The organism is Xanthomonas sp. WHRI 10204 (genome assembly GCF_040202875.1).
Taxonomy (GTDB): Bacteria; Pseudomonadota; Gammaproteobacteria; order Xanthomonadales; family Xanthomonadaceae; genus Xanthomonas.
The window spans coordinates 835146-892533 of sequence record NZ_JBEGDW010000001.1; the positions used below are offsets into that span (position 1 = coordinate 835146).

General features: G+C 64.5%; 45 protein-coding genes, 1 tRNA gene, 5 other RNA genes and 1 pseudogene (2 of these 52 only partly in view). 36 read left to right on the forward strand and 16 right to left on the reverse strand.

The window, feature by feature from the left end:
- Window positions 1–1307: the 5' portion of a YbaL family putative K(+) efflux transporter gene (ybaL, locus tag ABQZ00_RS03655; protein WP_055849022.1), read on the reverse strand. It extends 388 nt beyond the left edge of the window; only the first 1307 of its 1695 coding nucleotides appear in the window; it begins with the start codon at window positions 1305–1307; the stop codon falls past the left edge of the window.
- A 784-nt stretch (window positions 1308–2091) separates the two neighbouring features.
- Between ybaL and ABQZ00_RS03660 the strand changes: the two genes are divergently transcribed.
- Window positions 2092–3285 (forward strand): cytochrome P450, encoded by a 1194-nt coding sequence (locus ABQZ00_RS03660; RefSeq protein ID WP_323537560.1) that lies wholly within the window; start codon window positions 2092–2094, stop codon window positions 3283–3285.
- 166 nt (window positions 3286–3451) lie between these two features.
- Here the strand turns inward: ABQZ00_RS03660 and ABQZ00_RS03665 are convergent, their stop codons facing one another.
- The 3 genes from ABQZ00_RS03665 to ABQZ00_RS03675 form a co-directional block, all read right to left on the reverse strand.
- A complete protein-coding gene (locus ABQZ00_RS03665; protein ID WP_055849028.1) occupies window positions 3452–5851 on the reverse strand; it encodes a TonB-dependent receptor plug domain-containing protein in 2400 nt (799 codons plus the stop codon).
- A gap of 325 nt (window positions 5852–6176) precedes the next feature.
- Window positions 6177–8564 carry a TonB-dependent receptor plug domain-containing protein gene (locus ABQZ00_RS03670; RefSeq protein ID WP_055849030.1) on the reverse strand — a complete coding sequence of 796 codons (2388 nt, stop codon included), beginning with the start codon at window positions 8562–8564 and terminating at the stop codon, window positions 6177–6179.
- 275 nt (window positions 8565–8839) lie between these two features.
- Window positions 8840–9265: a VOC family protein gene (locus ABQZ00_RS03675; RefSeq protein WP_323537559.1), complete on the reverse strand. Its 426-nt coding sequence runs from the start codon at window positions 9263–9265 to the stop codon at window positions 8840–8842.
- 97 nt (window positions 9266–9362) lie between these two features.
- On the opposite strand from ABQZ00_RS03675, the gene ABQZ00_RS03680 reads away from it, so the two are divergent.
- Window positions 9363–9438: non-coding RNA, sX9 sRNA (locus tag ABQZ00_RS03680), on the forward strand.
- Window positions 9439–9751: 313 nt separating this feature from the next.
- Here the strand turns inward: ABQZ00_RS03680 and ABQZ00_RS03685 are convergent.
- A complete protein-coding gene (locus ABQZ00_RS03685) occupies window positions 9752–12130 on the reverse strand; it encodes a TonB-dependent receptor plug domain-containing protein (protein ID WP_115528686.1) in 2379 nt (792 codons plus the stop codon).
- A 181-nt stretch (window positions 12131–12311) separates the two neighbouring features.
- Between ABQZ00_RS03685 and ABQZ00_RS03690 the strand changes: the two genes are divergently transcribed.
- Together ABQZ00_RS03690 and ABQZ00_RS03695 are read left to right on the forward strand one after the other, a co-directional pair.
- Window positions 12312–14225, forward strand: a complete 1914-nt coding sequence (locus tag ABQZ00_RS03690) for an ABC-F family ATP-binding cassette domain-containing protein (protein ID WP_323537558.1) — start codon at window positions 12312–12314, stop codon at window positions 14223–14225.
- Window positions 14226–14275: 50 nt separating this feature from the next.
- Window positions 14276–14773 (forward strand): YcxB family protein, encoded by a 498-nt coding sequence (locus ABQZ00_RS03695; protein ID WP_323537557.1) that lies wholly within the window; start codon window positions 14276–14278, stop codon window positions 14771–14773.
- A gap of 18 nt (window positions 14774–14791) precedes the next feature.
- On the opposite strand, the gene ampR is transcribed toward ABQZ00_RS03695, so the two are convergent.
- Complete coding sequence (gene ampR / locus ABQZ00_RS03700; RefSeq protein WP_323537556.1) at window positions 14792–15667, reverse strand: LysR family transcriptional regulator AmpR; 876 nt, start codon at window positions 15665–15667, stop codon at window positions 14792–14794.
- Window positions 15668–15767: 100 nt separating this feature from the next.
- On the opposite strand from ampR, the gene bla reads away from it, so the two are divergent.
- Window positions 15768–16661, forward strand: coding sequence for a class A beta-lactamase (gene bla / locus ABQZ00_RS03705; protein WP_323537555.1), 894 nt, complete (start codon window positions 15768–15770; stop codon window positions 16659–16661).
- A gap of 255 nt (window positions 16662–16916) precedes the next feature.
- Window positions 16917–17891: an alpha/beta hydrolase gene (locus tag ABQZ00_RS03710; protein ID WP_323537554.1), complete on the forward strand. Its 975-nt coding sequence runs from the start codon at window positions 16917–16919 to the stop codon at window positions 17889–17891.
- An 85-nt stretch (window positions 17892–17976) separates the two neighbouring features.
- Here the strand turns inward: ABQZ00_RS03710 and ABQZ00_RS03715 are convergent, their stop codons facing one another.
- The 4 genes from ABQZ00_RS03715 to ABQZ00_RS03730 all read right to left on the reverse strand — a co-directional run bounded on the left by ABQZ00_RS03715 (window position 17977) and on the right by ABQZ00_RS03730 (window position 25380).
- Window positions 17977–20124: a phosphocholine-specific phospholipase C gene (locus tag ABQZ00_RS03715; RefSeq protein WP_323537553.1), complete on the reverse strand. Its 2148-nt coding sequence runs from the start codon at window positions 20122–20124 to the stop codon at window positions 17977–17979.
- Between the two features lie 585 nt (window positions 20125–20709).
- The gene (locus ABQZ00_RS03720; RefSeq protein ID WP_323537552.1) at window positions 20710–23121 is read right to left on the reverse strand and encodes a TonB-dependent receptor domain-containing protein; all 2412 of its coding nucleotides are present in this window, start codon (window positions 23119–23121) and stop codon (window positions 20710–20712) included.
- A gap of 746 nt (window positions 23122–23867) precedes the next feature.
- Window positions 23868–25112, reverse strand: a complete 1245-nt coding sequence (locus tag ABQZ00_RS03725; protein ID WP_323518475.1) for an MFS transporter — start codon at window positions 25110–25112, stop codon at window positions 23868–23870.
- Between the two features lie 192 nt (window positions 25113–25304).
- Window positions 25305–25380, reverse strand: a non-coding RNA gene (locus ABQZ00_RS03730) — sX9 sRNA.
- A gap of 482 nt (window positions 25381–25862) precedes the next feature.
- On the opposite strand from ABQZ00_RS03730, the gene ABQZ00_RS03735 reads away from it, so the two are divergent.
- The 3 genes from ABQZ00_RS03735 to ABQZ00_RS03745 all read left to right on the forward strand — a co-directional run bounded on the left by ABQZ00_RS03735 (window position 25863) and on the right by ABQZ00_RS03745 (window position 26969).
- Window positions 25863–26180 (forward strand): FmdB family zinc ribbon protein, encoded by a 318-nt coding sequence (locus ABQZ00_RS03735; RefSeq protein ID WP_055849062.1) that lies wholly within the window; start codon window positions 25863–25865, stop codon window positions 26178–26180.
- A gap of 32 nt (window positions 26181–26212) precedes the next feature.
- Window positions 26213–26821, forward strand: a complete 609-nt coding sequence (locus ABQZ00_RS03740; RefSeq protein ID WP_503064264.1) for a hypothetical protein — start codon at window positions 26213–26215, stop codon at window positions 26819–26821.
- 73 nt (window positions 26822–26894) lie between these two features.
- Window positions 26895–26969, forward strand: a non-coding RNA gene (locus ABQZ00_RS03745) — sX9 sRNA.
- Between the two features lie 214 nt (window positions 26970–27183).
- Here ABQZ00_RS03745 and ABQZ00_RS03750 read toward each other — a convergent pair.
- A complete protein-coding gene (locus tag ABQZ00_RS03750) occupies window positions 27184–27963 on the reverse strand; it encodes a DUF3011 domain-containing protein (protein ID WP_323537551.1) in 780 nt (259 codons plus the stop codon).
- A 156-nt stretch (window positions 27964–28119) separates the two neighbouring features.
- Between ABQZ00_RS03750 and aspS the strand changes: the two genes are divergently transcribed.
- The 21 genes from aspS to ABQZ00_RS03855 all read left to right on the forward strand — a co-directional run bounded on the left by aspS (window position 28120) and on the right by ABQZ00_RS03855 (window position 46284).
- On the forward strand, window positions 28120–29871 hold the full coding sequence (aspS, locus tag ABQZ00_RS03755) for an aspartate--tRNA ligase (protein ID WP_323537550.1): 1752 nt from the start codon (window positions 28120–28122) through the stop codon (window positions 29869–29871).
- Between the two features lie 440 nt (window positions 29872–30311).
- Window positions 30312–30839 (forward strand): GNAT family N-acetyltransferase, encoded by a 528-nt coding sequence (locus ABQZ00_RS03760; protein WP_055849071.1) that lies wholly within the window; start codon window positions 30312–30314, stop codon window positions 30837–30839.
- 62 nt (window positions 30840–30901) lie between these two features.
- Window positions 30902–30977, forward strand: a non-coding RNA gene (locus tag ABQZ00_RS03765) — sX9 sRNA.
- Between the two features lie 195 nt (window positions 30978–31172).
- Window positions 31173–31850, forward strand: a complete 678-nt coding sequence (locus tag ABQZ00_RS03770; protein ID WP_323537549.1) for an alpha/beta fold hydrolase — start codon at window positions 31173–31175, stop codon at window positions 31848–31850.
- 89 nt (window positions 31851–31939) lie between these two features.
- On the forward strand, window positions 31940–32668 hold the full coding sequence (locus tag ABQZ00_RS03775) for a YebC/PmpR family DNA-binding transcriptional regulator (protein ID WP_115560144.1): 729 nt from the start codon (window positions 31940–31942) through the stop codon (window positions 32666–32668).
- Window positions 32669–32797: 129 nt separating this feature from the next.
- Entirely contained in the window at window positions 32798–33322 is a 525-nt protein-coding gene (ruvC, locus tag ABQZ00_RS03780; protein WP_055849080.1) for a crossover junction endodeoxyribonuclease RuvC, read from the forward strand.
- Window positions 33323–33440: 118 nt separating this feature from the next.
- The gene (ruvA, locus tag ABQZ00_RS03785; protein WP_055849084.1) at window positions 33441–34025 is read left to right on the forward strand and encodes a Holliday junction branch migration protein RuvA; all 585 of its coding nucleotides are present in this window, start codon (window positions 33441–33443) and stop codon (window positions 34023–34025) included.
- A 54-nt stretch (window positions 34026–34079) separates the two neighbouring features.
- Complete coding sequence (locus ABQZ00_RS03790; RefSeq protein WP_055849087.1) at window positions 34080–35987, forward strand: potassium transporter Kup; 1908 nt, start codon at window positions 34080–34082, stop codon at window positions 35985–35987.
- Window positions 35988–35989: 2 nt separating this feature from the next.
- Window positions 35990–37111 carry an SMI1/KNR4 family protein gene (locus ABQZ00_RS03795; RefSeq protein WP_323537548.1) on the forward strand — a complete coding sequence of 374 codons (1122 nt, stop codon included), beginning with the start codon at window positions 35990–35992 and terminating at the stop codon, window positions 37109–37111.
- 39 nt (window positions 37112–37150) lie between these two features.
- On the forward strand, window positions 37151–38191 hold the full coding sequence (gene ruvB / locus ABQZ00_RS03800; RefSeq protein ID WP_055849093.1) for a Holliday junction branch migration DNA helicase RuvB: 1041 nt from the start codon (window positions 37151–37153) through the stop codon (window positions 38189–38191).
- A gap of 52 nt (window positions 38192–38243) precedes the next feature.
- Window positions 38244–38702: a tol-pal system-associated acyl-CoA thioesterase gene (gene ybgC / locus ABQZ00_RS03805; protein ID WP_323537547.1), complete on the forward strand. Its 459-nt coding sequence runs from the start codon at window positions 38244–38246 to the stop codon at window positions 38700–38702.
- An 11-nt stretch (window positions 38703–38713) separates the two neighbouring features.
- Window positions 38714–39493 carry a protein TolQ gene (gene tolQ, locus ABQZ00_RS03810; RefSeq protein ID WP_005996093.1) on the forward strand — a complete coding sequence of 260 codons (780 nt, stop codon included), beginning with the start codon at window positions 38714–38716 and terminating at the stop codon, window positions 39491–39493.
- 178 nt (window positions 39494–39671) lie between these two features.
- Window positions 39672–40121, forward strand: a complete 450-nt coding sequence (tolR, locus tag ABQZ00_RS03815; RefSeq protein WP_323518468.1) for a protein TolR — start codon at window positions 39672–39674, stop codon at window positions 40119–40121.
- Window positions 40111–41148, forward strand: coding sequence for a cell envelope integrity protein TolA (tolA, locus tag ABQZ00_RS03820; RefSeq protein ID WP_115513620.1), 1038 nt, complete (start codon window positions 40111–40113; stop codon window positions 41146–41148). Before tolR ends, tolA begins: the two co-directional genes overlap by 11 nt.
- Window positions 41149–41415: 267 nt before the next feature.
- The gene (tolB, locus tag ABQZ00_RS03825) at window positions 41416–42735 is read left to right on the forward strand and encodes a Tol-Pal system beta propeller repeat protein TolB (protein WP_115513619.1); all 1320 of its coding nucleotides are present in this window, start codon (window positions 41416–41418) and stop codon (window positions 42733–42735) included.
- Window positions 42736–42792: 57 nt separating this feature from the next.
- Window positions 42793–43311 (forward strand): peptidoglycan-associated lipoprotein Pal, encoded by a 519-nt coding sequence (pal, locus tag ABQZ00_RS03830; protein WP_115528670.1) that lies wholly within the window; start codon window positions 42793–42795, stop codon window positions 43309–43311.
- Window positions 43312–43317: 6 nt separating this feature from the next.
- A complete protein-coding gene (gene ybgF, locus ABQZ00_RS03835) occupies window positions 43318–44136 on the forward strand; it encodes a tol-pal system protein YbgF (RefSeq protein WP_055849101.1) in 819 nt (272 codons plus the stop codon).
- Between the two features lie 42 nt (window positions 44137–44178).
- Entirely contained in the window at window positions 44179–44862 is a 684-nt protein-coding gene (gene queE, locus ABQZ00_RS03840) for a 7-carboxy-7-deazaguanine synthase QueE (protein WP_323537546.1), read from the forward strand.
- Between the two features lie 61 nt (window positions 44863–44923).
- Window positions 44924–45000, forward strand: a non-coding RNA gene (locus tag ABQZ00_RS03845) — sX9 sRNA.
- Window positions 45001–45486: 486 nt separating this feature from the next.
- Window positions 45487–46161, forward strand: coding sequence for a 7-cyano-7-deazaguanine synthase QueC (queC, locus tag ABQZ00_RS03850; protein ID WP_323537545.1), 675 nt, complete (start codon window positions 45487–45489; stop codon window positions 46159–46161).
- A 47-nt stretch (window positions 46162–46208) separates the two neighbouring features.
- A tRNA-Lys gene (locus ABQZ00_RS03855) sits at window positions 46209–46284 on the forward strand.
- A gap of 122 nt (window positions 46285–46406) precedes the next feature.
- Here the strand turns inward: ABQZ00_RS03855 and ABQZ00_RS03860 are convergent.
- Window positions 46407–46547 (reverse strand): annotated as a pseudogene (locus tag ABQZ00_RS03860) (integrase); the annotation flags it as partial.
- 87 nt (window positions 46548–46634) lie between these two features.
- On the opposite strand from ABQZ00_RS03860, the gene ABQZ00_RS03865 reads away from it, so the two are divergent.
- From ABQZ00_RS03865 to ABQZ00_RS03875, 3 genes are read left to right on the forward strand one after another with little or no spacing between them, the layout of a single operon-like run.
- Entirely contained in the window at window positions 46635–46847 is a 213-nt protein-coding gene (locus tag ABQZ00_RS03865) for a Com family DNA-binding transcriptional regulator (RefSeq protein ID WP_349775715.1), read from the forward strand.
- A 57-nt stretch (window positions 46848–46904) separates the two neighbouring features.
- Window positions 46905–47552 (forward strand): hypothetical protein, encoded by a 648-nt coding sequence (locus ABQZ00_RS03870; RefSeq protein ID WP_323537543.1) that lies wholly within the window; start codon window positions 46905–46907, stop codon window positions 47550–47552.
- 15 nt (window positions 47553–47567) lie between these two features.
- Entirely contained in the window at window positions 47568–49484 is a 1917-nt protein-coding gene (locus ABQZ00_RS03875) for an XVIPCD domain-containing protein (RefSeq protein ID WP_323537542.1), read from the forward strand.
- A gap of 208 nt (window positions 49485–49692) precedes the next feature.
- Here ABQZ00_RS03875 and ABQZ00_RS03880 read toward each other — a convergent pair whose 3' ends face one another.
- Window positions 49693–50004: a hypothetical protein gene (locus tag ABQZ00_RS03880; RefSeq protein WP_323518460.1), complete on the reverse strand. Its 312-nt coding sequence runs from the start codon at window positions 50002–50004 to the stop codon at window positions 49693–49695.
- 448 nt (window positions 50005–50452) lie between these two features.
- On the opposite strand from ABQZ00_RS03880, the gene ABQZ00_RS03885 reads away from it, so the two are divergent.
- Together ABQZ00_RS03885 and ABQZ00_RS03890 are read left to right on the forward strand one after the other, a co-directional pair.
- Complete coding sequence (locus ABQZ00_RS03885) at window positions 50453–51460, forward strand: sensor histidine kinase (protein ID WP_323537541.1); 1008 nt, start codon at window positions 50453–50455, stop codon at window positions 51458–51460.
- Window positions 51457–51807, forward strand: coding sequence for a response regulator (locus tag ABQZ00_RS03890; RefSeq protein WP_323537540.1), 351 nt, complete (start codon window positions 51457–51459; stop codon window positions 51805–51807). The genes ABQZ00_RS03885 and ABQZ00_RS03890 overlap by 4 nt, the downstream gene beginning before the upstream one ends.
- A 72-nt stretch (window positions 51808–51879) precedes the next feature.
- Here the strand turns inward: ABQZ00_RS03890 and ABQZ00_RS03895 are convergent, their stop codons facing one another.
- From ABQZ00_RS03895 to ABQZ00_RS03905, 3 genes are all read right to left on the reverse strand, one after another.
- On the reverse strand, window positions 51880–53136 hold the full coding sequence (locus ABQZ00_RS03895; RefSeq protein ID WP_323537539.1) for a lipase family protein: 1257 nt from the start codon (window positions 53134–53136) through the stop codon (window positions 51880–51882).
- A 665-nt stretch (window positions 53137–53801) separates the two neighbouring features.
- Window positions 53802–55970: a methyl-accepting chemotaxis protein gene (locus ABQZ00_RS03900; protein ID WP_323537538.1), complete on the reverse strand. Its 2169-nt coding sequence runs from the start codon at window positions 55968–55970 to the stop codon at window positions 53802–53804.
- Window positions 55971–56605: 635 nt separating this feature from the next.
- Entirely contained in the window at window positions 56606–56812 is a 207-nt protein-coding gene (locus ABQZ00_RS03905; RefSeq protein WP_115513613.1) for a hypothetical protein, read from the reverse strand.
- Window positions 56813–57035: 223 nt separating this feature from the next.
- On the opposite strand from ABQZ00_RS03905, the gene ABQZ00_RS03910 reads away from it, so the two are divergent.
- A protein-coding gene (locus tag ABQZ00_RS03910; protein ID WP_323537537.1) for an rRNA pseudouridine synthase crosses the window boundary here: on the forward strand, window positions 57036–57388 show its 5' portion. The gene runs 358 nt beyond the window's last position; only the first 353 of its 711 coding nucleotides appear in the window; its start codon is at window positions 57036–57038; the stop codon falls past the right edge of the window.

The window sequence follows — 57388 nt, forward strand, 5'->3', positions numbered from 1 at the left end:
GCCAGCGCGCTGCCTACGCGGCCGTAGCCGATGACGATGGCATGCCCGTCGGCCGGCAATGGCGGGCCGGGCGGCAGTTCCGGCTCCACCTTGGCCGGTGCATCCTGCGCTTGCTTGGCCTGCCAACGGTCCAGCCACGAGAACAGGAAGGGGTTGGCCACGATCGACAACAACGCGCCGGCCAGGATCAGATCGCGCCCGGTCTCCGGCAGGATCGCCAGTTGCACGCCCAGCCCGGCCAGGATGAAAGAAAACTCGCCGATCTGCGCCAGGCTGGTGGAAATGGTCAGCGCCGTGCCGGTGGGGTGGCCGAACGCGCGCACGATCACAAACGCCGCCAGCGACTTGCCCACGGTGATGGTCAGGAAGGTGGCCAGCACCTGCCACGGGTGCGCGATCAGAATCATCGGGTCGAACAACATGCCCACCGACACGAAGAACAGCACCGCAAACGCGTCGCGTAACGGCAGCGAATCGCTGGCGGCCTTATGGCTGAGCTCGGATTCCTTGAGCAGCATGCCGGCGAAGAACGCGCCCAGTGCAAACGACACACCGAACAACGTGGCCGACACGAACGCCACACCCAGCGCGATACCGAGCACGGCCAGGGTAAACAGCTCGCGCGAGCCGGTCGCAGCCACTTTTTCCAGCGACCACGGAATCACTCGCCGGCCGATCACCAGCATCGCCGCGACAAACGCCACCATCTTGAGCAAGGTCAGTCCGAGTGCGGCCAGCAGCGAGCTGGACGCGCCGTCGTGCGCAGCTGGCGTACCGGTCCCGAGCGCATCCGCCAGCGCCGGCAACAACACCAGGGCCAGCACCATCACCAGGTCTTCGACGATCAGCCAGCCCACCGCGATGCGGCCGCGCTGGGTGTCCAGCAAGCGGCGTTCTTCCAGCGCGCGCAACAGCACCACGGTACTGGCCACCGACAGCGCCAGGCCGAACACCAGGCCATGAATCAACGGCCAGCCCATGCTCCAGGCCAGCGCCCAGCCGAGCAGCGTGGCCACCACGATCTGCGCCAGCGCACCGGGTACCGCGATCCACTTCACTTCCATCAGGTCTTCGAGCGAGAAATGCAGGCCCACCCCGAACATCAGCAACATCACGCCCAGCTCGGACAGCTGGTTGGCCATGGTCTGATCGGCCACGAATCCCGGTGTAAACGGCCCAACGCAGACGCCAGCCAACAAGTAGCCGACCAGCGGCGAGAGCTTCATCTTCTGCGCGAGCGTGCCCAGGATGAAGGCGACCGCGAGGCCGACGGCGATGATGTCGATGAGGCTGGTGTCGTGGTGCATTCCAATCCGTTGTGAGAGTGTCCGAAGTGATGAAACGGCGTGACCAGCCAAACGAACTGCGCCGGGCAGCGCCTGCGGGCATCGCGAATGAAGTGCTGGAATCCGGCGCGGGGGACCAGGGCCGCAGAGCGGTCCGGTTGGCCGGACGCCCATAGTACACAGCGCATGATTAACGCGATGCGACACGTAGCGCATGCGGCCGCGAGCGGCGATCCGTTGGCGACGGTGATGCGGGTCGCTCGAACCGATGCCAGCACTGCCAACCGACGGACCGCTGCGGCCGCGGCGTCGCCGGACAGCACATCCATCGATAGCACATCCATCGACACCGGCCACCATCGACAGCGCACTGCGACTGTGCCGCAGCGCTGAATAGCGTCGTGACGACGCGCCGCGTAACCATGGCCGATTGCACGTCCCCAGGTCACCCGCACAGGCAGTGGTTTGGGTGTGCACGCCATCGCTGGCCCTTGGCTGCAACAGGCGCGAATCGATCGCTACGCGGCTACGCGCGTGTCTCGCAACGCGCAACGCGTGCGACGTTGCGCATGCAACGCGGCAATCGTGGAGAGGGTTGCGCGCTGTCATCGATGCGCACGCGCGATGACGCAACGGCGTCGTCGCACAGGGTTTGAAGTTTGACGACACGGCTTCGCGCCTGTGTCAGGCAGATGCGCAACGACGGCTGACAATCCAGGCGTCGCTTCGCGCAAGCGGTCTGCACTCCCTCCCCATGCCACGCCTCAATCGCTTCCCCCGCGATCAGGCTTCACGAGCCCAGGTCATGCATCTCAGCGACTTCGCAACAGAACAGTTTCGTCAGGACCCGTATCCGACCTATGCACGCCTGCGCGCCGAAGGGCCGCTGGTGGAGGTGGCAGAACGCCGCCTGATGACCGGCCACTACGCGGTGGTCGACAGCCTGCTCAGCGACCGACGCGTCGGCCGCGATTATCTGCAGAGTATCCGTCTGCGCTATGGCGAGGCCGCCGTGGAGATGCCGCTGTTTCAGGGCATGAGCCGCATGTTCTTGATGGTCAATCCACCGGTGCACACGCGTCTGCGCGGGCTGATGACCCAGGCATTCAATGCGCGGCAGATGGAGTCGATGCGTCAGGTGGCCAGCGATACCGCTGCGGCGTTGATTGCCGGCTTTCGCGCACAGGGCCAGTGCGATGTGTTGCGCGACTTCGCGTTTCCGCTGCCGATCAGCATCATCTGCCGCATGCTCGACATCGATCCTGCCGACGCCATCACGGTCGGGCAGGCCACCAGCGCACTGGCCAAGGTGTTCGACCCGTTGATGACGCCCAAAGAGCTGGAAGCCACCAGCGCGGCGTATCTGCAGTTGGAAAGCTACTTTCATGCGGTGATCGAAGCGCGTCGAAGCAGCGATGGCGACGATCTGATCTCACGCTTCATTCGTGCAGAGGATCAGGGTCACCGGCTGAGCAGCGACGAGATCGTCTCCAATGTGATCCTGCTATTTTTCGCCGGCCACGAAACCACGTCCAACATGATCTGCAATGCACTGGTCGCCCTGCATCGGCATCCCGAGCAGTTGGCGCTGCTGCAGCAGAACCCGGCCTTGCTGCCCAATGCTGTACTCGAATGCCTGCGTTACGACAGCTCGGTACAGATGGCCACGCGCACGGTATTGCAGGACTTCGAGATCGCTGGGAGCGCGTTGCGCGAAGGTGAGATGGTGTATCTGATGCTGGGCGCGGCCAATCACGACCCGGTGCAATTCAGCGACCCGCAGGTGCTGGATATCCGCCGACAGCAAGGGCGTGCGCTGTCGTTCGGCGGCGGTATTCACCACTGCCTGGGCAACCGGCTGGCCTTGATCGAAATGGAGGCAGCGCTTGCTGCACTGCTGGAGCAGTTGCCGGCGTTGCGCCTGGAGCAACCTGAGACGCTGACATGGAATGACCGCGCCAATCTGCGCGGCGTGGATGCCTTGCCGGCGTCGTGGTGAGGCAACGCGTGCTGCCTTGCACGAGCCACGCGTTGGGAACTGGCACACGCGTGGATGCGATGACAGCGACAGGCATCGCCAAGCGATCGGCGATGCCTGTGCCACGCCCGCGCTGATCGCAGTCTGCGATCAGCGCGGGCGCTAAACAGCCAATACACGTCCCCAATCAGAACCGATAGGTGACCCGGCCATACCAGTAGCGGCCGTTGAAGCCGAACGGCGACAGCGACGAATACTGCAGGCCGCCGGCACGGTCGTCGTAGGCGGTGGTGAGCTGCGCCTTGGTCGGGTACTGGTTGGTGATGTTGTCCGCACCCACGGTGAAGGTGAACGCGTCCCAGGTCTGGCTGGCGGCCAGATTCAGCAGCCAGCGCGCGTCATAGGTCTGGTCCTGGCTGCCATCGGCCGGGTCGCTGATGCGCTTGATCGATCCGTAACGGGTAGCGTTGAAATTCAGCGCGAATCCGCCGATCGACCAGTCCGCGGCAGCCATGTACTTGGTGCGCGGCGTGGCATCGGTGAGCAGGCCCTGGCTGGCGCGGCCGAAGTTGGGGTTGGACAGCTCCAGGATGGTGGTCTTGTTGTAGTTGGCGCTGGCGCTGAGATTGAGCTTGCCGTAGTTGCCTAGATCGGCCAGGTAGCTGTTGATCCAGTCCACACCGCGGGTGCGGCTGGTGGCGCCGTTGACGAAGAACTGCACTGCCGCCACCTGGCCGATCGGCTGCGCAAGCTGCAACTGATCCGAATACAGGATCTGGTCCCAGATGCGGATCTGGTAGACGTCCAGGCTGGAGGTGAAGTTGGCGGTGGGCTGCCACACGCCGCCCAGGCCGTAGTTGGTGGATTTTTCCGGGCTCAGCGGGCGGGCGCCCAATGCGACAGCCACTGGGTCGGAGGTGCGATAGGTGCCGACCTGCACCAGCTCGCCGTTCTGGATCAGCGTCACCACCGAAGCGTAGTTCTGTTGCGCCAGCGACGGGGCGCGGAAGCCGTTGGAGATGGTGCCGCGCAACGAGAACGTATCGCTGAAGGCGTAGCGCGCCGACAGCTTGCCCGAGCGCGTGGAACCGGCGTCGCTGTAGTTTTCGAAGCGCCCGGCAATGCCGCCGGAGAGCTTGTCGGTGATGTCCGCTTCCAGGTTGGCGTAGACCGCATTGCTATGACGACCGAAGCGGCCGGCCACCGAGGGCTCCAGGCCTGAGAACACCTGCGCGCCACCGGGGTAGGGCGCGCCGGTGTCGGGATTGATGGTGTTGGGATCGAAGAAGTACGAAGCCGGCGAGCCAGCGGTGATCTCATAGCGGTCCTGACGGTGCTCGGCACCGAAGGCCACATTGACCGGATACGCCAGGCCCCAGTCGAAGGACTTGTTGACGTCGACATTGACCGTACCCTGCTCGGTTTCAAAGCCGCCGGAGTTGAAGTTGGTCGGCGAGGCGCCGGTGGTGTAGTACAGATTGGTGTTAATGCTGTTGAGGATGTTGAAGGTCATGTCGTTCTTGCCGTAGGTGGCCGACACGTCCCAATTCCATTCGTTCTCGGTGCTGCCCTTCAGGCCCAACACGGCCGAGCGGTCGTTGGTGGGGTTGTAGATCTGCGGCAGAAAGCCGTTGGGATAGATCGCCTGCACATTGCGCGCGGTGTTGTCGGCGGCGCGGTAATAGCCGTTGGAAGTGACTTCGCGACGGCTCATGCTCAGATGGCCGTACAGCTCCACATTGGGCGAGAACTCATAGCCGAATGCGGCCAGGCCCTGATAGAAGTTGGACGCCGGGTCGCCGTGGCGCTGATACGGCACACCGCCCGGATTGGGCGTCCCCGGCACGGTGGTGGCGCGGTTGGTGTTTTCGCCGCGATTGGTGCTCATGGTGTTCTGGTAGTTCCACGACAGCCGCACCCAGCCCGGCGCGGTGTCGCCGCCGCTGCCGCCGAAGGCCAGGCCCACCGAACCGTCGATGCCGTTCTGCTCGCCATCGCCCTTGTCCATGATGCCGCCGTTGACCGAGATGCTGTTGCTGCCTGCAGCGGCGCCGTGTTTGAGCACGATGTTGACCACGCCGGCGATGGCATCGGAGCCGTATTGCGCCGATGCGCCATCGCGCAGCACTTCGATCCGCGCAATCGCCGACATCGGCAGCGAGTTCAGATCGGCCGGCGCCGAGCCGCGACCCACGTACGGGTTGTAGTTGATCAGCGAAGAGGTGTGATAACGCTTGCCATCGACCAGCACCAGCACCGCATCCGGCGACAGCCCGCGCAGGGTGGCCGGGCGCGAGGCGTCATTGCCATCGGAAATCGCCGGGCGCGGGAAGTTCAGCGACGGCAGCAGTTTGCCCAGCGCCGTGGCGATGTCGGTGGCGCCGGTGGCCTGCAGCGATTGCTCGGTGATGATGTCGATGGGCGATTCGGATTCGGCCACGGTGCGGTCGCTGACGCGGGTACCGGTGACGATCAGGGTGTCCAGGGTTTTCTGCGGCGGGGTCGATTGCGACTGCGCACTGGCAGCGAACGAACAGACGGTGAGTGCGACTGAAATCGCCAGCGAGAGTGCGTTGGAGGTGTGCATGGGAATCAAGGCTCAAAGGGGATGAAGGACGCAGCGGTGAAGTGCGTGTAACCGGGAGAAGACAACTGCGTGGGGTGATCGGGCATGCACGCTGGGTCTTTGCAGATGCAAAGCAGCAGGCGCGGCAATGCCGGCGATCTGCAACGCGCCATGCAGCGCGTTGTGCATCCTTGCGGGGCGTCCTTGCGAAAGCGGCGAAACGAAGATTCGATTGCCCGCACTCCCCGTCGCGAGAGTGCGGGCGCAAGACCGCTGCAGTCGGCAACGCGCTGTACTGCGCTGCCGTGCAAGGGAAGCATCGGTCGCTAGCGACCGACGCCTGCGATTACCACTTGTAGTTCACGTTGGCGTACACCAACGCACCGTTGAAACCGAACGGCGAGGCGCTGCTGTAGGGCAGGTAGGTGCGCGTGCCCAGCCCGGCTTCCTGGCGGTCGGGATACTCGTTGAGCACGTTGTCGCCACCGACGGTGAAGTTCCAGGCGCCCAGCTTGTACGAAGCAGCCAGATCCAACGTCCACTTGGCCGCGTAGGTCTGGTCGCTGCCGGCGTTGGTGCCGAAGGTGCTGAACTCGCCCCAGCGCGTGGCCGTGCCGGTGAACGACCAGTTGCCCGGCGCCCAGGTGCCGCCCAGGAAGAACTTGTCGCGCGGCGTGCCTTCGGTGATACGGCCCAGTTCCGCGCGACCGATGCGCACCGCATTCGGGTCGATCGCCACCAGCGCTGCCGGGTTGTCGGCGATCTTCTCTACTTCGGTCTTGTTGTAGTTATAGCCGCTGGTCAGCTCCGCGCTGCCGCCATCCAGGTTCCAACGGTAAGTGCCGACCGCATCCACGCCCTGGGTCTTGGTGTCCACCGCGTTGGTGAAATAGCGCCCGCCACCGATGCCCGGGAAGCCATTAGCCTGCAGATAGTTACGCGCGGCGATGGAGGTCAGGTTCTCCGATAGCACGACGCGGTCATCGATATCGATGCGGTACGCATCGACGGTGATGTACAGGTTTTCGACCGGTTGCAACACCACGCCCAGGCCGTAGTTCTTGGATTCCTCGGCCTTCAGCGGTTCGGCGCCGAGCGCGATGGCGGCCGGGTTGTCGGTGCGGAAGGTGCCGATCTCGAACGGAATCGCCGTCACCGAGCCGTTGGGCTGGGCCACGTTGAGGAACTGCGTGGCGATCGACTGGAAGTTCTGCTGCTGCAGCGACGGCGCACGAAAGCCGGTGGAGGCCGTAGCACGCAGCGCCACCTTGTCGGTGAACGCATAGCGCAGCGACAGCTTGCCGGTGGCGGTGTCGCCGAAGTCGCTGTACTTCTCGTAGCGCCCGGCCAGGCCGGCCGAGAACTTCTCGGTCAGATCCGCTTCCAGATCCACATACGCCGAATGGCTGTTGCGGTCGTAGTAGCCGGCATCGGAGAGTTTGAAGCCCGGAAACACCTGCGCGCCAGGAATCAACGCGCCGTTTGCAGACGGAATACCGCCGTTGGCCGACGAGGCCGCATCGCCAGGCGACTGGTTGAACTTCTCGCCTCGCCATTCCGCACCGAAGGCCAGCGTGACCGGGTAGGCCAGGCCCCAATCGAGGGTCTTGGTGAAGTCGGCGTTGAGCACGTTCTGTGTCACTTCCAGCGTACCGGCATGGAAGTCGGTTGGGCTGGTCACGCCCAGGCTGTTGTTCAAGCTGTTGCGCACATCGAAGGTGAGATTGTTCTGGCCGTAGTTGTAGCTCAGATCGATGTTCAAGCCGCCTTCGGTGGAGGTCTTCAAGCCGCCGACCCACGACACGTCCTTGCTGACGTTATAGATCTGCGGCAGGAAGCCGTCCGGATAGATTTCCGGGCGATTGCGGTTGTCGCCGGCAAAACGGAAATAGCCGTTGGACAGCACTTCGCGCCGGCTGACCATGCCGAACGAGTAGAAGGTCAGATAATCGGTGGGGCTGTATTGGCCGTTGAACGAGATGGCGCCCTGGTCGATCTCCGGGTCGCCGTAGCGTTGCTCCACGCGGCCGCCGAACGGCAACGCGCGGTTGGTCTGATCCGAATGCCCGGCCTGCGCAGCCAGATGCACCTTGCCGGTGCCGGCGAAGCTGAAACCGGCGTCGCCGGACAGCTGATACTGCTCGCCGTCGCCAGCGCTGTACTTGCCGTAGCGGCCATTGACGCTGCCGCCTTCACCGCTGCCCTTGAGCACGATGTTGATCACGCCGGCAATTGCATCGGAGCCGTATTGCGCCGACGCACCGTCGCGCAGCACTTCGATGCGCTCCACCGCAGCGATCGGGATGGTGTTGAGATCGGCCGGTGACGAGCCACGGCCCTGGGTGTCGTTGAGATTGATCAGCGCGGTGCTGTGATGGCGCTTGCCGTTGACCAGCACCAGCACCTGATCGGGCGACAGGCCGCGCAGCTGTGCCGGGCGCACCGCATCCGAGCCGTCGGAGATGGCGGGCCGGGGGAAATTGAGCGAGGGGATCGCGCGTGATAGCGCGGTAGCCAACTCGGTGGTACCGGTCGATTCCAGGGCCTGTGGCGAGATGATGTCGATCGGCGATGCCGATTCGGCCACGGTGCGGTCGGCCACGCGCGTGCCGGTCACGATCAGCGTGTCGAGGGTTTTCTGGGTGGGAGCTTGCGACTGCGCAACTGCGGTTGAAGCGGAAAACGACAAGGCAACAACGACAGCGACTGCGAGTGGACTGGACTTGCAATTCATGCGGTAACAACTCCGAGTGGGGAACGGATGCAGCGCAGTGGGCCCCCTCCCAGGCCGCGTCCGTTGCGGCAGCTGCGGTACGTTCTCAACCATTAACCACGCGTAACCACATGTCAAATTTTGGTTACGTTCCGCATGCAACTGTCATCGAACGTATGCTTATGTCAACGTTGTCATCGTGCACCAAAGTGAGGCGTCGATTGCATTTCCCTACGCTGGGCAACGGATTGCGTTGCCCCATTTTGGGCATCGATACCAGTTATGAAACTTGTGCATCAAAACGTGATCTGCACCGCATCGGCACTGCGTTGCGCAGGACCGTGGAAGACCACCTCGATGTTGTTGCCATCCGGGTCGAGCACAAACGCCGCGTAATAATTTGGGTGATAGGGGCGCAAACCCGGCGCGCCGTTGTCGCGCCCACCGTTGGCCAGCGCGGCGTCATGGAACGCCTGCACCATCGCAACGTCGCGCGCCTGGAAGGCCAGATGATGGCGGCCGGTCAACACGCCTTGCGCCACCGTGTCGCGGTTGGAAACGAATAGTTCGTCGGCCCAGAAGTAGCCATCGCCGTCGCCGCCGATGGGGATGCCCAGGACCGCGAGCACGGCTTGATAGAAGCGGCGGCTTGCCGGCAGGTCGTGCACCACCAGATGCAGGTGATCGATCAAGCGGCCGCGACACAGTTGCGAGGCTTCCATTGGCGTGCTCCGGCAATGACAGGAGCACCGGTCTTAGAGCAGCTAACAAAACTACTGTGCAGCCGCCAGGCGGGCGCGGCCGGTGCTCGGAATCCTCATGTACCACCCGTACACTCCGGTTCCTCCGCGCCGTCCACACCCACCTGACGACTGCTCGCTACGTTTTGTTAGCCGCTCTTAGCACGCACCGGGCGTACGCATCGTCATCGAGGTGCGTGAGCTGTGTGGACGCATGGCAGCCAGCCAGCGCACCGCAGCTTGATGGCAAGCCTGTGGTGCGCGTGCTGTGCACATGCCATGCAGCGCAGAGCGGCATTCGGCGAGCGGTTGCGCCTGCTTGCGCATCTGTCACAACCGCAAAAACGCACACGCCCCGGGCTGGCCGGGGCGTGTGGTCAAACCTTGGATGTCGACGCTGCAGCGCTGCACAACATCAACGTGCAGCCGCGTTCCATCGTCAGCTGTCGCTAGCGGCGTTGGCCGTGTTTACCAGCGATAGTTGATACGCCCGTAGACATAGGCACCGTTGAAGCCGAACGGCGACAGATTGCTGTACGCAAACTGCCCGCTGGTGGAGTTGGCGAAGTTGTTCTCGTCCGGATACTCGTCCAGCAGGTTGTCTGCGCCCAGCGTGAGCGTCCAGCGATCGACCTTATAGCTGGCCGAGGCATCCACCACCCACTTGGCACCGAAGGTCTGGTCGTTGATCGCCGCCGCCGGGCGCGTGCTGTATTCGCCGTAGCGGGTAGCGCCCAGCGCCAGCGTCCAGTGCTCGGAATTCCAGCTGCCGTTGACCAGGAACTTGTCGCGCGGGAAGCCTTCTTCGATGCGCCCACGCTCGGTGCGGTCGATGCGCTCCAGGCTCAGCCCGTTGGCCGACAACGCCGCCGGGTTGGCCGCCACATTGCGCACTTCCGTTTCGGAGTAGTTGTAACCGGCGGTCAGGTCCACGCTGCTGGCGGCCAGCTGCCAGCGGTAGCTGCCGACCACGTCCACGCCACGGGTGCGCGTATCCACCGCGTTGGTGAAGTAGCGCCCACCGTTGATGCCGAAGATGCCCTGCGCTTCCAGCAGGCTGCGCACGCCGGCACCGGTGAGGTTGGACGACAGCACGATGCGGTCGTCCACGTCGATCTGGTAGGCATCGATGGTGAGGTAGAGCGCATCGGTGGGCTGCAACACCAGGCCCAGGCTGTAGGACAGCGAGGTTTCTGCATCCAGCGGTTCGGCACCGAAGGCGCGCGCCACGTTGCTGTCGGCCGGGAAGGTGCGGATCTCGAACGGATTGGGATTGCCGGCCAGGAAGGTGGTGCTGGTGGACTGGAAATACTGCTGCGCCAGCGACGGTGCGCGGAAGCCCGAGGCCACCGTGCCGCGCAACGCGATCTTGTCGGTGAACGCATAGCGCCCCGACAACTTGCCCGAGGCCTGGCTGCCGAAGTCGTCATAGTCTTCGTAGCGGCCGGCCAGGCCGGCGGAGAACTTGTCGGTGAAGTCGGCTTCCAGGTCGGCGTACAACGCATAGCTGTTGCGCGAATACTGGCCCGACACGCTGGGGGCGAATCCGCCGAAGCCCTGCGCGCCACCAGCCAAGGTGCCGGCCTGCAAGTAGGAGCCCACTTCGCCCGGCGACTGGTTCCACTTTTCGTTGCGGTATTCGGCGCCGAAGGCCACTGTCACCGGATACGCCAGGCCCCAGTCGAAACCGCGCTTGACGTCCAGGTTGACGATGTTCTGCGTGGTCTCCAACGCGCCGTCGTAGAACGACGTCGGCGAGGTCGGCCCCAGGCTCACGTTGAGCGTGTTGCGGGTGTGGAAATCGATGCGGTTGTAGCCGTAGTTGTAGCTGGCATCCCAGTCCCAACCGCTGGCGGTGGAGCCGCGCACGCCGGCCACCAGCGAGCGGTCCTTGGCGTAGCTCTGGATCTCAGGCAAAAAGCCTTGCGGGTAGATCGACAGGATGTTCTGGCTGCTGCCCGGCGCGCGGAAGAACGCGAACGAGGTGATATCGCGGTTGCTGGCGGTGGCGAACGCGTAGCCGGTGATGCTGTCGCTGAACTGGTATTCGGTATTGAGCGAGGCGGCCTGCGCGTTGACGTCGGGGTCGCCGATCTTGAATGCCTTCTGGCCCACGGCCGGCTGCGACACGCTGGGTGCGCCGGCATAGCCGCGGGCGCGGTCGGTGGGGTCCTGCTGATTGAGCTGGGCGGCCACATGCAGCCAGCCGCGGTCGCCGCCGTAGGCCACGCCGGTGTCGCCGGACAGCTCGTAGTTGTTGCCGTCGCCGGCCGAATACTGGCCGAACCCGGCCTGCAGGCTGCCGCCCTTTTCCGCGCCCTTGAGCACGATGTTGACCACGCCGGCGATGGCATCGGAGCCGTATTGCGCCGACGCGCCGTCGCGCAGCACTTCCACCCGCGCGATCGCCGCCACGGGGATGGTGTTCAGATCCACCGCCGCCGCGCCGCGGCCGATGGTGCCGTTGAGATTGAGCAGCGACGAGGTATGACGGCGCTTGCCATTGACCAGCACCAGTACCTGGTCGGGCGACAGGCCGCGCAGCTGGGCCGGGCGGATCGCGCTGGTGCCGTCGCTCAGCGCCGGGCGCGGGAAGTTCAGCGACGGCAGCGCGCGCGCCAGCGCGGTGGCCAGTTCCGGGGTGCCGGTGGCCTGTAGCGACTCGGCGCTGATGATGTCGATCGGCGATTGCGACTCGGCCACGGTGCGGTCGGCCACGCGGGTGCCGGTGACGATCACCGTATCCAGGGTATTGGCGGTGGCCGGCGCGGCGTCCTGCGCCAGGGCGGGAGAAGCAAGCAGTGCAGCGACCACGGCGGTCGCAAGCAAGGACAGGGGGTGATTCATGACAACTCCGAAAACGGCAGCCCGAGCGGGGCCAACTAGACTGGGCGGGTGGCGATCACGGCCGTGCGAAGCGCGCGTGTCGTTCAACCTGAAGGCGCTAATTATTCGTTAACGCTAGAATGGCGTCGCAGGAATGCTGCTCATCTGCTCATTCCTTTTCGTTCTATCGGACTGTCCATCAATGATTTCCCTGCGCAACTTCTCCATGCGACGCGGCGAGCGTCTGCTGTTGTCCAACGTCGACCTGACCATGCATGCCGGCTACCGCGTCGGCGTGGTGGGGCGGAACGGTACCGGTAAGTCGAGCCTGTTCGCCGCGGTAAAGGGCGAGCTGGAGGCCGACAAGGGCGACGTGGATCTGCCCGGCAAGGTGCGCACCGCCAGCGTCTCGCAGGAAACCCCGTCGTTGCCGGACCCGGCGCTGTCGTTCGTGCTCGGCGGCGATATCGAGGTGTCCGCGGTGCTGCAGGAAGAAGCGGCAGCCACCGCGCGCGAAGACTGGGAAGCGGTCGCCAATGCGCACCAGAAGATGGCCGAACTCGGCGCTTACGATGCCGAAGCGCGTGCCGGCAAGCTGCTGCACGGCCTGGGCTTCCCGGCCGATACGCACCACCGTGCGGTGTCGTCGTTCTCCGGCGGCTGGCGGGTGCGGTTGAACCTGGCGCGCGCGCTGATGATGCCCAGCGACCTGCTGCTGCTCGACGAACCAACCAACCACTTGGACATGGACGCGGTGCTGTGGCTGGAGCAATGGCTGCTCAAGTACCCGGGCACCTTGCTGTTGATCAGCCATGACCGCGAGTTTCTGGACAACGTGGCCACCCACACGCTGCATCTGCATGGCGGCACCGCCAAGCTGTACGTCGGCGGCTACACCGATTTCGAGCGCCAGCGCATCGAACACCTGCGCCAGCAGCAGATCGCGCACGACAAGGAACAGACCGAGCGCGCGCATTTGCAGAGCTTCATCGATCGCTTCAAGGCGCAGGCCAGCAAGGCGACGCAGGCGCAGAGCCGCATGAAGCGCCTGGCCAAGATGGCCGGTACCGAGGCGGTGCGCGCCGAGCGCGAATTCCGCATCCAGTTCGCGCAGCCCAATCGGCTGCCGTTTTCGCTGATTCGGTTAAACCATATCGAAGCCGGCTATCCCGCTACCCTTCCCCCGCTGGCGGGGGAAGGTGCCCGGAGGGCGGATGGGGGGAGCGCGGCAACCGTCATCCTGCACGACGTCGGATTCGGCCTGGAGGCCGGCGACCGCATCGGTCTGCTCGGTCCCAACGGCGCGGGCAAGACCACGCTGGTCAAGACTCTGGTCGGCGAGCTGGCGCCGCTGGCGGGCGAGCGCAACGCGCATCCGGACCTGCGCGTCGGCTACTTCGCCCAGCACACGGTGGAGTCGCTGCACGAAGGTCAGTCGCCGATGGATCACTTCCGCGATCTGTCGCCGGATGGTTCCAATCAGGCGTTCCGCGATTTCCTGGGTAAATGGAATTTCGCCGGCGACCGTGCGTTCGAAGTGGTGGATGGCTTCTCCGGTGGCGAGCGTGCGCGTCTGGCATTGGCCTTGATCGCCTGGCAACAGCCCAACGTGCTGCTGCTCGACGAACCGACCAACCATTTGGACCTGGAGATGCGTGAGGCCCTGGCCGAGGCGCTGAGCGACTTCGAAGGCGCCATCGTGATGGTCTCGCACGACCGCCATCTGATCGGCCTGGTCTGCGACAGTTTCTGGCGGGTGGCCGATGGCGTGGTCGAGCCGTTCGATGGCGATCTGGACGAATACGCCGCCTGGCTGCGCAGCCGCCCGGCCGCGCAAGGCACCAAGCAGAAGATGGCCGAAGTGGCACCGACCCCGCCGCCGCCGACCAAACCACTGCCGCCGAAAAAAGCCGTCAACCCGCACAAGCTGGCCAGCGCCGAAAAGCGTGTGGGCGAGCTGGAAGCGCTGCTGGCAGAGCTCGACCGCGAACTGGCCAACCCGGGCAACTATGCCGACACCGACAAGATGGCGGTGCTGGGCCGCGACCGTGAGGCGACGGCGCAGCAGCTGGCCGCAGCGGAAGCGGCGTGGATGGAGTTGATCGAGGGCGCGTGACGCGCAGGCGTTACGATGCGCGTCGGACCAAGCACAAGGAAGGAGCGAACATGATCAGCGCCACCATCAGTCTGGAAGACCACCTGGCCGCACAGCGCCTGCATGCGCGGCAGACGGGCAAGCTGTTGATCGTGATCCTGGTGGTCCTGCTGCTGATCGGGGCGGGCATGCTGCAACTGATCGGGGCCAGCGAAATCATCGGGTCGGTGCTGCTCGGCGGCGGTGGCGGCGGCTTGATCGGCCTGGCGGCGTTGTACGCGTGGGGCTTGCCGCGAAAGATCAAACGCCTGCACGCCCAGCAGGCCTCGCTGCGGTATGCCTACACGTTTGCGTGGGACGAGAGCGGGCTGGAGATCACCTGGGTGGACGGGCGGCTGCGCCGGCCCTGGTCCGATTACATCCGTTACCGCGAGAACGAGCGCGTGCTGCTGCTGTATCACAACGACCGCTTGTTCGAGCTGTTCGCCCCGCACTGGTTCGCCGACCAGGCGCACTACGAGGCGTTTCGCCGCGTGGCGGTGCAGGGGATCGAGGCGGCGCGCCGCTGAGCGGCACCTTGAGCGCGCTTAACCGGAGCGCTGTTGCTCTGCCACCAGCCAATCGCGCAATCGGGCATCGGCATCGCTCTCTGGGCGCGAGCGCAGCCGGGTGAGCCAGTAGCGCCCGGCGTCGATCTGGATCGGGAATGGGCACACCAGGCGCCCCGCGTCGAGATCCTGGCGAAACATCGGCAACGGCAGCAACGCCACGCCGCTCCCGGCCGCCGCCGCGCTGGCCAGGGTCAACGACGAATCGAACATCGCCCCGCGTGCGGGAACCTCGGCCACGCCCGCCGCGCGGAACCACTGCGGCCATTCGTCCAGACGATACGAACGCAATAACGGCAGCTGCGCCAGATCGGCCGGCGTGCGCAAGCCACGCGCCATGCTGGGCGCACAGACTGGTGCAAACGGTGCCTCTATCAGCGCCTGCGCGATCTGGCCCTGCCAGTCGCCGTCGCCGAAACGGATTGCCAGATCCAGTCCTTCGCCGGCCAGATCGACCCGGTTGTTGTGGGTGGACAGGCGTAATTCGATATCCGGATGCGCGGCATGAAACGCCGGCAACCGCGGCAGCAGCCAGCCGGTGGCGAAGGTGCCCACCACGCCCACGCTGAGCACTTCGCGATAGCGCCCATCGGCAAAGCGCTCCAGGGTGGCGGCGATGCGGTCGAAGGCCTCGCCGAGCACCGGTGCCAGCGCCGCCCCTTCGTCGGTGAGCGCCACACCGCGTGGCAGGCGGTGAAACAGGCTGGTGCCCAGCTGTTGTTCCAACGCCTTGATCTGGTGGCTGAGCGCGGCCTGGCTCACGCACAACTCGCCGGCTGCGCGGGTCAGGTTCTGATGGCGTGCGGCCGCCTCGAAGGCGCGCAGGGCATTGAGTGGAAGGCGAGGGCGGGGCATGCGTAGAGATTAGTTCAATTCATGTCAGGGATCGAAACATCGCGATGGTCGGCTGCTTCGTGCGCATCGATACTGCGGGCTCCCTCAAGGAAGCAGACACATGGTGAATCGGCGAGAGTTCTTATGCGCAACTGGCGCGGGCATGCTGTTTGCGGCGTCCCGGCCCGCACGGGCGCTCAGCCCGGTGGTGACGGTGGACGGCCTGCTGCGGGCGCAATGGGCGGAAATCGAACGTGGCACCGGCGGTCGCCTGGGCATCAGCTTGCTCGACAGCGCCACCGGATGGCGCATCGGGCAGCGCGAGAACGAGCGCTTTCCGATGTGCAGCACCTTCAAATTTGTATTGGCTGCCGCGGTATTGCAGCAGGTGGACCGCGGCAAGCTGCCGTTGGCGCAACCGGTCAAGATCGGTGCCTCGGACATGCTGTCGCATGCGCCGGTGACCGAGCGCCATGTCGGCGGCGCGCTGAGTGTCGGCGAACTATGCCGGGCCACGATGATCTATAGCGACAACCCGGCCGCCAACCTGTTGTTCCCACTGGTCGGCGGCCCGCCCGGCGTGACCGCCTTCTTGCGCAGCATCGGCGATGCCAAGACCCGCAGTGACCGCTACGAGCCGGAGATGAATGGGTTCGCCCCCGGCGAGCCGCGCGACACCACCACCCCGGCGGCAATGGCCACCACGCTGCGCACGCTGCTCCTCGGCAACGCGCTGCAGCCTGCCTCGCGCAAGCAGCTGACCGACTGGATGATCGACAACCGCACCGGCGACGATTGCCTGCGGGCAGGGCTCACGCGCGACTGGAAGATCGGCGACAAGACCGGCAGCAACGGCACCGACACCCGCAACGACATCGCGATCCTGTGGCCGCCGAAGGGCAGGGCGCCGCTGTTGCTGACGACGTATTTGAACGGCGCCAAGGTCGACGACGCTGGGCGCGATGCGGCGTTGAAGGCGGTCGCGGTGGCGGTGCGGGAGACGCTCGCGCCTTGAGTGCCGCGACGCGGCGATGCCGCGTGGTTGGGGTGTCGCTATCGCGCCGTTCGGCGCGCGTGGCAGTCCAGTGGATGCCGCCGTTGGCTGGCGGCATCGCGCACTGCCCGCCGTACGCGGTAGCCGCGCCCGCATTGCCGATCACGACATCCAGTCCTCGGCGCATGCGCGGCCAGGCCTGTGGTCGCACGTCCCGCGCGTTCGACGCATCGCATCCGCTTCTATCCCATCCTCGCCACCCACTGGATCAGCACAATGCGTACTCCCCTCTTTTTGGCGGTCGTCGCCGCCGCACTTGCGCTCGCGCATGGATCGGCGAAGGCGCAGATCTGGCAACCGGCACCGGGCCATGTGCAGGTGCCGATCTGGCCTGGCAAGGTGCCCAATGGGTTGCCGCATCCGAAACCGGAATCGGTCGGTCCCGGCCCGGGGCGCCCGTGGTGGCCCAGGGCCAACGATGTCAGCCGGCCGACGATGACGGTGTATGCGCCCACGGGCCGCAACACCGGTGCGGCGGTGCTGGTGTTCCCCGGTGGTGGCTATCAAGTTCTGGCCATGGATCTGGAAGGGACGGAGATCTGTGATTGGCTGACCGGGCGCGGCATTACCTGTGTGCTGTTGAAATACCGCGTACCGAACTCGGGGCCGACCTGGAACAACGGTCGCCGCTATTACCCAAAGGTGCAAACAGCCTTGCAGGACGCACAGCGCGCGCTAGGGCTGGTGCGCGCACAAGCCAGCCAGTGGGGCGTGGCCCCGCACAAGATTGGTGTACTTGGCTTTTCTGCCGGCGGTCATCTGGTGGCGGCGGCCAGTACGCACTTTACAAAGCGCACCTATCAGCCGGTGGACGCTGCGGATGCGGAAAGTTGCCGTCCCGATTTTGCCATCGCGGTCTATCCGGGCCATCTGTGGGCGCACGAAGATGAGGATCATGCCAAGCGCGATCCAACCCACCTACAGCTGCGTCCAGACATCACCGTGAGCGCCGATACCCCGCCGACCTTTCTGCTGCAGGCCGAGGACGACGAGGTGGATGGGGTAACGCAGTCGCTGGCTTACTACGTTGCGCTGAAGCAGGCCGGCGTGCCGACGGAAATGCATCTCTACGCGCAGGGCGGGCATGCCTTCGGTCTGCGCGCCAAGGGGCTGCCGATCGCGCACTGGCCAAGTCTGGTGGAGACGTGGCTGGGGACTATCGGCGTGTTGGCCCCGGCCGCAGGGCACTGACCGCCGCTGCCCTGCTTGCACGGAGTGACCTTCGCTCGCGATCCCGCACTGCGCGCAGCCTTCGCACGGCGCAAGGCCGCACGGCTCAGCCCAGTGGGCCGATCACGATAGGCCTATCCTGCTGCAGCCGCGCCGGCCCACCCATTGCCGGGTCGCTAACGCTGTCTGCACCGGTTTCGATGCGACCGGCCAGGCGTTGGCTTGCGCCGTCGTGTTCGATCCACAGGTCGTACCAACCGCCGCTGGCTGCCGCTTTCCAGCTGCGTTGCCAGGTCTGGCCTCCGGCAAGCTGCAGTTGCTCGCGCGGTTGCGCCTGCGCATAAGCGGCCGGTTGCAGTGCGATCTGGATCGGCGTGGTGCCGGTGTTGTGCAACGACAAAGACAGCGCCGCCGGGTCATCCGCTGCCTGGGTGATGTCGGCTACCAGCAATGCAGCGCTCAGGTCGCCGCGATAGTGGCGATGGAATCCATTGGGGCCGATCAGCCACAGATCGTAGCGGCCATCGTAGGTGGTCCAGTCGCCGTCCAGCGTGGCACCGTTGCCCACCGTGTAGCGGCGCGGGATCGCCGCCAGGTCGTAGCGGTCGTAGACATGCAGCACCGCCGCTGCGCCGTTGTTGCGCAGGCGTAGCTGCACCTCGCCGCGCGCTTGCACATGCGCCAGTTGCACGCTCGGGCGATACGGCACGGCGCGCGAACGGCGCACGCCAAACGGTTGCGCGGGCGCTTGCAACGTGGCCGGCAGCGGCGGCAGCGTGTGCTCGCGCAAGGCTGCTGCGCGCGCTGCCGCATCGCCCACATCGGGTAGCGATGCGACGAATGGGCGTGCATCGGCATTGCGGAAATCGAACGCATTGGTCAGGTCGCCACATACCGCGCGCCGCCATGGCGTGATCTCTGACGCCTGCACGCCAAACCGTCGTTCCAGCAGGCGCAGCACCGAAGTGTGGTCGTACACCTGCGAATCCACCCAGCCACCGCGACTCCACGGCGAAATCACATACAGCGGCACGCGCGGACCAAGTCCGTAGGGACGGCCGCGCAGTGCGGGCAGATCCACTTTCTGCTCACCGGGTGCAGGCTGGCGATGGTAGTCGTCGTCGGTGGCGACGGTGGAGGCGCCGGCAAACCCGCCGGCCGCGCGCGGGTCCGGCGATGGTGGCGCCGGCGGCGGCATGTGATCGAAAAATCCATCGTTCTCATCGAACATCAGCAGCAATGCAGTGCGGCTCCACACCGCCGGATTGGCGGTGAGCGCATCCAGCACGCGTGCGGTGTAGGCCGCGCCTTGCACCGGGCTGGACGGGTCCGGATGTTCGCTGCCGGCCGCATCGGCAATGACAAAACTCACCGACGGCAGCCGACCGGCCATCACGTCTGCGCGCAACTGCTCCACGCCCCGCGTGCTGATGCCGCGCGCACGCAGCTGCGCATCGTGACCGGGCGCGCTGCTGTAGGCCTGCCGAAACGCCTCGAACCCGGCCAGCGGGTTGTCGGTGAAGTTGTCGGCCATGTCCTGATAGATCTGCCAGCTCACACCCGCGCGCTGCAGTTGTTCCACATAGGTGGTCCATCGATACGGCTCGGCAAACCCGCCCAGCTCCGGAAAGTTGTCGTGCGAGTTACCGATCACTGGCCCGCCATGGCGCCCGTGCGGATCGTTGCCACCCGTCCACAGGAACACGCGATTGGAATTGGTGCCGGTCTGGATCGAGGCGTGGTACGCATCGCAAATGGTGAACGCATCGGCGAGCGCGTATTGGAAGGGAATATCCGCCCGTCCGTAGTAGCCCAGCGCGTGATTGTGTTTGGCTGCCGCCCACTGCCCGAGCCGGCCGTGGTCCCAGGCCTGTTGTGCATCCGGCCAGCTATGCGGCGTGCCCTTGACGCGCATGAAGCCGAATTGCGCTGCGGTATCCAGTGCAAACGGCGTGAGCCATTGCATGCCGTCTTCGCTGGGCTGCAGCCACACCGTGCGCGAGGGCGCGCCCGGTAGCGGTGGGGCCGGGATCGGAAAGCGATCGCCGAACCCGCGCACGCCGGGCAGCGAACCGAAGTAATGATCGAACGCGCGATTTTCCTGCATCAGGATCACCACGTGCTGCAGATCCTCCAGCGTACCGCTGCGGCGGTCCGGCGCGATGGCGGCGGCACGCGCGATGCTGGGCAACAGTGCGGCCGCACCGCTGGTCAGGCCGGCTTGCAGCAAACGGCGGCGGGGCAGGTCGATCATCGTGTCACCTCTGAGTGGCTGAACCCGTCCGAGTGCCTTCCCCCGCCTGCGGGGGAAGGTGCCCGACGGGCGGATGGGGGCGCTGTGCTCTCACCCTAGCCCTCTCCCGCAAAGCGGGAGAGGAAGACAGTCCCGGCGTGCACGTCAGCATGGCAGGTGGCCGTTACAGATCCAGCGTCAGCGTCAGCCTCAGCGCGCGCGGCGCGGCGATGAAGGCGCTATTGAGTGGCTGAACCCGTCCGAGTCCCTTCCCCCGCCTGCGGGGGAAGGTGCCCGAAGGGCGGATGGGGGCGCTGTGCTCTCACCCCAGCCCTCTCCCGCAAAGCGGGAGAGGAAGACAGTCCCGGTGTGCGCGTCAGCATGGCAGGTAGCCGTTACAGATCCAGCGTCAGCGTCAGCCCCAGCGTGCGCGGCGCGGCGATGAAGGCGCTATTGAGTGGCTGAACCCGTCCGATTCCCTTCCCCTGCCTGCGGGGGAAGGTGCCCGAAGGGCGGATGGGGGCGCTGTGCTCTCATCCCAGCCCTCTCCCGCAAAGCGGAAGAGGGAAACAGTCCCGGCGTGCACGTCAGCATGGCAGGTGGCCGTTACAGATCCAGCGTCAGCGTCAGCCCCAGCGTGCGCGGCGCGGCGATGAAGGCGCTATCGCTGCCGTCCACGCCTTCCAGATAGCGCTTGTCGGTGAGGTTACTGACATTGAGCGCCAGTTGCAGGCCCTTGAGTTGCGCAGATAGCTGCGACAGCTCCACGCCCAGATTCGCATTGAAGGTGGTCACCCCATCAAGCGCGGCGCGGTTGGATGCATCCAGATAGCGCTTGCCCAGATACCGACCGGACACACCGAAGCGCCATGCTTCCCCACGCCAGTCGGCCGAGACCACCAAGGTGTTGCGCGGCTGGCCGATCACCTGCGCGCCGGGTGTGATGTCCAGGGCGGTGTCGCGCGCGGCATCGCCGCTGCCCAGGTAATCGGCCTTGTTGTAGGTGTAGGCGCCATTGAGGCGCCAGCCGTTGTCCCAACCGTAGCCCAGCGCCGCTTCCACGCCGCGCGCATGCACGCCGCCGAAGTTTTCATACACGCCGTCGGTCTCGCCCAGATAGTCGATGCCGCTGACGAAGTTGGCCGGCACATACACGATGCGATTGTCGAAGCGGATGTCGTAGAGCGTCACGCTGCCGGTCAACGGCCAGCGGCTGATGCGCAGGCCCAGTTCGATATTGTCGGCAGTTTCCGGTTGCACGCGGCTGAGTGCGACCGGGTCGGTTTCGCCCAGCACGCCGGACGGAATCGCGGCAAAATTCTGCGAATACCCGGCGAAGGCTTCCAGCCCCTGCACCGGCGTGGTCCAGGTCAGGCCCGCCGAGAGCAGCGGGTCGGAGTGCGAATCCGACTCCACATGCTGCGCATCGCCGATGCGACGGTCGCGGGTCTGGTCGAGGAAGAACTGCTTCACGCCGACGCGCCAGGCGAAAGCGCCGTAACGCATCACATCTTCGACGTAATACATCTGCTCGTCGGTCTGGTAGTTGTCCTTGAATTGCACCCAGTACGGCTGATGGTCAAAGCCGATGTTGGTGCCGACGTTGAGCAGGCGATGCCAGTCGCGGGTGACGCTGCGCTCAACGCGCTCCAGCCAGGCGCCGGCACGCACGGTGTTTTCGATCGGGCCCAGATCGTGGCGCCATTCCACATCGGCCATCGCACCGGCGCGGTGATTGTCGTAATGGCTGTGGCGATGCGACTGCACCGGCACCGAACCTGCCGGATAGCAGGCCGGATTGGATTCGGCCGGCACCGCCGCACTGCCGGCGCAACCGGCCAGCAGCGTTGCCGCCGCACCGCCTGGGGTCAGGTAATACAGCTTGCCCAGGTCGCTGCCGGCATACACGGTGTTGCCGCCGCGCGCCTCCGATTCCGGCGCGCCGGCGCCATCGTTGGTGACGTCCACCAGATACGGCGGAATCCAGTCGCCGCGGCCTTGCATGCGATGCGCGTAGCCGGTGAGCGTGGTCTTGAAGCCATTGCCGCCATCGAAGGCGCCGCGCAGATAACCGAAGGTGTTCTTGCGCAGCGCGCGCGAGCCGGAGCGATAGTTCTGATCCAGATACGGAATGCCGGTGAGCGTGCCGGTCAACAAATCGTGTTCCGGGTCGCGCGCGAACTGCTCAGGCGTCACGCTGGTGTATTCGGATTCGTCGGCATCGTCGTAGGACGCGTAGCCGCTGAGCGTCCACTTGTTCAACGCGCTGACGAACTTGCCGGCCAGATGGTCGCGGCTCGTGTGGCCGCTGCCGTCGATCCAGTCATCGTTGCGCGCCGACGAACCGCTGATCCAGGCGCGCGTGTTGCCGCCGAGCAGGCCGGTGTCGTAGCGCGCGTAATACTTGCGGGCCTGGTTGTCGCCGATGCCACCGATCACGCGCACACGCTGTTCTTCGAGCGGCTCGCCCGTGAGGTAATTCAGTGTGCCGCCCAGCGCTTCGTTCGAGCGCGATGCGATATCGGCGGTGCCCTGGCTCACTTCCACCGTTTCCAGGTCCGGCATGTCGATAAAGCGGTTGGCCTTGGAGCCGCCGCCATACGCCGAGCCACCGTTGGGCACGCCATCGACGGTGGTGCCGATCTGCTGCGTGTCGCGGTTGCTGACAAAGCCACGCATGCTGATCTGCGTGCCCCAATCGGACGAGCCGAATGCATCGGCTTCGGTGACCACCACACCGGGGAGTTCGTTGAGCGCGTCGTTGACGCTGCCCAGCACGAACTGGCGGTCGAGCATTTCCTTGCTGACGGTGGTCTTGGAGTACGTCATTGCCTGCCCGACCACCTGCACCTGATCGAGCGTGGACACCTGCTCGCCGCTGGCAAGCACTTCTGAACTTGGCGCTGCCGGCGTGGCGCCATCCGGTGCCTGCTGCGCGTAAGCGGGCAGGGCGAATGGAACCAGCAGCAGGGCAAGCGTGGCCGGATGTCGCACGCGCGGGCAGGTGGTCAAATCCATTGCAATCCAAGGAGCGGGGGAGGTGGCCGCAGACTGCCGTGCTTGCATTGCGTGATGATGACCGCGCTACAGATGGGCTGCGATCACTGGGTGGATGTGCGCAGCTTCTCTGCCTCTAGTCTGAGTGCGATTCAGCGCTATTTGGCAATGCGTATGCTGCGTGTTCGGTTGGTCTGGCGTGTGGTGTCTTCACCGTGCGCGATTCAACGCTGTTTGGGGGGGCGCAAGTTGTGTGGTCGGTTGGTCGAGTGCGCGATGTCCTCACCGCTTGCGGGACACGCTGTGAATCCATCCATGGACGCTCCGTGGCGGCATCCATGCCGCCACAGGGTCCCGCAAGCGGTGAGGACACCACGCCAGAAAGTGTGTGGGTTGTTTTGTTGAAAACCTACAAACCGACCATCTTGGATGGTCCTTGCCCGCCCACCGTCGCGGGACCTTTGGCGGCATGGATGCCGCCAAAGAGCTTACATGGACGTACTTGCAGCGTGTCCTGCGATGGTGGGCGGGCAAGGGCCCTGCAGCAAAGCGCAGATCCACGCTCTGCACTCGACGCATGCAAAGCGTCCAGCCGCACCACAACGCGCGCTCCAAGTCCTGAAGCGGCTGAAAAAACATCGCGAGCAACCGGCAGGGCCTGTGGGCATCTCACGCAGCCCAGATCTGTGCGAAAGATACATGCCGCTGCGAGCTGTATCCCGCGTATCGCACCAGCGTCGGTAGCTTACGACCGAGACATCGCGTTCTCAGCGCTTCTTGGCGTTTGGCGCTGCTTCGATCTGTTGGGTTTCCGGCATCAATTCCAGTGCCGATGGCGTGGTGCGCAGCATCGGCCGGAACGCGATGGGATGCGTGCGACGACGTGCAAACCGCAGCAAGCGCGACAGCGTGAAACCGGCCAGCGCCAACAACATTACTGCGAAATAGACCGGGAGCGCCGCAGGGCCGAACTTCTGCATCGCCCCGCCCGCCAGCGCCGGGCCGATGGCCGCGCCCACGCCATGCACCAGCAACAGACTGCTGCAGCCCGATAGCAGGTCTTCGCGCGGCAGGTAATCGAGCATGTGCGCCACCGCAAACGGGTACAGCGAAAACGCCAGCCCGCCGTACACGAAAAACAGCATAAACAAGACGGTGGTCTGCGACTGCACCATCGGCACTGCGGCAGCGATGGCGATGGCGGCGGCCAGCACGCTCACCGTGACCAGGCCGATGCGTCGGTCGTGCCCGTCGCTGATGCGCCCGATCGGCCATTGCAGCACGGCACCGCCCACGATTGCGGTGAGCATGAACATCGCCACGCCATCTGCATCCAGTCCGATGCGGTTGGCATACACCGGCAATAAGCCCCAGAACGCACCCATCGCCAATCCCGACAATCCGGCGCCGACGGTGGCGACCGGCGCCAGCGCATACAGCGTTTTCAGGCGCAGGCGCGACACCTGCGGCACCTCCGGCGGAATCAAGCGCGTGGTGACGACCGGCATTACCGCCGCGCAGATCAGGATGGCGGTCAGCGTAAACATGGCCGGTGCTCGCGCGTCGCCGGCGGTCAGCAGAATCTGGCCCAGCGCCAGCGCCGACAGATTGATCGCCATGTATACCGAGAAAACACGGCTACGTCGGCGTGCATCCGGCTCGGCGTTGAGCCAGCTTTCGATCACCGTGTACAAGCCCACCAGGGCAGCGCCGGTGAACAGGCGCAACACACCCCAACCCCAGGGATCGAGCCAGATCGGATGCAACAACACGGCAATGGCGGCCAGCGATGCGTAGAACGCAAATGCGCGGATATGCCCGATGCGTCGAATCAGCGGCGGGGCGAAAAACGTGCCTAGAAAAAAGCCGGCGAAATAACCAGACATGATCAGGCCCAGCGCACGCGCATCGAACCCGGCCTGACCGCCGCGCACGGCGAGCAACGTACCGAGCAGCCCGCTGCCGGTCAGCAGCAGGGCAACGCCCAGTAACAGGGCAGTCAGCCGCAACATGGATGCGGCCCTCGTGTGGGAAAAGGCGCGTCGATCACGTGATCGAGTGTAGCAGCCGCGCTGCTGCGACTCGATCGATGTGGCTCGCATAACGCGATCATGTGGCGATGGCTGAGTAGCTCGCTGCCAATGGAGTGGGGTTGCGCCATCACCATGTGTGGGCGGAGACGCAGGCCGGCGTGCATTTAGAGCGGCGAACAAGACGTAGCGAGCAGTCGTCAGGTGGTTGCGAACGGCACGCAGGAACCTGGGTGTGCGAGTGCTACATGAGAATTCCGCGGACAGGCCGCGCCCGCCTGGCGGTGAGCGAAGGAGTTTTGTTGGCTGCTCTGAGGCCAGGTCCGCGCTGGTGAAGGAGAGTCGCCGGAAGTGCCAGATCAAAATGGCATGGCTAAGCCGCGCTCCATAGATGAGGAGAGCCTTCCAGGCCGTAACTGACGAGCAGGCCGAAAGCGTCTTCGTTGACGCAACGAATCCGCTGATCGTCTCGATGCCGCCAGCCGCCAGCCGCCAGCCGCCAGCCGCCAGAAGCCAGAAGCCAGAAGCCAGCAGCCTCAAGCGTCCAGCCCGCGAGACGCCCCAGCTTGCCAAGATGCCCGACGCACCGTACGTGCATCCGCAATGCGTCGGTCACTGCCCAGCACTCTCCCGCCAGCCCGGCCATGCGCCAGCGCGCGATTCGATCATTGCGCCGACATGCCCGCATCCGTCTAGAATCGGCGCCCTTGCATCGTCTTCAGCGAATTTGTCATGCCCATCTACGCGTTCCAGTGCACCACCTGCGGCCACTCGTTCGACCGCCTGCAGAAGATGGCCGACCCCGATCCGCAGACCTGCCCGTCCTGCGCGGCGGCCACCATCAAGCGCCAGGTCACCGCGCCGTCATTCCGCTTGTCCGGCAGCGGCTGGTACGAGACCGATTTCAAGTCGGCTGGCGAAAAGAAGAAGAACCTCACCGAGAGCAGCAGCGCAGGCGGCGGCGATGCCAAGCCGGCGGCGGCCAGCGACAGCAAGCCCGCAGCCGCACCGGCCGCGCCCGCCGCAAAGCCGGCATCCGGCGCGGCGTGATGGTCGATATGCGCGGCAGCGTTGTCAGCACGATGTCGCGCTTGGCACCGTGGCTGCTGGCCATCGCGATCAGCGGCTGCGCCAGCGCCGTCCCGCCGCCCAGCACCGCCGTCGTGCCAGCCGACCGCTTTCTCTCCGCGCTTGCGGCGCACTGCGGGCAGGCGTTTGCCGGTCGTGTCCTGGTCGACACGCCCGCATCGACAACGCCGAGTCCGTTCGCTGGCAAGGCGCTGGTGATGCATGTGCGCGGTTGCGCCGACCCGCGTCGAGAGCTGCGGGTGCCGTTCCATGCGGGCGACGACCACTCGCGCACATGGGTGCTGACCCGCACGCAGGCCGGTTTACGCCTCAAACACGATCATCGGCATGCCGATGGCAGTGCGGATGCATTGACCCAGTACGGCGGTGACAGCCATGGCGCGGGCAGTGCCACGCGTCAGGAATTCCCGGTGGATGCCGAATCGATTGCCTTGTTCAAGCGATTGGGTGCCACCGCCTCGCTGCAGAACACCTGGGCGATGGAGATCCAGCCCGGGCGCAGCGTGGTGTACGAGCTGAGTCGCCCGGGCGGGCGGTTGTTTCGGGTGGAGTTCGATCTCACCCGGCCGGTGCCCTTGCCTCCGGCGCCGTGGGGAAGTTGAGAGCCGGCCAAGAGCGGCGGACAAAACGACGGCGCTCACCGCCATGCGGGCGCGGCCGGTGCTCGGCATCCTAATTGCCACGCGCAGACTCTGGCTCCTGTAAGCCGTCCACGCGCATCTGACAACGGCGCGCTACGTTTGGTGGGCCGATCGCAAGAGTGGATAGCGAGGCTTGGTTGCGCGTGACTGAGCCGCCCGGCCGGCAGCAAATAGCGTCCTCGGTCCTGCCACCGCCAATCTGTCGCTCAGATAGCGCGGCCGCTCATCTTGTTGCAAAACCGCAACGCGCCAACGCAAACAGGCCGGCTCACCACGAACCGGCCTGTTGCGACAAACACATAAAGACACCAAGCCTGGAAACCTCAGCGCGCGTCGAACCGCGCGCGGCAGCCATCGTTGACCCACACCGCAGAACGACGTGGGTCGAAGCCCCAGGTGCGGCCTTCTTCGCAACGGGTGTTCGACAACTGGCGGGTCAGTACCGGGCGGCCGGCGCGCACGTCCCAGTCGCAGCTGCGCAGGCGACGGTCGTCGCTGCTGCAGGTCACCGAGTAGTCGCCACGCGGCCGATCGTCACGGCCGCCGTAGCCGTCATCGCGATCCCAACCGCCACCGCCACGGGCCTGCGCAAAGTCGGCGCGGCAGCCGTCATCCACCCAGATCCGGCCGTTTTCCTGGTGCCAGTTGCGGCCCTCCACGCAGGGCGTGCCGGAGAGCTGACGCACGATCGTCGCGCGCCGCCAGCCGGTGTTGCAGATCGCCTGGCGCTGGTCGCGGCTTTCGCAACGCACGGTGCCGGCGGCCGCATTGCCGGGGCGGTCGTCGCCGCCATTCCAGCCACCACCGCCCCAGCCACCGCGGGCCTCGACGAAGCGGCCGCGGCAGCCGTTGTCGACCCAGACGCGGCCACGGTCGCTGCCCCAGTTGCGGCCTTCGATACAGCGGGTGCCGGAGATGTTTTCCACCAGCGCGGCGCGCCCCCGGAACGGGGTGTCGCACTCGCGGCGGCGGTTATCGTTGCTGGAGCAGGTGATGCTGGGGCCATTGAAGCCGCGGTCCTGCGCGGCGGCGGGGCGGCTGACCAGGGTGCCGGCGAGGGCGACAAGACTGAAGCCGGAGATCAGCAGGGCGGTGCGCAGCATCGTGACGTCCTTGGTACGGGAGGGGCGTGGCGCCTATTCAGCCGGGCGCTGACTTAAGCGCCGGTGACCGTCGCCGCATTTGCTCCTGCCGCCCGCCGGCCCCAGAATATCCGGCTTTCCGGCGCTGCCTGCGTCGGGTTTTCAGCGGAGCTTTCGATGCGTACCCACTTCTGCGGCCTGGTCGACGAGACCATGATCGGCCAAACCGTCACTCTCGCCGGCTGGACCGACGTGGCCCGCAACCTGGGCGGCGTGTGCTTCATCGACCTGCGCGACCACGAAGGCATCGTGCAGGTGATGGTGGAACCGGAGAACGCCGAGGTGTTCCCGGTGGCCGCCAGCCTGGGCTACGAAGACGTGCTGCAGGTCGAAGGCGTGGTGCGTGCGCGGCATGCGGTCAACGACAAGTTGCGCAGCGGCAAGGTCGAAGTGATCGCCACCCGCATCAGCATCCTCAACAAGGCGGCGCCGCTACCGTTCCATGCGCACGAAAATCCGGGCGAAGAAACCCGCCTGAAGTACCGCTATCTGGACCTGCGTCGTCCGGAAATGCAGCGCATGCAGCGCACCCGCATCAAGCTGGTGCAGGCGCTGCGCCGCCACCTGGACGCGCGCGATTTCCTGGATATCGAAACCCCGATCCTGACCAAGGCCACCCCGGAAGGCGCACGCGACTTCCTGGTGCCGGCGCGCATGCATCCGGGCGAGTTCTACGCCTTGCCGCAGAGCCCGCAGCTGTTCAAGCAGATTTTGATGGTGGCCGGCTTCGACCGTTACTACCAGATCGCGCGCTGCTTCCGCGACGAAGCGCTGCGCGCCGATCGCCAGCTGGAATTCACCCAGCTCGATATGGAATTCGCCTTCGTGCGCGAGCGCGATGTGCAGGATTTCGTGGAAGACATGATCCGCGCCATCTTCAAGGAAGTGGTGGACGTCGAGTTGGCCGCGCAGTTCCCGCGCATGACCTGGGCCGAGGCGATGCGTCGCTATGGCTCGGACAAGCCGGACCTGCGCATCGCGCTGGAACTGATCGATGTGGCCGAGCTGGTTAAATCCAGTGAATTCCCGGTGTTCACCGCCGCCGCCAACGATGCCGACGGCCGCGTGGCTGCGCTGCGCATTCCCGGTGGCGCAGCGCTGTCGCGCAAGCAGATCGACGACTATGCCGCGCACGCCGCCAAATACGGCGCCAAGGGGCTGGCCTACATCAAGCTGTCGGAGACCGGCGAAGTCAGCTCGCCGATCGCCAAGTTCTTTTCCGAAGAAGCGTTCGCCGCGCTGCTCAAGCACGTGGGTGCAAGCAACGGCGACATCGTGTTCTTCGGCGCCGGCGGCTACAACAAGGTGTCCGACTTCATGGGCGCGCTGCGCCTGAAAGCCGGCAAGGACTTCAAGCTGGTCGCCGATACCTGGGCGCCGCTGTGGGTCACTGATTTCCCGATGTTCGAGTGGGACGACGAAGCACAGCGGTACGTCGCCCTGCATCATCCCTTCACCGCATCGGCGGTGGACGATATCGCCGACCTGCGCGCCAACGCCCGCACTGCCGTGTCGCGCAGTTACGACATGGTGCTCAACGGCAATGAAATCGGCGGCGGCTCGATCCGTATCCACCGCCCGGACATGCAGAGCGCGGTGTTCGAGTTGCTCGGCATCGGCGCGGAAGAAGCGCGCGCCAAGTTCGGCTTCCTGCTGGATGCGTTGAACTACGGCGCCCCGCCGCACGGCGGCATCGCCTTCGGCATCGACCGCATCGCCGCGCTGATGGCTGGCACCGAATCGATCCGCGACGTGATCCCGTTCCCCAAGACCACCGGCGCGCAGGATCTGATGACCGACGCCCCATCGCCGATTGCCGCCGAGCAGCTGGCCGAAGTGCACGTGCAGGTGCGCCCCAAGCAGGCCTGACCTGCGCGAGCAGATGGCCGCGCTATGCGTGGTCATCTGTACAAGGCGCCCAGCGCAGCCAGCGCTGCGCACTTTGGCGGAACCGTCAGCGCCAGGGCCGGAGGCTGTGCATGTATCACGGCCATCCAATCGCCGCCGATCAACCGGCGGCGGTTTGCTTTTAAGTCCGTTCCGACCCGACCGGCGTTGCGCTAGTACATGGCCGCGACTCGCACGTCGTGGTTATCTTTCCGACGCGCTGCGGTGCGCAGCCAGCGTCGCGCGCTTCGCCAAAACCATCAGCGCCCACACCGAATCCTGCACACGGGGAATCCAGGCACCGCAGATGCTTGCCCGATTCCCGATTCCCGATTCCCGATTCCCGATTCCCGTTTCCCCAACTTGCAGAACCGCCGCCGCATGCGAGAAGCTGCCACGTCCACCCGGCACGAGAGGCCCGCATGACCCGCATCCGCCGCGCCACGCCGGACGATGCCGAAGCGCTGTCGCTTCTGGCTGCGCAGACGTTTACCGAAACCTTCGGACATCTGTATCCGGAAGAAGACCTGCGCGGTTTTCTGGAAGAGACCTATGCGGTGGAGCGTGCGCGCATCGTGCTGGCGCATCCGGATTACGCGATCTGGTTGCTGGAGCTGGACAACCTGCTGGTCGGCCACGCCGCCGCCGGCCCATGCGGCCTGCCGCACGACGAGGTGCGCCCCGGCGACAGGGAACTCAAGCGCCTGTATCTGTTGAAGGACTACCAGAGCAGCGGCTGGGGCAGCCGGCTGTTCGAAACTGCCTTGGAATGGCTCGAGCGCGACGGCCCACACACCTTGTGGATCGGTGTGTGGTCGGAAAATTTCGGTGCGCAACGCTTCTACGCCCGCTACGGTTTCGAAAAAATCGGCGAGTACGACTTCCCGGTGGGCAAGATCGTCGACCGCGAGTTCATCCTGCGCCGCAAGCCGGTGCTGGCGGCGGACTAAGCGCGACGACCAAAACGACTGCACGCGCATCGGACCAGCGCGGCCGGTGCCGCGGAATCGGCCTGTGTCGCTCGTACACGCCGTCTCCCGTGCGCCGTCCACACCCGCCTGGCAGCCGCTCGCTACGGTGTATTCGCCGCTCCAAGCCAGGCCTGCCTTGCCGTTGCGGCAAGGCAAGCCAAGGCAAGGCATTCTGTCCTTCTCCGGCGCGACTGCGCTTGCCGCAAGATCGGCGCAGCGAGCCTGCGACCGCAATCGCGTAGTCGGTGCTGCAGACCCCATGCGCGTCAGACATTCGCCTGACGCTCACCTTCCCTTCCGGTAACCACGTCCTTGTCCAACGCATCGTCGGCCATCCCTGTCATCCCTCGGCGCAGTCCGCGCAAGCACGCGGCCACCGCCACCGCCGATGTGCTGCTGGTGCACGGCATCTGGAATACCGCGCACTGGCTGTTACCGCTTGCGCGCCGGATGCGCGCCGATGGGCTGGCGCCCGCGCTGTTCGGCTATGCCAGCGTGCTCGGCGGGCCGGCGCAGGCGGTGCCGCGCTTGATCGAACGCCTGCGCACCAGCCGCGCGCAATTGCTGGTCTGCCACAGCCTGGGTGGGCTGATGGCCCTGCAGGCCTTGTGCGATGCCCCCGACCTACCGGTGCGTCGCGTGGTCTGCCTGGGCTCGCCCCTGTGCGGCAGCGCCGCTGCGCGCGGGCTGGCGCGGCGCGGGGGCGTCTGGGCGATGGGGCGCAGCGCCGCCCTGCTGCAGCAAGGGTTTGCGCGCTGGGACGGGCCGGTCGAGATCGGCCAGGTTGCCGGGTGCGTGCCGCGCGGGGTCGGCCGCTGGCTGGCGCCGCTGGCCGAGGGCTCGGACGGCACCGTGGCGCTGGCCGAAACCCGTCTGCCCGGGCTGCGCGACCACTGCGTGGTGCACGCCAGCCACAGCGGGCTGTTGCGCTCGCCCGAGGCGGCCCGGCAGGCGTTGGCCTTCCTGCGCAGCGGCCGCTTTTCGTCTTGAACATCCGCTGGCGGATGTCGCGGCCCCGGTGAGTGCAAGCAATCAGGTAAAATCCGCGCCCTGTCATACAAGCCAGTCTGGAATCACCCATGGGTAGAGGCCCCTCGATCGAAGGCCGCAAGAACGCCTCCGACGCCAAACGCGGCAAGATGTTCACCAAGATCATCCGCGAGATCAGCGTCGCTGCGCGCGCCGGCGGCGGCGATTTGTCCAACAATCCGCGCCTGCGCACCGCCATGGACAAAGGCCTGTCGGCGAACATGTCCAAGGACGTGATCGAACGCGCCATCAAAAAGTCCACCGGCGAGCTGGAAGGGGTGGAATACGAAGAAGTGCGCTACGAGGGCTATGCGCCCGGCGGCGTGGCGGTGATCGTGGACTGCCTGACCGACAACCGCGTGCGCACCGTGGCCGACGTGCGGCATGCCTTCAGCAAATGCGGCGGCAACATGGGCACCGATGGCTCGGTGGCCTTCATGTTCAAGCGCCTGGGCGTGCTCAGTTTTGCCGCCGGCATCGATGAAGACACCCTCACCGACGCGGCCATCGAAGCCGGCGCCGACGACGTGGTGGTGTACCCGGAAGACGGCGCGATCGACGTGCTGACAGCCCCGGATGCCTTCGCCCAGGTCAAGGACGCCCTGGCTGCGGCCGGCCTGGAACCGGCCCACGCCGAAGTCACCTTCCGCGCCGAAAACGACATCGCCGTCGACGGCGACACTGCCCTGCAGGTCCGCAAGCTGCTCGACCTGCTCGAAGACCTGGACGATGTCCAGGACGTGTATTCGAACGTCGATCAATCGAGTTTCGGCGCGTAGGCGCCGGGAATTGAGAATGGAGAATCGGGAATCGAAACGACAGCATCCTGCGGTGCTCGGCAACGTCGAGCACGCCAGTAGGCCGCTTTACCCATTCCCGATTCCCGACTCCCGATTCCCGGCTCCTCGATGACCCGCATCCTGGGCATCGATCCTGGCTCCCAGCGCACCGGGGTCGGCATCATCGACATCGACGAGGGCGGTCGCAGCCGGCATGTGCATCACGCACCGCTGGTGCTGCTGGGCGAGGGCGACTTTGCGCAACGGCTCAAGCGCCTGCTGCACGGGTTGGGCGAGTTGATCGAGACCTACCGGCCGGATGAAGTGGCGATCGAAAAGGTCTTCATGGGCAAAAGTGCCGCTTCGGCGCTCAAGCTCGGCCATGCACGTGGCGCGGCAATCTGCGCGGTCGTCATGCGCGATCTGCCGGTGCACGAGTACGCTGCCACTGAAATCAAGCTCGCGCTGGTCGGCAAGGGCGGCGCGGACAAGGTGCAGGTGCAGCACATGGTCGGCATCATGCTCAACCTGAAAGGCAAGCTGCAGGCCGACGCCGCCGATGCACTGGCGGTTGCCATCACCCACGCCCACGTCCGCGCCACCGCGCAGCGTCTGGGCGTCACTACCCAACAGGCCTGGAGCCGCAAGAAATGAGAATCGGGAATCGGGAATTGGGAATCGGAAACGCCCAGAGCGGAGTTCATAACGGCGCGTGCTGTTTCGATTCCCCATTCCCGATTCCCCATTCCCGGCACCGCCAAGGCGGTGCGCAATGATCGGCCGTCTGCGCGGGATCCTGGCCTACAAGCAGCCGCCGTGGCTGGTGATCGACGTGGGCGGGGTGGGGTACGAGCTGGAGGCGCCGATGAGCACCTTCTACGATCTGCCCGATGTCGGTCGCGACGTCATCCTGTTCACCCATTACGCGCAAAAGGAAGACAGCGTCGCGCTGTACGGCTTCCTGCGCGAGGGCGAGCGGCGGCTGTTCCGCGACGTGCAAAAAGTTACCGGGATCGGCGCCAAGATCGCGCTGGCGGTGCTCTCCGGGGTCAGCGTGGACGAGTTCGCCCGCCTGGTCACCGGCGGCGACATCACCGCGCTGACGCGCATTCCGGGCATCGGCAAGAAGACCGCCGAGCGCATGGTGGTCGAGCTGCGCGACCGCGCCGCCGACTTCAGCAGCGGCGCGCCGATCACCGGCCAGCTGGGTCCGGATGCGGTGTCCGAAGCCACGGTCGCCTTGCAGCAACTGGGTTACAAGCCGGCCGAGGCTGCACGCATGGCACGCGAGGCCGGGGCAGAAGGCGACGAAGTCGCCACGGTCATTCGCAAGGCACTCCAGGCCGCGCTGCGTTAAGCGAGCTCGGCCTTTCTCATTCTTCACGCCCTTCAGCGATAACCTGCCCACTCAATGTCACAGACCTCCACTCCCGCAGCTGGCCACGGCCACGCGCCTGCCAACAGCCATATGGCCTTGGTCGTCGGCGCCATCGGCGTCGTCTTCGGCGATATCGGCACCAGTCCGCTGTACACCCTCAAGGAGGCGTTTTCGCCGCACTACGGGTTGACCAGCGATCACGACACCGTGCTGGGCGTGCTGTCACTGGCGTTCTGGGCGCTGATGATCACCGTCACGCTCAAGTACGTCACCATCATCATGCGTGCCGACAACGAGGGCGAGGGCGGCATCATGGCGCTGATGGCGCTGACCCAGCGCACCCTCAAACAGGGCTCGCGATCGGCGTACGTGGTCGGCATCCTCGGGATCTTCGGCGCCTCGCTGTTCTTCGGCGACGGCGTGATCACCCCGGCCATCTCGGTGATGGGCGCGGTGGAAGGCCTGGAAATCGCCGCGCCCAGCCTGCATCCCTTCATCGTGCCGATCACCGTGGTGGTGCTGCTGATCGTGTTTATGGTGCAGCGCTTCGGCACCGAAACGGTCGGCAAGGTGTTCGGCCCGATCACTTGTCTGTGGTTTCTGTCGCTGGGCGCGATCGGCATCTGGAACATCGTCGATGCGCCGGAAGTGATGAAAGCCTTCAATCCGTGGTGGGCGATCCGCTTCTTCATGGAGCACGGCTGGCATGGGGTGTTCATCCTCGGCGCTGTGGTGCTGGCGGTGACCGGCGGTGAAGCGCTGTATGCAGACATGGGCCACTTCGGCGCACGCCCGATCCGGCATGGCTGGTACTTCTTCGTACTGCCGATGCTGCTGCTCAACTACCTGGGCCAGGGCGCCCTGGTACTCAATCACCCTGCCGCACTGAAAAACCCGTTCTTCGAAGCGGTGCCCAGCTGGGCGCTGTACCCGATGATCATCCTGGCCACGCTGGCAGCGGTGATCGCCTCGCAGGCGGTGATCACCGGTGCGTATTCGGTGGCTCGCCAGGCCATGCAGCTGGGCTACATCCCGCGCATGCAGATCAAGCACACCTCGCGCACCACCATCGGCCAGATCTACGTGCCCGGCATCAACTGGCTGTTGATGGTGATGGTGATCGCGCTGGTGCTGATCTTCCGCAGCTCCACCAATCTGGCCGTGGCGTACGGCATCTCGGTCTCGATGACGATGCTGATCGACACCTTGCTGCTGGCCCTGGTGGCGCGGTCCTTGTGGCCGCGCTGGCGCAACTGGGTGCTGCCGCTGTGCGTGGTGTTCTTCATCATCGAGCTGGCGTTTGTCATCGCCAACGGCGCCAAGCTGCTGCAGGGCGCGTGGTTCCCGCTGGCGCTAGGCATCGTGGTGTTTACCCTGATGCGCACCTGGCGGCGTGGCCGCGCGCTGCTGCGCGAAGAGATCCGCAAGGACGGTATCCGCATCGACAGCTTCCTGCCGGGCCTGATGCTGGCGCCGCCGGCGCGCGTGCCGGGCATGGCGGTGTTTTTGACCGCCGACCCGATGGTCGTGCCGCATGCGCTGATGCACAACCTCAAGCACAACAAGGTGCTGCACGAACGCAACATCTTCCTCAACGTCGACACCTTGCCGATCCCGTATGCGCCGGTAGACAAGCGCCTGCAGATCGAATCGATCGGCGACGAGTTCTACCGCGTCTACGTGCGCTTCGGCTTCATGGAAACGCCCGACGTGCCGTTGGCGCTGATGCGCTCCTGCGACCAGGGCGGCATCCATTTCGACCCGATGGACACCACCTTCTTCGCCAGCCGCGAAACCATCGTGGCCAGCGCCAACCGCGGCATGCCGATCTGGCGCGACAAGCTGTTTGCGCTGATGCATCGCAACGCCGCCCCGGCCACCGGCTTCTTCCGTATTCCCGGTAACCGCCTGGTCGAGTTGGGCGCGCAAGTGGAGATCTGAGCGTGGCTGGTCTGCAGTGGATGGTCTACGGCCGCTCGCCGAGCCTGGACACCTTCTGGGACGAAGCGCTGAATCTCGGGCGTGCACCAGCGAGCGAGGCTGCCATCGCCGCCGCGCAAGCGCGGCTCGGGGTGCATCTGCCGACGTGGCTACGCACGTTGTATGCGCGCTATGACGGCGGCGCGGTGCAGATGGCGCGTGGTCAGTCGCTGGAGCAGCCGGACGACTGGCTCACCGCCGAATGGCTGATCCCGCGTGCACGCTTGCTTGGCAGCGCGGAGCTGTTTTCCTTCGCGCAGGTGCGCGCTCGTGAGGACTACCGCGATGACGCATTTGCCGGTCTGGCCGCCGGTGGCGACGATCGCCGCCTGATCGTCATCGCCGCCGACCACCGCTCACCCAGTCGGGCCTTGTGTCTGGATTATTCCGTGCCCGGCGCCGAGCCCACCCTGGTCTATGTCGATGCCGGCGGGAACCGTCGGTTGATCGTGTTCGAGAACGTGGACGTTCTGCTGTCGCAGCTGGTCGATGTCGTGTACTGGTCGCCTGCATTGCAGGCCAAGCACGATGAGAACGAGCTGGTGCACTGGCAGCCTCAGCCACCGGCATTGCGCACCTTCTGGAGCGGCCCCGGGCATTGGAACGACACCGCAGCGGCTGCAGACGCCGATGCGCTGGCCACTGCCGAAGCGCGACTGGGCGTGCGCTTGCCGGCGTTGTTCAAACGCCTGTACAGCGTCCAGGACGGCGGCGACACGGGCTGGTGCTGGGTGCCGCGCACGCGCTTTGCTTCCGCGCATTACGTGGATTGGGAATGCGTGCTGGTGGATCGGTATCTATCGCCGCTTGCGCAGATCGGCAGCCTGCTGGACCTGGCCGCGGCCTTCGAAGACCCTGACGACTTCAGTGCGGCGGCGTGCCTGCATGCCGGCCTGGACCAGGTGCTGGTGCTGTCGTGCCACAACATCGATTGCCTGCTGTGCCTGGACTATCGCGCGCGCGGCCCGCAGTGCGAGCCGGAAGTCGTCTATTTCGAGAAATGGGAGGGGCTGGTCCCGACCTGGCGCGCCCCCAGCTTCGATGCGTTCTTCAGCGTGCTGCGGCAGGCCGATCTTGATTTCTAGAGGCTGCGCCGCCCGCGCGCGGCATGCGAAGATGGCGGGATGACCGAACAGCGCATCATCGCCAGCAGCGCCACCCGCGAAGACGATGCCGCCGATGCGAGCATCCGCCCCAAACGCCTGGCCGATTACCTCGGCCAGCAGCCGGTGCGCGAGCAGATGGAGATCTACATCCAGGCTGCCAAGGCGCGTGGCGAGGCGATGGATCATGTGCTGATCTTCGGCCCGCCCGGCCTGGGCAAGACCACGCTCAGTCACGTCATCGCCAATGAGCTGGGCGTCAACCTGCGCTCCACCTCCGGGCCGGTGATCGAAAAGGCTGGCGATCTGGCCGCGCTGCTGACCAACCTGCAGCCGCACGATGTGTTGTTCATCGACGAAATCCATCGGCTGTCGCCCGTGGTGGAAGAAGTGCTGTACCCGGCGATGGAAGATTTCCAGATCGACATCATGATCGGCGACGGCCCGGCCGCACGTTCGATCAAGATCGATCTGCCGCCGTTCACGCTGATTGGCGCCACCACCCGCGCCGGCCTGCTGACCGCGCCGTTGCGCGACCGCTTCGGCATCGTGCAGCGGCTGGAGTTCTATTCGCCGGCAGAGCTCACCCGCATCGTGATCCGCTCGGCCGCGATTCTGGGCATCGACTGCACGCCCGACGGCGCCGCCGAGATCGCGCGTCGCGCACGTGGCACCCCGCGTATCGCCAACCGGCTGCTGCGCCGCGTGCGCGATTTCGCCCAGGTCAAGGCCGCCGGTCATATCGATCTGCCGGTGGCGCAGGCCGCCATGCAGATGCTCAAGGTCGACCCGGAAGGCTTCGACGAGCTTGATCGGCGCATGTTGCGCACCATCGTCGAACATTTCGACGGCGGCCCCGTGGGCGTGGAATCCTTGGCCGCCTCGTTGTCGGAAGAGCGCGGCACGCTGGAAGACGTGATCGAGCCCTACCTGATCCAGCAGGGTTTTCTGATCCGCACCGCGCGCGGCCGCATGGTCACCACCAAGGCCTATCTGCACCTGGGCCTGAAGCCGCCGCGCGACCGCGCACCAGCCATCGGCGAGCCGGGAGACCTGTTCTGATGACGCTCCGCTCGTCGCTTGCTCAGGCCGTTTCGATCAACAATCCGTCCCCATGACCACCGATTCCCGATTCTCGCCTCCCGATTCCCCGCCTGTATTCAGTTGGCCGACACGCGTCTACTGGGAAGATACCGACGCCGGCGGGGTGGTCTACCACGCGCGCTACGTTGCTTTCATGGAACGCGCGCGCACCGAGTGGATGCGCGCGGTCGGTTACGGGCAGGATCTGATGCGCCAGGAGCACGGTCTGGTGTTTGCGGTCCGCTCGATGCAACTGGATTTCCTCAAGCCGGCCCGGCTCGACGACGCGCTGTCTGTGTCGGCGGTATTGCTGAAATGCAAACGGGCCAGCCTGCTGTTTGCGCAGTCGGTCCGTCGCGAAGGCGAGGTGCTGTTGACTGCCGAGGTGCGCATCGCCGCACTCGGCACCAGCGACTTCCGCCCGCGCGGCATGGACGATGCGCTGTATGACGTGTTGAAAGCTTTAGAAACCCCAGAATCAGATTACTGAGGAACCAACGGATGTCGATTGCATTGCTCCTGGCCCTGCAGGACACGGTAGTGGAAGCACTACCGCAGGAAGTCACCGCGGCCGCGGCGCAAACCGCCACGGCGGCGCATAACAGCAGCATCAACTATGTTGATCTGATCCTGCGCGCCAGCATCCCGGTGAAGATCATCGTGCTGTTGCTGTTGATCGGCTCGTTCATCAGTTGGGTGATCATTTTCCGCAAGGCGCGTGCGTTCAAGCAGGCCAACCGCGAGGCGGACGAGTTCGAAAACCGCTTCTGGTCCGGCGCCGATCTTGCCAAGCTCTACGCTTCGGCAACCGACCGCAACCGCACCGTTGGCGGTCTGGAATCGATGTTCGAAAGCGGGTTCCGCGAATTTTCGCGGCTGCGCGATCGCCGTCGCCTGGATGCGCGCGTGCAGCTCGAAGGCGCACAGCGCGCCATGCGGACCGCCTTCACCCGTGAGGTCGATCAGCTGGAGCGCAATCTCGAATTGCTGGCCAACATCGGCTCCACCGCGCCGTACGTTGGCCTGGTCGGCACCGTGTTCGGCATCATGGTGACCATGCACGACATGGTCAGCAGCGGCGAGCAGGCCGGTATCGCGGCCGTGGCGCCGGGTATTTCCGAAGCCTTGTTCGCCACTGCCATCGGCCTGTTCGTGGCGATCCCGGCGGTGTGGGCCTACAACCGCTTCACTACCCGCGTGGAACGGCTGTCGGTGCGCTACGAAACCTTCGCCGACGAGTTCAGCTCCATCCTGCAGCGCCAGGCTGGCGCGGACGAGTAATGCGCCTCTCTCGCAAGCTCTCTGGCCTGCGCGCGCGCGTTGCAGGAACCTGCACCGCGCGGCGGCTGGATACGTCCATCGCCAATGCGCACGCACTGGTCTGCAGCACCTGGACAGGCGAGCCACTGGCGACAGATCGCACACGTCTGTGCGAGGGATTAATTAGGAACGTTTCGCGATGATTTCCGGTATTTCCCGCCGTAAGAAGCGCAAGCTCAAATCCGACATCAACGTCGTGCCATACATCGACGTGATGCTGGTGCTGCTGATCATCTTCATGGTGACAGCACCGCTATTGACCCTGAGCACCGACGTCAGCCTGCCGAGCTCGCGCGCCAAGGCGCTGGAAAGCAAGCAGGACCCGATCGTGGTGGTGGTTGCCGCCGATGGACAACTGGCATTGCAGCTGCCCAAGGGCAAGCCGCAGGCCATGGACGTCACTGCGCTGCAGGCGCAGCTGGCCGCCATCGTGGCGCAGGACAAGGACGCACGCGTGGTGGTGGCTGGCGATCGCGCCGCGCCGTATCAAAAGATCATGGATGCCATCGACGTGCTCAAGCAGGCCAAGGTCGAGAAGGTCGGCCTGATCTCCGACTCCGGCGGCACTGCAGGCAGCGATGCACGCTGACGCACTCCCCACCCAGGGCGCGCGCGAGGATGGCTGGCTGCGACCGGTCATGCTGGCCTTGGTCGTGCATATTCTGGTCGCGCTGGTGTTCATCGCCGGCTGGCTGTGGTCGCCCGAACGCTCGGTCGAACCGGCTGCGGGCGACCCCAGCATGGAAGCCTCGCTGGACGTCTCCGCCGCCGAGGCACGCGTCGCGCGTCAGGCGCTGAAGGCCACGCCGGTGGAAGCCCCCCCGCCGCCGGCACCGTTGCCCGAGCCCGCGCCGGAAGAAAGTGTGCCGCCGCCGCAGCCGATCCCGGAGCTGCGCCCGCAGGATGCGCCTACGCAGCAGCAGGCACAGGCGCAGGAACGCGTTGCCCAGCCGGACAAGGTCGACCAGGACAAGGTCGATGCGTTGGCCATTTCCGAAGAGAAGGCCAAGCAGGAACAGGAGGCCAAGCGCCGCCAGGAGCAGATCGACCTGACCGAGCGCAAGCGTCAGGACGAGGCTGAGCAGAAACTGCGCCTGGCCAAGCAGCAGGAAGAGGCCGACGCCAAGAAGAAGCAGGCGGCTGCCGAGCAGGCTGCCGACGCCGAGCGCCAGAAGAAGATCGCCGACATCCGCCGCCAGCGCGAGCAGGCCACCAAGGAGGCTACGCTGGCCGAGCAGAAGCTGCGCCAGGTTGCGGCTGCGCGCGCGCAGCAGGCCTCTGCCGCGGCAGCGACCAGTGCGCAGCCAACTGCAGGGCAGGGCGGCACCAGCACCGACCTGTCGGCCAAGTACGCCGCCGCGATCCAGCAGAAGGTGCTTGCCCAGTGGGTGCGCCCGCCATCGGTGCCGCCGGGGCAGAAGTGCACCATCAACATCCGTCAGTTGCCCGGTGGCAGCGTGATGGAGGCCAAGGTCGCGCCGGGTTGCCCGTACGACGAGGCCGGCCAGCGCTCGATCGAGGCTGCCGTGTTGAGCGCGCAGCCGCTGCCGTATCGCGGGTTCGAATCGGTGTTCCAGCGCAATTTGACCTTCGTATTCACCGCGCAGGATCAGTAATCGTTGGGTGGATCGCGGTGCGGCAGCTTGCGAGCGTTGCACCGGGGTAAGAGGCCCCGGATGACAACCGGGTCAATGCGTTGTCGTCTCATGTCTTGCCGGCGTCGATTGCGGCTTGGTAGCGCCCGACCAGATTCAGGCCTGACGAAGTTGCCTCGCCGCTCGACCGCTCGCTCCATTTTCACGTTGTCTCGTTCATGATTGCGAGTATGTTCACTCGCTGATTGGTATCCCTTGCACACTTTTCCTGCCCGATCCGAGCCGTCCATGAAAAAACCGCTGCGTTGGCTAGCTGCCTTGACCGCCCTGTTGTTGCCGCTGAGCGCGCTCGCGCAACAGCAAGGGCTCACCATCGACATCGTGGGCGGTAGCGCCTCGGCGACGCCGATCACTGTCATCCCCATGCCCTACCAGGGCTCCGGCACCGCACCGCAGACCGATGTGTCTGCCGTCGTCGGCGCCGACCTGGATCGTTCCGGCCAGTTCCGCACGTTGCCGGCAGCGCAGATCGTCGAAAAGCCGACCCGCGGCACCGAGGTGCAGTTCCAGACCTGGCGCACCCTCAAGCAGAACTACATCGTCGTCGGCCGCGTGATGGATGCGGGTGAGGGTGCATATCGCGTCGAGTACGAACTGTTCGACGTGGCCAAGGGCGAGCGCATGCTCGGCCTGGCGATGACCGCGCGCGCCAATGCGATGCGTGACGTGTCGCACCAGATGGCCGATGCGATCTACGAAAAAATCACCGGCGTGCGCGGCGCGTTCTGGACCCGTATCGCCTATGTGACCGCCAGCGGCAAGGGTGGCGCCATGCGCTACGCGCTGATGGTGGCCGATTCGGATGGCTACAACCCGCAGACCATCGTGCGCTCGGCCGAGCCGCTGCTGTCGCCGAACTGGAGCCCGGATGGCAAGAAGCTGGCCTACGTGAGCTTCGAGCGTGGCAACTCCTCGATCTACCTGCAGGACATCGCCACCGGCGCACGTGAGCTTGTCTCCAGCTTCCGCGGCATCAATGGCGCACCGTCGTTCTCGCCGGATGGCCGTCGCCTGGCGCTGGCGCTGTCGCGCAGCGGCAACCCGGAGATCTACGTGATGGATCTGGGCAGCAAGCAGCTGACCCAGCTGACCAACCACTTCGGCATCGATACCGAGCCGACCTGGGCGCCGGATGGCAGCAGCATCTATTTCACCTCCGATCGCGGCGGTCGTCCGCAGATCTACCAGGTGGCTGCTAGCGGCGGCAGCGCCAACCGCGTGACCTTCCAGGGCAATTACAACGCGACCGCCAGCGTGTCGTTCGACGGCAAGAAGATTGCCGTGGCGCAGGGCAGTGGCAATAGCTACCGCATCGCCATGATGGATCGCAGCCTGGGTTCGCCCAGCTGGAGCACGCTCTCGCCGGGTTCGCTGGACGAATCGCCGAGCTTTGCGCCCAACGCCAGCATGGTGTTGTACGCCGCACGTGAGGGTGGCCGGGGCGTGCTTTACGCCGTATCCGCCGACGCTCGGGTTCGCCAGCGTCTGGTTCTGGCCGATGGTGATGTGAGAGAACCCGCTTGGGGGCCTTACCGAACCGCGCATTAATGTTAATATTTCGCTGCGTTAAACCACTCATTGGCCCAGAGCCTCCATAGGTATCCCATGAACAAGTCCACCCGCGTCTTGCTTGTCTCCCTGTTGTCCGTTGCCGTGCTGGCTGGTTGCTCGAAGAAGGTGAAGGAAATTCCGCCTCCTGCAACCGACACCACCGCCGGTTCCTCCGTTCCCACCGGCCCGGCCACCTCTGGCCTGTACGGCCCGGGCGACCTGGATACCGATGCTTGCCTGCGCCAGCGCGTTGTCTACTTCGATCTGGATCAGGACTCCCTGAAGCCGGAATTCCAGGCAATCATGGCGTGCCACGCAAAGTACCTGCGCGACCGTCCGTCCTCGCGCATCACCCTGCAGGGCAATGCTGACGAGCGCGGTTCGCGCGAGTACAACATGGGCCTGGGCGAGCGCCGCGGCAACGCAGTGTCTTCGTCGCTGCAGGCTGCCGGTGGTTCGGCCAGCCAGCTGACCGTCGTCAGCTACGGTGAAGAGCGTCCGGTCTGCACCGAAACCAGCGAAAGCTGCTGGTCGCAGAACCGTCGCGTCGAAATCGTGTACACGGCTCAGTAAGAAACGATGCGCTTTCGAGTGACATCTCTGTTCGTCGCGGCGGCCCTTGTGGTCGCCGCGCCGGCATACGCCCAGCGAGCCAGTCTCGCTGATCGTGTGGCGGTGCTTGAGCAGCAGCAGGCCAATAGTCAGGCCAACAACGATCTTCTCAACCAGTTGCAGCAGGCGCGTTCGGACCTGCAGGGCTTGCGAGCGACCGTTGAACAGCTGCAGCACGACAACGAGCAACTCAAGCAACAGTCCAAGGACCAGTATCTGGACCTGGACGGACGTCTGAACCGGTTGGAAGGTGCAGGTGGCGCAACGCCTCCGCTGCCTTCTGCCACCGGCAGCGTCCCCCCAGCCCCGGCTCCGGCCGCGCGGCCTGCAGCGGCGGCCACTTCCGAGAAGCCGCCGTCCGTCCATGGCGATGCAGGCACCCTGGCTGTCAGTAACGATGAGCGCACTGCCTACAACGTTGCGTTCGATGCATTGAAGAACGGCAAATACGACGACGCGTCGCAGCTGTTCCTGAGCTTTCTCGAGCTCTATCCCAATGGTGTCTACACCCCCAATGCGCTGTATTGGCTGGGTGAGAGTTATTACGCCACCCGCAATTTCCAGCTTGCCGAGGCGCAGTTCCGAGATCTCGTCAGCCGCTATCCCACGCATGACAAGGCCGCTGGCGGTCTGTTGAAGCTCGGCCTGTCGCAGTACGGCGAAGGCAAGAACAACGAAGCCCAGCAAACCTTGCAGCAGGTCGTCTCGCAGTATCAGGGCTCCGACGCAGCACGTGTCGCCCAGGAACGCCTGCAGTCCATCCGTCTTGGCCAGCAACTGCGCTGAGCCCGCGTGTCGTTGCCTGTTGGCGCGGCGCATACTTTGCCCATGAACGCCGCCGCCGTCCCCAGCGAGATCGTCCAGTCGCCGTTGCCGCGATTGAAGATCACCGAAATTTTCCTGTCCCTGCAAGGCGAAGCCGAAGCGGCTGGCTGGCCAACCGTGTTCGTGCGCCTGACCGGCTGCCCGTTGCGGTGCAATTACTGCGATACCGCCTACGCTTTCCACGGCGGCCAGTGGCATGACATCGACGCGATCGTGGCCGAGGTCGCCAGCCATGGTGTGCGGCATGTCTGCGTGACCGGCGGTGAGCCGCTGGCGCAAAAGCGCTGCCTGGTAATGCTGCAGAAGCTGTGCGATGCCGGTTTCGATGTGTCGCTGGAAACCTCCGGTGCACTGGATGTTTCCGAGGTCGATGCCCGCGTCTCGCGTGTGGTCGACATCAAGACGCCTGCCTCGGGCGAAGAGCCGCGCAACCGCTGGGACAATCTGGCATTGCTGACCGCACGCGACCAGATCAAGTTCGTGATCTGCAGCCGCGCCGATTACGAGTGGTCGCGCGAGATCGTTGCGACGCACGCGCTCGACCGCCGTTGCACGGTGTGGTTTTCGCCCAGCAAGAGCGAAGTCACGCCGCGCCAGCTCGCCGACTGGATCGTGGCCGATCGCCTGCCGGTCCGCTTCCAGATGCAGCTGCACAAGATTCTCTGGGACGACGAGCCGGGCCGCTAAGAGCGGCTAGTAAAACGACTGCGCGCACCGCCCGGCGGGCGTGGCCGGCGCTCGGGGCGCCATCGACCACGCTTACATGCCTGCTCTGAGTGCGTCGCCCACACCCACCTGACGACTGCTCGCTCCGGTTTGTCGGCCGTCCTGAGTACGCCGGTTGCGTTGCAGACGCGTTGGCGCGGGTATGGCCGGAAGGAGGCTGTATCCCACAGCGGCAGCAACGTCCGACGTCTGCCGTGCTCGCGCGGCACCAACCAGCTTGCGTGCCTTCAGAAGCAATCGCGAGGTGATGCTTTGAATCGTGTCGATATATGACAGTGGTCCGCACAGACGCCCTGCAATCTGCTTGGAAAACGGCATGCCGAATGGACGCACGCGCATGGTCGTCGTGACGGATGGTGCCGGTCGATCAACGCGATGGCGCTGGAAGCAGGCGAGGCGCGATTGATCATCGCCAGCGGCGCGCTGTTGATGCACCAGCGCATTCTGATCTCGGCTACCAAGCAGTCTCCAGCGCCTGCGCCATGTCGTCTCGGCGGATGTGTGTGCCAAACAGACCGCTCGCCATCGCGGCCCGGCGCCGACCCTGCTAGCCTTTGCGTCTTCTGTAGTCGATGCTGCCCTGAAATGAAAAAAGCTGTCGTTCTGTTGTCCGGAGGCATGGACTCCGCCGCTGTCATTGCGCTCGCGCAGGAGCAGGGCTTTGCCGTGTACGCGCTGAGCGTGCGCTACGGTCAACGTCACACCTCCGAACTGGATGCGGCCGTCCGCGTTGCCGCGGCGCAGGGCGTCGTTGCGCACAAGGTGGTCGACGTGGATCTGCGCAGCATCGGCGGCTCGGCGCTCACCGACGACATCGAGGTGCCGGAGGCCGGCGGCGACGGCATCCCGGTCACCTACGTGCCGGCGCGCAACACCATCATGCTGTCGCTGGCGCTCGGCTGGGCCGAAGTGGTCGGCGCCAGCGACCTGTTCTGCGGCGTCAATGCGGTGGACTACTCCGGTTATCCGGACTGCCGCCCCGAATTCGTGCGCGCCTTCGAAGTGCTGGCCAACCTGGCCACCAAGGCCGGCGTGGAAGGCGCCGGCTTGCGCGTCCACGCACCGCTGCAGTTCCTCAGCAAGGCCGACATCGTGCGCGAAGGCGTACGCCTGGGCGTGGACTTCGGCCTCACCGTGTCCTGCTACCGCGCCGACCCCGACGGACGCGCCTGCGGGCACTGCGACGCCTGCCGGCTGCGCGCCGCCGGCTTTGCCGACGCCGGCGTTCAGGACCCCACGCATTACGCGATTTCGTCTTGACGCCTGTGTAGGGTAGAATGCGCACCCCGACGCAAAGTCGGGTCAGTGGGCCGTTAGCTCAGTCGGTAGAGCAGAAGACTTTTAATCTTTTGGTCGATGGTTCGAATCCATCACGGCCCACCAGCTAAATCAGCAGCTTAGAAGGCGCCGTAGGCGCCTTTTTTGTGTCTCCGGGAAAATTGCCGGGAAAATAGTTGAGCGGAGATGCGTTCCTCGGCCGCAATTGTGTCGAAGACCACGGCCGATCAAGGCCGGCCAAGCGGCTTCACCACTGGCACATCGTGGGAATAACGTTGCGTCATTCTCCGCGTTCTGTGGCCGGCAGCTTCCTGCTTGTCGGCAAGCGTGCCCTCGGTATCCGTGATGCCGCGGTGCTTCAGTCCATAACGATTGAGTGGGCGATGAGGTGATCGCCTTCGCCGCCTATGCGCCGCCAGCGGCCGCGTAATCCTTTCCCACTGCAAGACCACGCAATGCTCAAGAACCTCCGTTGTGGCGAAGGCGCCCGCCTGCTGTGCAAGGCCGGCGCCTTCGATGAAATCCAGATCCAGTGCCCGCGTTGCGGCACGCTCAATCACCTGAAGGCCGAGAGCCTCACCTCCGATCGCCGCGAGCGAATCCAAGAAGGCTCTCACTATGAAAAACCAGCTGCTCCAGGGCGATTGTCGACTCTCCGCAAAACTTAACTGGCCGTTCATTCTCGCTTGGCTAGTTTCCATCGTTCACCCGCACGGAATGCGTCAATGAGGCCTGGCAGAGCCGCCCCGTTCCTGATCATCGCGACCCTCTGCGGTACGGCGCTCTGTGCCTGTGCGCATCCCCAGGCCCACTCTCCGCAGCCGCCTCCGAAGGAACACAGCACCATGACAACGCACGAGGCCGACACAGGTAGGAATTCCGCACTCAGTGCCGAGGAGATTGGCAAGCGCCTGTTAAAGCTGATCGAGGGCCTGAAATCCCGGGACGAGATCAGTCTGGATAGGGTTCGGGAAGTGATGGGTATCGAGCTGAAGCTTGAGCCAGGCGCGCTAGGCGCCGGATTTCCGAGTGGTGATCTAGGGGGCGGTTGGCGCTACGTATTCGATTACTTCCCCGAGTCGCCTTCCAGCTCAAAGGGGGTCAAGTTGACGTTCGTCAACACGGGTGATCGCTTCGCTGACATGAGTGCCGTCTGCAGCCTCGATTTCGCCTACTACGATCAATCGCTCAAAAGCATGGGCTTCGTCAGTTCGCCGACACACGGTCCAATTGGTCAGCTGGAAGACCTGCACTATGTGAAAGCGTCGACAAGCGAGGCTGGCGGAGACATCGTTGTTTCCATTGTTCCGCAGAACATCGTTGTCGGATCTGCCACTCGGATGTGCGTCAAATCGATCAGCACTCTGGGCTAATCAAGGAAGAAGCACATGGCAAGCCCTAGCCCCCAGCTCGAAGCGGCATTGGCTCAGTTCGCCGGGCAACAAGGAGTAACGCAAGACCAGGTCGCACAGCTACGCAACGCGATCAGCGCGGATGCCGTGCTCCTGGCGCAGTTTGACCAGCAGGCACAGGCAGGAAGCCTACGAGGCTTTGCGTTGCAGTCAGCCGGTAGTAGTGCGCCTAACCTGGTGGGGACGTACGACATCCAGAGTGGCGTGGTTACTTTGCCGACGGCGAGCTTGCCCGCCGCTGGAACGACTGCAGGCAGTGACTTGAAAGGCGCGCTGCAGGTCCAGCAGATGTCGGTCGCGTTCGCCCATAGCACCTACCAAGATGCGGCGCGGACCAGTCACCCTGTTACACAGGATATGGTCAGCAATCTGCAGTCCAGCATCAACAACTCGCCCTTCTTGGCAGACGAGATCAAGAAGGTCGCGACCACAATTGACGCGTCAGATACGCACAATCCAAAACGTGCAAACCTTGAGGGCTTCGGGTTCGTTGGTCCGGGCCAAGCTGCCGGCGGAACATACGACGGCAATCAAAAAATAATGAACTTGCCGCCTATCGGCTTGCAAACCAGAACCGCTGCCAATCCTGGCGGGAGCTTCAACGCGGATTCCACGACCTTCGTGTTGGGACACGAGATCCAGCATAGTTTCAATCACGCGGCGAAGAGCCAGGCGACCGCAACGTTCTTGTCGGATATCGAACGCCAGGCGAAAGTGCAGGGCCCGGTCCACGATTACACGAACGAGCTGCGGGCTTACATACAAGCCGGGCGGGAGGACGAGGCAAAGGCGGAAATCGCAGGGTGGAATGCGCTGTTGAGCTTGAAACGGCAAGGCAATCCGACGGCCAACGGTGTGGACTTGATGTTGACCACGACGACCAGCCGAACGGAGGATTTCATCGAGCGAGATCCCACGTCGGCGGTTCCCAAGGCGATCACGCGGCCTGGCCTCAGTTTCAATCAGGACGGTTCCCTGTCGCAGACCCCAAGCAACATCGCTGCCATGGGGCAGCACTACTTTGATCGGCCTTCACCGCTGTACGCTCAGCCTGGGCAGCGCGCTGTGGGACTTGGCGAACACGTCGACCAAGCTGGCAATCTGCAGCCCACTGCGGACTACACAAATTACTACGGAACCTGGGCTGTCGAGCAGATCGCCCGAGCCGAGGATCGGGCCAATGTGCAGTACCAAGGTGCGAGGCCACGGGTGACCATCGATATGGCGGGCCTCGGACTGAGAGAGCACCTGATCGAAAACGAAGGCCTGGACCGTGGTCCGAACAAAGCGCCGCTGCCTTACTACGACAGCAGCACCACGCCGGCAACGTTGCACCACTTCGACCACACGCAGGACGGAAGCGTGAATCCTGCGCACAACCATACCTACGTGCCAGTCGTTCCGGCTGCTGCCAGTGCGCATTCTTCCCCTTCAGCAGCTAGACCGCTGAGTCCAGACGACGCGGCTCATCCCAATCACGACATGCTAGAGCAGATCCGTAGCGGCGTGCGCAAAATCGAAGAGAGTGTGGGCAAGCCCTGGGACGAGATGAGCGAGCGGGTTAATCGAAGCCTGTTGGCCGCCTGCAAGGACAACCGCGACGCGTATCCGGACAAGCCCGACTATTCACTGGCGGGAAATGAGCTGAGCCGAGTTGACCTAGTCGTGATGGGCAGGAACGGCAATCTTTTCGCTGTGGAAGGTCGGCAGGATGATCCCGCTCACAGGCGGGCACATGTGCAGCTTGATCAGGCCATCAATATTCCGGTGGAGCAGTCGGATCAGAAGCTGCTGGCTGCCAATCGGGCGATCGCGCAGCAGAGAGAGTTGACCCAGCAGCAGGAGTTGACACGTGGGATGGGCGATCCTGCACAGACCGGACCGACTATGTAAGCCTCGTCAAGCTGCCGTATTGCCTGCTCTCTTTCGTCGTATCCCGTCTTGAAGATCGCCTTCGCTGGCTGGGAACTTGCTGCTGAAAGCAGCTCTATGAATGATTTCACGGCGCCCCAGTGAAAAGTTGCGTGATCTTTTTTTCGACTGGGGATTACGCCTGAAGCAGGCTGACTCTTCAATCAGCACTGCTCGCCGGCCGCGGCGATCAGCCCCTGCAGATCCACTTGCCGGTGACCTTGAAGGTCTTTGCGTTGATCGCACGCGTATTGACCTGGCCGAGCTGCACCGAGGTGGTCTGCGGAAACGTGTCGCGGCATTGCGCGGCGCTGTCCGCCCATTGCTGATTGAACACCTCGGTCCTGCTCGGCCCGGTGTGGGTGAACGATGTCATCTGCTCGGTGCGGGAGACGACATGCAGCGATGTTGCGGCGGCAGTCGTGGCCACGCTGGAGCAGAGGATGATTGCGAACGCCAGCATCGAGGTGTGAAGGGAGTTTTTGCGCGAGAACGAAGACATGGTCTGGCCGATTCGAGTGATGGAAGGGTGGGGGTGTTGGTCACTTTTGGCGGGAGGCTACGGTGCGCATAAGACGCCCCGGTGACCGTGGGTTTGCGAATCGAATGGGTTATTCCGGGGTTCATCGCCCGACGGCGATCGCAGCGCAAGCCGCCGCGTCCGGGCGTCCAGGTGCTGATCCGTCAGACCTTTCAACTAGCTGGATTGCAGGGCGAAGGTGTTGTGGAGGTCGCGCCAACCCTCAGTGCGTGCAACCTCTGGCACAGCGATGCCGGCGCAAGCATTGGTCGGGGCCGCTTCGCGGCAGTTGTCGTATCTGTCTGATTCGCCGGGCATAAGGCGCGCGGCAGGTATGCATTTTGGGGTGGGCAAGATCCCGGTGCCGGCATGATCGAGCGTTCACGGCAATCGTTCTATTGTGCGATCCAACTTCAGGACCATGACGGGAATGGCCGAGTATCAGGAAGACGCCGCAAAGTCGCGTATTTACGAGGCTTTGCTACAGGCCACGCCGGACCTTCTATACGTGTTCGACACCCAGCATCGCTTCGTCTACGCCAACCATGCGCTATTGACGATGTGGGGCATGCGCTGGGAAGACGCGTGCGGCAAGACGTGCCTGGAACTGGGCTATGAGCCGTGGCATGCCGCGATGCATGACGAGGAGATCGAGCGCGTCATTGCCACGCGTCAGCCGATTCGGGGCGAGGTGCCGTTTCCGCACACGGTCAAGGGATTGCGGGTCTACGATTACATCTTTACGCCGGTGTTCGGGCCGGATGGCAACGTCGAGGCAATCGCCGGCGCCACGCGCGACATCACCGAGCACAAACAGCACGAGCAGCATCTGCAGTTGTTGATCAACGAGCTCAACCATCGGGTCAAGAATTCGTTGGTGATGGTGCAGTCGTTGGCGCGTCAGTCGTTCAACAATGCCGATAGCCTTGCCGATGCGCAGGAAAAAATCGATGCGCGTCTGCTCGCGCTGTCGCGTGCGCACGACACGCTGACCCGGGAGAACTGGGTCAGTGCAGATATTTTGGAGCTGACCCGCGATGCGGCGGCGCTGCACGCACCGCGCGACAGTCAGCGCTTTACGCTGCTGGGCGATTCCTGCCGTCTCGATCCGCGGCGCGCGTTGGCGCTCTCGATGGCGCTGCATGAGCTGTGCACCAATGCCCTCAAATATGGCGCGCTGTCGTCGGCCGAGGGGGTTGTGCAGATTGCGTGGAAACGCCACACCCAAGGCGGCCAAGAGATGCTTGAGCTGATCTGGCAGGAGTCCGGTGGCCCTGCTGTGCAACCGCCCACGCGTAAGGGCTTTGGGTCGCGCATGTTGGAACGCGGTTTGAAGCACGACCTCAAGGGTGATGTAGAGCTTTCGTTCGAGCCGACGGGCGTGCGTTTTTGCGTTTCCATTCCGCTGCCGATCGAGCTCGCCGAGGTGCGTCCGTGACCATGCGTGTGTTGTTGGTCGAGGACGAATCGCTGGTCGCCATGCTGCTGGAAGATTGTCTGTCCGAGCTTGGGTACGAAATCGCTGCGACGGTAGGCGATGTCGATACCGCGCTTGCGTTGGTACAGCAGGGCAACCTGGATCTGGCCGTGCTCGACGTCAACCTGGGTGGAACGTTGTCCTTTCCGATCGCAGAAGAACTCGATGCGCGCGGAGTGCCTTACATCTTCGTGACCGGATATGCGAAAAGCGGAATTCCGGAGAAGTTCCGCCATCGGCATGGGTTGCAAAAACCCTTTCAGTTTCGCGATCTGAAGGATGCGCTGGCGCAGCTGCGGCCTGAATAAAGAATCATGATCGACCATCCCGCAGCTGCCTGCGGGATGGTGGCAAGGCGCAGACGCGCGTGTTCGCAACGGTCAGCGGCTACGGTCCAGCAACTGCTGACGCACGGCCACGATGCAGCTTTCCTCGACTGCCAGATGCACGAAGGCGCTGTTGTCTTCCCGCTTGCCCGTGCCCAGATCGAGCGTTGTCACCTGGTTGCTGCCATTGCGCTTGAACGTGTCGATCGCCCTGGTGGCGTTCTTGAACGGCACGCTCGCATCGTTGGATGAGCCGCACAGCAGGGTGCGGGTGCGCGGGCGCCAGTCGAGCAGGTCGTTGCGTTGCAAGTCTTGCCGCAACGGGTTGAACGGATTGTTTGCGACGTCCTGAAGAAAGGCCGCGGTGAAGTAGTCCTTGATCTTGCCGACCGGCGGCAACGTGGTGACCAGATCGCCCACGCTATGCGTACCGGGGAAAAACGCTTCCACCTGTGCGGCCCAGGGGTCTTGATACGTTTGCGCCGGCGCCAGATAGACGTTGTGATAAGTGCGCTGCATGGAGGTGATTGCGTAGCTCAAAAAGACCAAGGCAAAGGTGCTTTCGGCCACGGTGTTACGTCCGGTCAGATCGTCCAATGCCGATTCGCTTAGCGCATAAGGTCCGGAGATCCCCGAGCTGGCCGCCAGGTTGAATTCCTGCGATAGGTGCGCTTCGATCTCGCGTTGTGTTGCCAGTGCGGCGTGGGCGCCGGCCGAGTTGCCGGAGAGCATCACCTTGCCCGACAGCGGCGTGTTCAAACGGCGCAGGACGCTGCGCGCGGCGCGCATCGCATCGATCATGGCGCTGGCTTGCGAGGCGCTGTGCATGTAGGGGTGATAGGGGTAATTCGATTTGCCAAGGCCGAGATAATCGGTGGCGACGACGACGTAGCCCTGGCTGGCAAGTCGGGTGACCAACGGGTCGTTACCGCGCGCGTCGCGGATGTCCTTTGCCTGTTCCGTGCTGCGCAACGTCTGGGTGCCTTCGCCCCATGCCAGCAGGGGATATGGGCCTTGGCACTGTGGCCCGCCCGGCACCAGCAGCGCGGCCGACGCGGTGGCTGGTTCGCCTTCGACGCCGATGGTGGCATAGGTGAATTCCGCTACGCGAACGTTGCAGCTGGGCTGCTCATGCGATGGGTCGTCGCGCAGCATGTTCGCAATGGCATCGCGGGTGTAGCTGGTCAGAACGTTGCTCGACAAGACCGTGCCACGGGCCGGATGGGTGCCGAAGGGGGACGCCTGCGAAGCGCCGGCGGTGGCCAGCAGGGCGATGCCCAATGCCGTGCCGATGTTGACTCGCAATTCCATGTAAAGACCTCGCTACATGACGCCCTGGGCAAGCGGCAGGGGGATGACGGTCGAAGCCGTCGGAATGAGCATGGGTGGGAACGTCGCGCGCGCAGCACTGCCAGCCGGTCGTCGTGCGGGGTGTGCAGCCATCGGCGGAGAGCGTCGGAGCCTGCAATCCAGCGGCTTCTGCTGCACGGCATTCGTCCCAGTCATGCGTGTTAAGTAATACCTATCTGTAATGCAATGACTGTTCACAGTGATAGGAAATAAATAACCACTTCTCGAAGGTCAACTGATGAGGTAATGATGATGGTTCACATCTGTACCGCAGGCGCACCAGAGTGCGAATTTGTGAAGTCATAAGCGAAGCGCGATACGACGTGCAGGTGATGCACGCTGGAGTGAGGGCGATGCCATGTGTCGCCAGCGGGAGTAGGCGTTGCGTCGACGGTTGCGGCATTGCGAAGTTGTTAGGCAGTGCCTATCGCGCGCGTGCTTGGTCGAGCAGATGCGCCATAGCGAAGGTTCGCTCGCGCTCACGCACCCGTGTCACGCGCAAGCGCTTGCCGATGGCGTGATGCGTGAATAGTCAAAGCAAAAGAGCGCCAGGCGGCGCTCTTTTGCTGACATGTTGCACGCGGCGGTGCTGGAGATATCGCGGCGAACTTGCCGGCGTGGATCGATCAGGCGTTGGCGACTTTGTGGAGCAGCCGTGCGACCGGAGCGGCCGTACGCATGTTGGTGTCTTGCGCCTGCCGTGCATCGATTCTGAAGATGGCCACCGCATCGGTGAGCTGCGCTGCCTGCTCTTCCATCGAGCGTGCGGCGGCGGTGGCTTCTTCCACCAGCGCTGCATTTTGTTGCGTGGTTTCGTCCATGTTAGTGATGGTCTGATTGACCTGTTCGATGCCGGCCGATTGTTCCTGCGAGGCGGCGGAGATCTCGCCCATGATGTCGGTGACGCGTTGCACGCTCGCGACCACTTCGCTCATGGTCTTGCCGGCGCTGTGGACCAGTGCCGAACCATCGGCCACACGCTGCACCGAGTCGTCGATGAGATCCTTGATCTGCTTGGCCGCACCGGAGGAGCGTTGTGCAAGCGTCCGCACTTCGGAGGCGACCACGGCAAAGCCACGGCCCTGTTCGCCGGCACGTGCGGCTTCCACCGCTGCGTTCAGCGCGAGGATGTTGGTCTGGAACGCGATGCCATCGATGACGCTGATGATGTCGGCGATCTTCTTGGACGACGCTTCGATACCGCTCATGGTGTCGACGACCTTGCCCACAACCTCGCCACCTTGCGAGGCAACGCGTGCGGCACCGATCGCCAGCTGATTGGCCTGGCGTGCGCCCTCGGCATTCTGTTTGACGGTGGATGTCAGTTCTTCCATCGACGCTGCGGTCTCTTCGAGATTGGCCGCCTGTTGCTCGGTGCGTTGCGACAGATCCTGGTTGCCGGCCGCGATCTCGCTGGCAGCCGCGTTGATCGATACCGCCGACTGCTGAATGTTGCCGACGATCTGCGCCAGCTGGCTGGCGGTGGCATTGGCGTCGTCGCGCATTTGCGCAAACACGCCACGGAAGTCGCCGCTCATGCGTGCGGTGAGGTCGCCGGCGGCGATCGATTGCAGCAACGACGACAACGACTGCAGGTTGCCGTCGGCGGTGGACATCAAATGATTGAGGCTTTCGACCATGATGCGGAAGTCGAATTGAAAACGCTCGACATCGCCGCGCGCGCTGAAGTCGCCGTTGGCGGCCGACTGCGCCAGATGCTTGATCTCGTGATTCATCGCCGAGAGGTTGAGCTTGACCTGCGACATGGTGTCGCTGAACACCGCTTTTTCACCGGGCAACGGCTGCATGTCTTCGGATAGTTCGCCAACCGCATAGCGGCCCATGATGCGTGCCAGATCGGTCTGCACGGCAACGTGCGAGGCCACCAGCAGATTGGTGTCATTGGCCATGCGGCCGTAGTCGCCGGGGAATGCCGAAGCATCGATGCGGAAGCTGATCGTGCCGGCGTCGTGATGCCTGGCCATATCGGTCTGTGCAGCGATCAGGTTGCGCACCTGCAGTTGCATCTTGTCCATGGCCTGCAGCAAACGGCCGGTTTCGTCGGTGGCGGTGGTGTGGACGTCGTTGTGCAGGTTGCCGGCGGCGATGGCTTCGGCGGTGCGTGTGGCCTGGCTCAATGGTGTGGTCAGGCTGCGCGTGATCAACCACGCCAGCAAGGTGCTGATCACCAATGCCGCGATGCCGCCACTTGCCAGGATGACCTTGCCGCGATGCATGGATTGCACGGCCGCGGCATATGCTTCCTTGCTGAGGCGCCGCTCCAACGCGGCGTTGTCGCGAATGGCGGCCTGCTGCTCATTCATCGCAGTGGCGGCCGCACCTTGCAACAAGCCCAGGGCTTCCTGGTTCTGGTCATGGATGCCGTAGTCGAGAATCTGGTTGTTGAACTTGACCGAGATGTCGCGTTTTTCCTGCACCAGCTTGAGCGCAGCCTTTTCTACGTCGCTGCTGGGCATGGCCGCCAGTGCAGCGTGAGATTCCTTGTAACGCGCGCGATTGTTTTGGACCATCTCCATTGCGCGGCGGTTTGCTGCATCGCCCGACACCATCACGATGTCGCGCAGGCCGATCGCCACGTTGGTATTGGCATCGAGCATGTCGCTCGAGAGGCGAATCCGCTCCATGTTGTTGTTGACGATGGTATCCAGCTCGTAGCGGGCGTTGGACATGGTGATCAGGCCGGTCGCCACAAGCAGACCCGACAAGAGAATCAAAATGCCGAAAGCCATGCCCAAGCGACGGCCGACATTGAAGCGTTGCAAATAATCGTTCATAACCGCATCCAGTTAGCGCAGCTGAAGGGGCCAGTGGATGCGGGGTGCATCCACTCAAGCCTCTTGCCCAGCTAGCGGCTGGAGACGGGTGTGCTAAAGCCTTCCGTTCTGTAATAGTTACAGCGGATTCATTGCGCGGAAGAGATTCCCCGACAGCTGTCCATCGGCGCCTGACATCTTGATGGCGTCAGAGGCATGGAGCGCAGCTAACGCCGCTTTTGCGTGCACGTTAAATAGATGTTGCCGATGCTGAAAATAAGCGCGCAATACGCATGTCGTCGCAGCGTATGTGCAGGAATCCGCATCGATCACTGATCGCGCGCGCCATTTGTTAGTCGCGCTTGTAACGTCTGACTAGATCGATGCGTGTCACTTGCAGAACGCTCGTTATGCCGCGCGTGACGCGCGGGGGAAATGCCTCGGATTGCGTCTTGCCTACCACCTGCAACGGACCTTGCACAGATTCGCTGGAGCGTCAGCTAGAGATGCGGTCAACCTGCGTCGATCGATGTTGCGCCAGTGCCCCGCAGTGCAGGGCACTGCGTGCGCGTGAAGCAGTGTCGGCAGCGTGCACTGCATCTGGTGACGAGGCGAACCTCAGCAGCCAAGCACGCGCGCCGCGCTACCAACCTGCATCAGCCTTCCAGCGCAGCCAGCACGTCGGCGTGCAGCTGTCGTGCATCGGACTCGCTATTGAACCGCGCGAAGACCTCTTCGCCAGAGATCATGCCGACCCGGACCGAGTGGCAATACGAGCCGAAGCTTTCGCCGGCGTTGAACGGATCGCTGATGACGGAGATATGGGTGACGCGGACCCGGGTGGTGCCGAACTTGATGAACATCTGCGAGCTCCTGTGTGAGCGCTGAGTTTCCCACTTTGTGTTGCTGGGCAGAAGCATGCATGGATGAAGGCGCGTCGGTGGGGTGACCCCAGGCAGTGCCGCAGCGTCCTTGCGGTTTTTGTGGCGTGGCCGGCCTGTGGAGCGGGTGACTGGAATGGCGCTCGCCTCACGCATTCGGCGACCCAGCACGTACACTGCCGTGCTCTGATGCTGAGCTTGCCCGATGTCCGATCCCATTCGTCTCGATAAATGCGTTGCCGCGCAGTTCGGCTGCTCGCGTGGCGAGGCGCAGCAGTACATCGAGGGTGGCTGGGTCAGCGTGGACGGGGTCGTTGTCGAAGAACCGCAGGCCCTGGCAACCGCCGTGCAGGTGACGCTTGCACCGGATGCAGTGCTTGAACCTGCCGAACCTGCCACCTTGCTCTTGCACAAGCCGGCAGGCATGACCGCCGACGCTGCGCTGGCGCTGGCCAACCCGGCAAGCCGGAGCGAGCTGGACAACGCCGAGTTGCGCGTGCTCAAGCGGCATTTTTTGCGCCTCAGCGCGCCGCTGCCGCTGGAAGACGACGCCAGCGG

What these genes read in the sequence shown, in the direction of transcription:
- ampR (WP_323537556.1), bottom strand. Translation starts at nt 15,667, where the DNA reads ATGCCCCGCCCTCGCCTTCCACTCAATGCCCTGCGCGCCTTCGAGGCG.
- ABQZ00_RS03660 (WP_323537560.1), top strand. Translation starts at nt 2,092, where the DNA reads ATGCATCTCAGCGACTTCGCAACAGAACAGTTTCGTCAGGACCCGTAT.
- ABQZ00_RS03735 (WP_055849062.1), top strand. Translation starts at nt 25,863, where the DNA reads ATGCCCATCTACGCGTTCCAGTGCACCACCTGCGGCCACTCGTTCGAC.
- ruvA (WP_055849084.1), top strand. Translation starts at nt 33,441, where the DNA reads ATGATCGGCCGTCTGCGCGGGATCCTGGCCTACAAGCAGCCGCCGTGG.
- queE (WP_323537546.1), top strand. Translation starts at nt 44,179, where the DNA reads ATGAACGCCGCCGCCGTCCCCAGCGAGATCGTCCAGTCGCCGTTGCCG.
- ruvB (WP_055849093.1), top strand. Translation starts at nt 37,151, where the DNA reads ATGACCGAACAGCGCATCATCGCCAGCAGCGCCACCCGCGAAGACGAT.
- bla (WP_323537555.1), top strand. Translation starts at nt 15,768, where the DNA reads ATGGTGAATCGGCGAGAGTTCTTATGCGCAACTGGCGCGGGCATGCTG.
- ABQZ00_RS03900 (WP_323537538.1), bottom strand. Translation starts at nt 55,970, where the DNA reads ATGAACGATTATTTGCAACGCTTCAATGTCGGCCGTCGCTTGGGCATG.
- tolQ (WP_005996093.1), top strand. Translation starts at nt 38,714, where the DNA reads ATGTCGATTGCATTGCTCCTGGCCCTGCAGGACACGGTAGTGGAAGCA.
- ABQZ00_RS03675 (WP_323537559.1), bottom strand. Translation starts at nt 9,265, where the DNA reads ATGGAAGCCTCGCAACTGTGTCGCGGCCGCTTGATCGATCACCTGCAT.
- ABQZ00_RS03670 (WP_055849030.1), bottom strand. Translation starts at nt 8,564, where the DNA reads ATGAATTGCAAGTCCAGTCCACTCGCAGTCGCTGTCGTTGTTGCCTTG.
- ABQZ00_RS03725 (WP_323518475.1), bottom strand. Translation starts at nt 25,112, where the DNA reads ATGTTGCGGCTGACTGCCCTGTTACTGGGCGTTGCCCTGCTGCTGACC.
- pal (WP_115528670.1), top strand. Translation starts at nt 42,793, where the DNA reads ATGAACAAGTCCACCCGCGTCTTGCTTGTCTCCCTGTTGTCCGTTGCC.
- ybgC (WP_323537547.1), top strand. Translation starts at nt 38,244, where the DNA reads ATGACCACCGATTCCCGATTCTCGCCTCCCGATTCCCCGCCTGTATTC.
- ABQZ00_RS03775 (WP_115560144.1), top strand. Translation starts at nt 31,940, where the DNA reads ATGGGTAGAGGCCCCTCGATCGAAGGCCGCAAGAACGCCTCCGACGCC.
- ABQZ00_RS03720 (WP_323537552.1), bottom strand. Translation starts at nt 23,121, where the DNA reads ATGGATTTGACCACCTGCCCGCGCGTGCGACATCCGGCCACGCTTGCC.
- ABQZ00_RS03895 (WP_323537539.1), bottom strand. Translation starts at nt 53,136, where the DNA reads ATGGAATTGCGAGTCAACATCGGCACGGCATTGGGCATCGCCCTGCTG.
- ybgF (WP_055849101.1), top strand. Translation starts at nt 43,318, where the DNA reads ATGCGCTTTCGAGTGACATCTCTGTTCGTCGCGGCGGCCCTTGTGGTC.
- ABQZ00_RS03710 (WP_323537554.1), top strand. Translation starts at nt 16,917, where the DNA reads ATGCGTACTCCCCTCTTTTTGGCGGTCGTCGCCGCCGCACTTGCGCTC.
- ABQZ00_RS03760 (WP_055849071.1), top strand. Translation starts at nt 30,312, where the DNA reads ATGACCCGCATCCGCCGCGCCACGCCGGACGATGCCGAAGCGCTGTCG.
- ABQZ00_RS03905 (WP_115513613.1), bottom strand. Translation starts at nt 56,812, where the DNA reads ATGTTCATCAAGTTCGGCACCACCCGGGTCCGCGTCACCCATATCTCC.
- queC (WP_323537545.1), top strand. Translation starts at nt 45,487, where the DNA reads ATGAAAAAAGCTGTCGTTCTGTTGTCCGGAGGCATGGACTCCGCCGCT.
- ABQZ00_RS03695 (WP_323537557.1), top strand. Translation starts at nt 14,276, where the DNA reads ATGATCAGCGCCACCATCAGTCTGGAAGACCACCTGGCCGCACAGCGC.
- ABQZ00_RS03665 (WP_055849028.1), bottom strand. Translation starts at nt 5,851, where the DNA reads ATGCACACCTCCAACGCACTCTCGCTGGCGATTTCAGTCGCACTCACC.
- tolB (WP_115513619.1), top strand. Translation starts at nt 41,416, where the DNA reads ATGAAAAAACCGCTGCGTTGGCTAGCTGCCTTGACCGCCCTGTTGTTG.
- aspS (WP_323537550.1), top strand. Translation starts at nt 28,120, where the DNA reads ATGCGTACCCACTTCTGCGGCCTGGTCGACGAGACCATGATCGGCCAA.
- ABQZ00_RS03715 (WP_323537553.1), bottom strand. Translation starts at nt 20,124, where the DNA reads ATGATCGACCTGCCCCGCCGCCGTTTGCTGCAAGCCGGCCTGACCAGC.
- tolR (WP_323518468.1), top strand. Translation starts at nt 39,672, where the DNA reads ATGATTTCCGGTATTTCCCGCCGTAAGAAGCGCAAGCTCAAATCCGAC.
- ABQZ00_RS03870 (WP_323537543.1), top strand. Translation starts at nt 46,905, where the DNA reads ATGAGGCCTGGCAGAGCCGCCCCGTTCCTGATCATCGCGACCCTCTGC.
- ABQZ00_RS03740 (WP_503064264.1), top strand. Translation starts at nt 26,213, where the DNA reads ATGTCGCGCTTGGCACCGTGGCTGCTGGCCATCGCGATCAGCGGCTGC.
- ABQZ00_RS03690 (WP_323537558.1), top strand. Translation starts at nt 12,312, where the DNA reads ATGATTTCCCTGCGCAACTTCTCCATGCGACGCGGCGAGCGTCTGCTG.
- ABQZ00_RS03790 (WP_055849087.1), top strand. Translation starts at nt 34,080, where the DNA reads ATGTCACAGACCTCCACTCCCGCAGCTGGCCACGGCCACGCGCCTGCC.
- ABQZ00_RS03885 (WP_323537541.1), top strand. Translation starts at nt 50,453, where the DNA reads ATGGCCGAGTATCAGGAAGACGCCGCAAAGTCGCGTATTTACGAGGCT.
- ruvC (WP_055849080.1), top strand. Translation starts at nt 32,798, where the DNA reads ATGACCCGCATCCTGGGCATCGATCCTGGCTCCCAGCGCACCGGGGTC.
- tolA (WP_115513620.1), top strand. Translation starts at nt 40,111, where the DNA reads ATGCACGCTGACGCACTCCCCACCCAGGGCGCGCGCGAGGATGGCTGG.
- ABQZ00_RS03750 (WP_323537551.1), bottom strand. Translation starts at nt 27,963, where the DNA reads ATGCTGCGCACCGCCCTGCTGATCTCCGGCTTCAGTCTTGTCGCCCTC.
- ABQZ00_RS03865 (WP_349775715.1), top strand. Translation starts at nt 46,635, where the DNA reads ATGCTCAAGAACCTCCGTTGTGGCGAAGGCGCCCGCCTGCTGTGCAAG.
- ABQZ00_RS03875 (WP_323537542.1), top strand. Translation starts at nt 47,568, where the DNA reads ATGGCAAGCCCTAGCCCCCAGCTCGAAGCGGCATTGGCTCAGTTCGCC.
- ABQZ00_RS03685 (WP_115528686.1), bottom strand. Translation starts at nt 12,130, where the DNA reads ATGAATCACCCCCTGTCCTTGCTTGCGACCGCCGTGGTCGCTGCACTG.
- ABQZ00_RS03880 (WP_323518460.1), bottom strand. Translation starts at nt 50,004, where the DNA reads ATGTCTTCGTTCTCGCGCAAAAACTCCCTTCACACCTCGATGCTGGCG.